The organism is Marinobacter sp. es.042, assembly GCF_900188315.1.
Classification (GTDB): Bacteria; Pseudomonadota; Gammaproteobacteria; order Pseudomonadales; family Oleiphilaceae; genus Marinobacter.
This window is the reverse complement of the sequence record NZ_LT897781.1, coordinates 1,543,428-1,601,098: the sequence shown is the minus strand read 5'-3', so window position 1 is coordinate 1,601,098 and position 57,671 is coordinate 1,543,428. Positions and strand designations below refer to the sequence as shown.

General features: G+C 57.6%; 46 protein-coding genes and 2 tRNA genes (2 of these 48 cut by a window edge). 29 read left to right on the top strand and 19 right to left on the bottom strand.

The genetic code is table 11. From position 1 onward, the window contains the following. The 3 genes in view from ftsH to ggt are tightly spaced (at most 40 nt apart) and all read right to left on the bottom strand, a layout consistent with a single transcriptional unit that may run on beyond the window. Window positions 1-1,428 carry the 5' portion of an ATP-dependent zinc metalloprotease FtsH gene (gene ftsH / locus CFB02_RS07545; protein ID WP_088557521.1) on the bottom strand. The gene continues 486 nt to the left of window position 1, outside the view, so the window shows 1,428 of its 1,914 coding nt (coding positions 1-1,428); its start codon is at window positions 1,426-1,428; its stop codon lies beyond the left edge, outside the window. Continuing rightward, window positions 1,425-1,673, bottom strand: a complete 249-nt coding sequence (locus tag CFB02_RS07540) for a thiamine-binding protein (protein WP_014576785.1) — start codon at window positions 1,671-1,673, stop codon at window positions 1,425-1,427. The genes ftsH and CFB02_RS07540 overlap by 4 nt, the downstream gene beginning before the upstream one ends. 40 nt (window positions 1,674-1,713) lie before the next feature. Next, window positions 1,714-3,477, bottom strand: coding sequence for a gamma-glutamyltransferase (gene ggt, locus CFB02_RS07535; RefSeq protein ID WP_088557520.1), 1,764 nt, complete (start codon window positions 3,475-3,477; stop codon window positions 1,714-1,716). 143 nt (window positions 3,478-3,620) lie between these two features. Here ggt and purU point away from each other — a divergent pair, with 143 nt between their 5' ends. The 12 genes from purU (at window position 3,621) to pyrF (ending at window position 18,076) form a co-directional block, all read left to right on the top strand. Further along, on the top strand, window positions 3,621-4,475 hold the full coding sequence (gene purU, locus CFB02_RS07530) for a formyltetrahydrofolate deformylase (RefSeq protein ID WP_088557519.1): 855 nt from the start codon (window positions 3,621-3,623) through the stop codon (window positions 4,473-4,475). 126 nt (window positions 4,476-4,601) lie between these two features. Beyond that, a complete protein-coding gene (gyrA, locus tag CFB02_RS07525) occupies window positions 4,602-7,232 on the top strand; it encodes a DNA gyrase subunit A (protein ID WP_088557518.1) in 2,631 nt (876 codons plus the stop codon). A gap of 51 nt (window positions 7,233-7,283) precedes the next feature. Further along, a complete protein-coding gene (serC, locus tag CFB02_RS07520; protein ID WP_088557517.1) occupies window positions 7,284-8,366 on the top strand; it encodes a 3-phosphoserine/phosphohydroxythreonine transaminase in 1,083 nt (360 codons plus the stop codon). A 2-nt stretch (window positions 8,367-8,368) separates the two neighbouring features. Continuing rightward, window positions 8,369-9,466: a prephenate dehydratase gene (gene pheA, locus CFB02_RS07515; protein ID WP_088557516.1), complete on the top strand. Its 1,098-nt coding sequence runs from the start codon at window positions 8,369-8,371 to the stop codon at window positions 9,464-9,466. A gap of 45 nt (window positions 9,467-9,511) precedes the next feature. Then, window positions 9,512-10,636 (top strand): histidinol-phosphate transaminase, encoded by a 1,125-nt coding sequence (gene hisC / locus CFB02_RS07510; RefSeq protein ID WP_088557515.1) that lies wholly within the window; start codon window positions 9,512-9,514, stop codon window positions 10,634-10,636. Between the two features lies 1 nt (window position 10,637). Then, window positions 10,638-12,866 carry a bifunctional prephenate dehydrogenase/3-phosphoshikimate 1-carboxyvinyltransferase gene (locus CFB02_RS07505; RefSeq protein WP_088557514.1) on the top strand — a complete coding sequence of 743 codons (2,229 nt, stop codon included), beginning with the start codon at window positions 10,638-10,640 and terminating at the stop codon, window positions 12,864-12,866. Beyond that, a complete protein-coding gene (gene cmk / locus CFB02_RS07500; protein ID WP_088557513.1) occupies window positions 12,866-13,546 on the top strand; it encodes a (d)CMP kinase in 681 nt (226 codons plus the stop codon). Before CFB02_RS07505 ends, cmk begins: the two co-directional genes overlap by 1 nt. 130 nt (window positions 13,547-13,676) lie before the next feature. Continuing rightward, window positions 13,677-15,371, top strand: coding sequence for a 30S ribosomal protein S1 (rpsA, locus tag CFB02_RS07495; RefSeq protein WP_008172063.1), 1,695 nt, complete (start codon window positions 13,677-13,679; stop codon window positions 15,369-15,371). 134 nt (window positions 15,372-15,505) lie between these two features. Continuing rightward, the gene (locus tag CFB02_RS07490) at window positions 15,506-15,802 is read left to right on the top strand and encodes an integration host factor subunit beta (RefSeq protein WP_088557512.1); all 297 of its coding nucleotides are present in this window, start codon (window positions 15,506-15,508) and stop codon (window positions 15,800-15,802) included. 59 nt (window positions 15,803-15,861) lie between these two features. Next, complete coding sequence (locus CFB02_RS07485) at window positions 15,862-16,164, top strand: LapA family protein (RefSeq protein ID WP_088557511.1); 303 nt, start codon at window positions 15,862-15,864, stop codon at window positions 16,162-16,164. After that, window positions 16,164-17,333, top strand: coding sequence for a lipopolysaccharide assembly protein LapB (gene lapB / locus CFB02_RS07480; protein WP_062784793.1), 1,170 nt, complete (start codon window positions 16,164-16,166; stop codon window positions 17,331-17,333). The genes CFB02_RS07485 and lapB overlap by 1 nt, the downstream gene beginning before the upstream one ends. Before the next feature lie 32 nt (window positions 17,334-17,365). After that, window positions 17,366-18,076 (top strand): orotidine-5'-phosphate decarboxylase, encoded by a 711-nt coding sequence (gene pyrF / locus CFB02_RS07475; RefSeq protein WP_088557510.1) that lies wholly within the window; start codon window positions 17,366-17,368, stop codon window positions 18,074-18,076. Between the two features lie 498 nt (window positions 18,077-18,574). Here the strand turns inward: pyrF and CFB02_RS07470 are convergent. Then, window positions 18,575-18,650: transfer RNA gene (locus tag CFB02_RS07470), tRNA-Asn, on the bottom strand. A gap of 70 nt (window positions 18,651-18,720) precedes the next feature. After that, on the bottom strand, window positions 18,721-19,905 hold the full coding sequence (locus CFB02_RS07465; protein ID WP_014576796.1) for a pyridoxal phosphate-dependent aminotransferase: 1,185 nt from the start codon (window positions 19,903-19,905) through the stop codon (window positions 18,721-18,723). Window positions 19,906-20,088: 183 nt separating this feature from the next. Here CFB02_RS07465 and uvrB point away from each other — a divergent pair, with 183 nt between their 5' ends. Continuing rightward, window positions 20,089-22,149 carry an excinuclease ABC subunit UvrB gene (uvrB, locus tag CFB02_RS07460; RefSeq protein WP_088557509.1) on the top strand — a complete coding sequence of 687 codons (2,061 nt, stop codon included), beginning with the start codon at window positions 20,089-20,091 and terminating at the stop codon, window positions 22,147-22,149. On the opposite strand, the gene CFB02_RS07455 is transcribed toward uvrB, so the two are convergent. Then, on the bottom strand, window positions 22,150-23,274 hold the full coding sequence (locus tag CFB02_RS07455) for a GNAT family N-acetyltransferase/peptidase C39 family protein (protein WP_088557508.1): 1,125 nt from the start codon (window positions 23,272-23,274) through the stop codon (window positions 22,150-22,152). It lies immediately after the preceding gene. A gap of 202 nt (window positions 23,275-23,476) precedes the next feature. Here CFB02_RS07455 and CFB02_RS07450 point away from each other — a divergent pair, with 202 nt between their 5' ends. Beyond that, window positions 23,477-24,976 carry a RimK family protein gene (locus tag CFB02_RS07450; protein ID WP_088557507.1) on the top strand — a complete coding sequence of 500 codons (1,500 nt, stop codon included), beginning with the start codon at window positions 23,477-23,479 and terminating at the stop codon, window positions 24,974-24,976. A gap of 19 nt (window positions 24,977-24,995) precedes the next feature. On the opposite strand, the gene CFB02_RS07445 is transcribed toward CFB02_RS07450, so the two are convergent. Beyond that, window positions 24,996-26,156 carry a cation diffusion facilitator family transporter gene (locus CFB02_RS07445; RefSeq protein ID WP_088557506.1) on the bottom strand — a complete coding sequence of 387 codons (1,161 nt, stop codon included), beginning with the start codon at window positions 26,154-26,156 and terminating at the stop codon, window positions 24,996-24,998. Window positions 26,157-26,565: 409 nt separating this feature from the next. On the opposite strand from CFB02_RS07445, the gene CFB02_RS07440 reads away from it, so the two are divergent. Then, window positions 26,566-27,585, top strand: coding sequence for a quinone-dependent dihydroorotate dehydrogenase (locus CFB02_RS07440; protein WP_088557505.1), 1,020 nt, complete (start codon window positions 26,566-26,568; stop codon window positions 27,583-27,585). Between the two features lie 172 nt (window positions 27,586-27,757). Here the strand turns inward: CFB02_RS07440 and rmf are convergent, their stop codons facing one another. Continuing rightward, the gene (gene rmf / locus CFB02_RS07435) at window positions 27,758-27,970 is read right to left on the bottom strand and encodes a ribosome modulation factor (RefSeq protein ID WP_008172042.1); all 213 of its coding nucleotides are present in this window, start codon (window positions 27,968-27,970) and stop codon (window positions 27,758-27,760) included. A gap of 319 nt (window positions 27,971-28,289) precedes the next feature. Here rmf and rlmKL point away from each other — a divergent pair, with 319 nt between their 5' ends. Then, entirely contained in the window at window positions 28,290-30,464 is a 2,175-nt protein-coding gene (rlmKL, locus tag CFB02_RS07430) for a bifunctional 23S rRNA (guanine(2069)-N(7))-methyltransferase RlmK/23S rRNA (guanine(2445)-N(2))-methyltransferase RlmL (protein ID WP_088557504.1), read from the top strand. Between the two features lie 111 nt (window positions 30,465-30,575). Here rlmKL and CFB02_RS07425 read toward each other — a convergent pair whose 3' ends face one another. Both CFB02_RS07425 and CFB02_RS07420 read right to left on the bottom strand, forming a co-directional pair. Then, window positions 30,576-31,184 carry an outer membrane beta-barrel protein gene (locus CFB02_RS07425; protein WP_088557503.1) on the bottom strand — a complete coding sequence of 203 codons (609 nt, stop codon included), beginning with the start codon at window positions 31,182-31,184 and terminating at the stop codon, window positions 30,576-30,578. Window positions 31,185-31,291: 107 nt separating this feature from the next. Beyond that, entirely contained in the window at window positions 31,292-31,777 is a 486-nt protein-coding gene (locus tag CFB02_RS07420; protein WP_014576806.1) for a hypothetical protein, read from the bottom strand. A 121-nt stretch (window positions 31,778-31,898) separates the two neighbouring features. Between CFB02_RS07420 and CFB02_RS07415 the strand changes: the two genes are divergently transcribed. Further along, window positions 31,899-33,188 (top strand): M18 family aminopeptidase, encoded by a 1,290-nt coding sequence (locus CFB02_RS07415; protein ID WP_088557502.1) that lies wholly within the window; start codon window positions 31,899-31,901, stop codon window positions 33,186-33,188. Window positions 33,189-33,244: 56 nt separating this feature from the next. Here CFB02_RS07415 and CFB02_RS07410 read toward each other — a convergent pair. Continuing rightward, window positions 33,245-33,320: transfer RNA gene (locus CFB02_RS07410), tRNA-Asn, on the bottom strand. A 168-nt stretch (window positions 33,321-33,488) separates the two neighbouring features. On the opposite strand from CFB02_RS07410, the gene CFB02_RS07405 reads away from it, so the two are divergent. Further along, the gene (locus CFB02_RS07405) at window positions 33,489-34,358 is read left to right on the top strand and encodes a YheT family hydrolase (RefSeq protein ID WP_227519355.1); all 870 of its coding nucleotides are present in this window, start codon (window positions 33,489-33,491) and stop codon (window positions 34,356-34,358) included. 7 nt (window positions 34,359-34,365) lie between these two features. Here CFB02_RS07405 and CFB02_RS07400 read toward each other — a convergent pair whose 3' ends face one another. Next, the gene (locus CFB02_RS07400; RefSeq protein WP_088557500.1) at window positions 34,366-34,995 is read right to left on the bottom strand and encodes an arylesterase; all 630 of its coding nucleotides are present in this window, start codon (window positions 34,993-34,995) and stop codon (window positions 34,366-34,368) included. A 63-nt stretch (window positions 34,996-35,058) separates the two neighbouring features. On the opposite strand from CFB02_RS07400, the gene CFB02_RS07395 reads away from it, so the two are divergent. Together CFB02_RS07395 and CFB02_RS07390 are read left to right on the top strand one after the other, a co-directional pair. Beyond that, window positions 35,059-35,778 (top strand): ABC transporter ATP-binding protein, encoded by a 720-nt coding sequence (locus CFB02_RS07395; protein ID WP_041645164.1) that lies wholly within the window; start codon window positions 35,059-35,061, stop codon window positions 35,776-35,778. Next, window positions 35,778-38,264: an ABC transporter permease gene (locus tag CFB02_RS07390; protein WP_088557499.1), complete on the top strand. Its 2,487-nt coding sequence runs from the start codon at window positions 35,778-35,780 to the stop codon at window positions 38,262-38,264. Before CFB02_RS07395 ends, CFB02_RS07390 begins: the two co-directional genes overlap by 1 nt. A gap of 12 nt (window positions 38,265-38,276) precedes the next feature. Here CFB02_RS07390 and CFB02_RS07385 read toward each other — a convergent pair whose 3' ends face one another. The 4 genes from CFB02_RS07385 to CFB02_RS07370 all read right to left on the bottom strand — a co-directional run bounded on the left by CFB02_RS07385 (window position 38,277) and on the right by CFB02_RS07370 (window position 42,412). Next, the gene (locus tag CFB02_RS07385) at window positions 38,277-39,059 is read right to left on the bottom strand and encodes a substrate-binding periplasmic protein (RefSeq protein ID WP_088557498.1); all 783 of its coding nucleotides are present in this window, start codon (window positions 39,057-39,059) and stop codon (window positions 38,277-38,279) included. A 168-nt stretch (window positions 39,060-39,227) separates the two neighbouring features. Continuing rightward, window positions 39,228-40,415 carry an iron-containing alcohol dehydrogenase gene (locus CFB02_RS07380; protein ID WP_014576813.1) on the bottom strand — a complete coding sequence of 396 codons (1,188 nt, stop codon included), beginning with the start codon at window positions 40,413-40,415 and terminating at the stop codon, window positions 39,228-39,230. Further along, the gene (locus CFB02_RS07375; protein ID WP_008172020.1) at window positions 40,415-40,960 is read right to left on the bottom strand and encodes a hypothetical protein; all 546 of its coding nucleotides are present in this window, start codon (window positions 40,958-40,960) and stop codon (window positions 40,415-40,417) included. The genes CFB02_RS07380 and CFB02_RS07375 overlap by 1 nt, the downstream gene beginning before the upstream one ends. Window positions 40,961-41,134: 174 nt before the next feature. Beyond that, window positions 41,135-42,412: a M48 family metalloprotease gene (locus CFB02_RS07370; RefSeq protein ID WP_088557497.1), complete on the bottom strand. Its 1,278-nt coding sequence runs from the start codon at window positions 42,410-42,412 to the stop codon at window positions 41,135-41,137. Between the two features lie 198 nt (window positions 42,413-42,610). Between CFB02_RS07370 and CFB02_RS07365 the strand changes: the two genes are divergently transcribed. From CFB02_RS07365 to CFB02_RS07330, 8 genes are all read left to right on the top strand, one after another. Then, window positions 42,611-43,351, top strand: a complete 741-nt coding sequence (locus tag CFB02_RS07365; protein ID WP_008172012.1) for a DUF599 domain-containing protein — start codon at window positions 42,611-42,613, stop codon at window positions 43,349-43,351. Between the two features lie 18 nt (window positions 43,352-43,369). Then, a complete protein-coding gene (locus CFB02_RS07360) occupies window positions 43,370-43,840 on the top strand; it encodes a PaaI family thioesterase (RefSeq protein ID WP_088557496.1) in 471 nt (156 codons plus the stop codon). Further along, complete coding sequence (locus CFB02_RS07355) at window positions 43,837-44,271, top strand: PaaI family thioesterase (protein WP_008172009.1); 435 nt, start codon at window positions 43,837-43,839, stop codon at window positions 44,269-44,271. The genes CFB02_RS07360 and CFB02_RS07355 overlap by 4 nt, the downstream gene beginning before the upstream one ends. A 248-nt stretch (window positions 44,272-44,519) precedes the next feature. Next, window positions 44,520-46,412, top strand: a complete 1,893-nt coding sequence (htpG, locus tag CFB02_RS07350; RefSeq protein WP_088557495.1) for a molecular chaperone HtpG — start codon at window positions 44,520-44,522, stop codon at window positions 46,410-46,412. A 6-nt stretch (window positions 46,413-46,418) separates the two neighbouring features. Next, window positions 46,419-46,637 carry a DUF2835 domain-containing protein gene (locus CFB02_RS07345; protein WP_008172004.1) on the top strand — a complete coding sequence of 73 codons (219 nt, stop codon included), beginning with the start codon at window positions 46,419-46,421 and terminating at the stop codon, window positions 46,635-46,637. A 365-nt stretch (window positions 46,638-47,002) separates the two neighbouring features. Further along, the gene (gene katG / locus CFB02_RS07340; RefSeq protein WP_088557494.1) at window positions 47,003-49,174 is read left to right on the top strand and encodes a catalase/peroxidase HPI; all 2,172 of its coding nucleotides are present in this window, start codon (window positions 47,003-47,005) and stop codon (window positions 49,172-49,174) included. 137 nt (window positions 49,175-49,311) lie between these two features. Continuing rightward, window positions 49,312-50,283 carry a tRNA dihydrouridine synthase gene (locus CFB02_RS07335; RefSeq protein WP_088557493.1) on the top strand — a complete coding sequence of 324 codons (972 nt, stop codon included), beginning with the start codon at window positions 49,312-49,314 and terminating at the stop codon, window positions 50,281-50,283. Between the two features lie 126 nt (window positions 50,284-50,409). Then, window positions 50,410-51,402, top strand: coding sequence for an MBL fold metallo-hydrolase (locus CFB02_RS07330; RefSeq protein ID WP_227519354.1), 993 nt, complete (start codon window positions 50,410-50,412; stop codon window positions 51,400-51,402). 30 nt (window positions 51,403-51,432) lie between these two features. On the opposite strand, the gene CFB02_RS07325 is transcribed toward CFB02_RS07330, so the two are convergent. Beyond that, the gene (locus CFB02_RS07325) at window positions 51,433-52,446 is read right to left on the bottom strand and encodes a class I fructose-bisphosphate aldolase (protein ID WP_088557492.1); all 1,014 of its coding nucleotides are present in this window, start codon (window positions 52,444-52,446) and stop codon (window positions 51,433-51,435) included. A 162-nt stretch (window positions 52,447-52,608) separates the two neighbouring features. Here CFB02_RS07325 and CFB02_RS07320 point away from each other — a divergent pair, with 162 nt between their 5' ends. Then, window positions 52,609-54,687, top strand: a complete 2,079-nt coding sequence (locus tag CFB02_RS07320; RefSeq protein WP_088557491.1) for a dehydrogenase — start codon at window positions 52,609-52,611, stop codon at window positions 54,685-54,687. On the opposite strand, the gene CFB02_RS07315 is transcribed toward CFB02_RS07320, so the two are convergent. Then, a complete protein-coding gene (locus CFB02_RS07315) occupies window positions 54,657-56,216 on the bottom strand; it encodes a glutamate synthase-related protein (RefSeq protein ID WP_088557490.1) in 1,560 nt (519 codons plus the stop codon). The two genes, CFB02_RS07320 and CFB02_RS07315, sit on opposite strands and share 31 nt — an antisense overlap. 139 nt (window positions 56,217-56,355) lie before the next feature. After that, window positions 56,356-57,671, bottom strand: the 3' portion of a protein-coding gene (locus CFB02_RS07310) for an OsmC domain/YcaO domain-containing protein (RefSeq protein ID WP_088557489.1). Its footprint extends 877 nt past the window's final position; the window shows 1,316 of its 2,193 coding nt (coding positions 878-2,193); the start codon falls outside the window, past its right edge; it ends in the stop codon at window positions 56,356-56,358.

Here is a 57,671-nt window from a genome sequence, read left to right as displayed (position 1 = left end):
GTGAGGAATGATGGTCAACTTGGTTAGGGGATCCGCGTTCGGCATGTAGTAGGCCATGATGGCGTGACCACATTCGTGGTAGGCAACGGCCTCACGCTCCTGCGGGTTCAGCTTGGTGTCTCGCTCTTCACCGAGAATAATTCTGTCCCGGGCCAGATCAAAGCAATGGGCATTCACCTCATGCAGGCTTTCGCGGGCTGCGGTGAGCGCCGCTTCATTTACCAGGTTCTTGAGATCCGCCCCGGAAAAGCCGATGGTGCGCGCGGCCAGTTGATTCAGGTCGACATCATTCGCCAGGGGGACCTTTCGCACGTGAACGGCCAGGATCGCCGCGCGGGCCTCCTTGTGGGGGCGGTCGAGGGTGATCTTGCGGTCAAAACGGCCCGGGCGGAGCAGGGCACTGTCGAGCACGTCCGGCCGGTTGGTGGCAGCCAGTACCAGAACATTTTCGTGAGCCTCGAAACCGTCCATTTCCGTGAGGATCTGGTTCAGTGTCTGCTCTCTTTCATCGTGGCCGCCACCCAGGCCCGCACCACGTGATCGGCCAATGGCATCCAGTTCGTCGATGAAAATCAGCGCCGGCGCGTCTTTCCGGGCTTCCTTGAACATGTCCCGAACCCGCGCGGCGCCAACACCCACGAACATCTCGATGAATTCCGAGGCGCTGATGCTGTAGAAGGGCACTTCTGCTTCGCCGGCGATGGCCCGGGCCAGCAGTGTCTTGCCGGTGCCCGGCGGGCCGACCAGAAGCACGCCCTTGGGCATGACGGCACCCAGTGCCCGGTATTTTTCGGGAGATTTCAGGAAATCGATGATCTCGGCAATTTCCCGCTTGGCGGATTCAATGCCGGCCACGTCATCCAGGGTGGCGGTAGAGGTTTCCTTGTGGGCCCGCCGTGCCTTGGAGCGGCTGAAATCAAAGGGGCCGCCACCCTGTGTCATGCGTTTCTGCGCCGCACCCCAGAACCAGAACATCAGCGCCAGCAGCAGGATCCAGGGCAGGAAGCCGCGAATCATTTCCTGCCACCACGGCAGACCTGATGGCGTGGCCCGAATGGTGACACTGTGCTCTTCCAGAAGGTTGAGCAGCGACGGGTCTTCCATGGGCGGGCGGATGGTATGGAAACCGGGCGTGCTGGTGTGGGGTGGGCTGTCAGAGCTGAAATCGGCGGCACCGCTGTCGGTGAACAAGCCGGTAATGGCTTCTTCTTTCAACGTGACTTCTGCCACCTGATTGTTCACAACAGCCGTCTTGAATTCCGAGTAGGCGAGGTCCTGAAGTCGCGGTTGTCCGCCATCCTGCAGCCAGAGCACCATCAGGAAGATGGCAGCGCTCAGCCAAAGGAACGCATACTGGTTCGGAATGACCGGTTGCTGGTTCTGATCCGGTTTCTGTTGCTGGTTGTCTGGCCCACTCGGTGCTGTCATTTCGGTCTCCGGTCGCCCTCCATGATCTTCGCCACGAAGACAGATTTGCCGTAGGTCTCGAACGACCATTTCATGGTGTCCGAGAGCACGCCCATAACCTCATCATAGTCGCCGAAAATCTCGGTGCTCATCCGCCCCGGGTAGACTTCCAGTCCGGTCTGCTCCAGGCGCGCGATCAGGTCTTTGATTGGCTGCTTGTACTCCTCTTTCAGGGGATAGCAGCTCAGTTGTACAGAAAGATACATAAAGCCTCCATTCAGGTCAGTGACCCTGGTCAATTGCCCGTTAATAGCCCATGGCCGACGAAGTGCTCCTCCTCGGGTCCGCGCCACCATTGCGAACACCGTCTTCGTCAATCAGGATGCTCTGGATGGCGCCCATGGCTGATCCACCGACCACCGTGTGCCCCCGTTCCTGCAGAAGCCGGATGGTGTCGGGGCTGATGCCCTGTTCGATCCGGATTTCATCCGGCAGCCACTGGTGGTGCATGCGCGGCGCGCTCACGGCGGTCTGGATGTTCATTCCATGATCAATCACATTGAGGATCACCTGCAAGGTGGTGGTAATGATCCGGGAGCCCCCGGGACTGCCGGTAACCAGAATGTTCTTGCCATCCTTCTTAACGATAGTGGGCGACATGGAGCTCAGCATGCGTTTACCGGGCTCAACCTTGTTGGCTTCGCCACCAATCAGGCCATAGGCGTTGGGTACACCGGGCTTGGCACTGAAATCGTCCATTTCGTTGTTGAGCAGGAAGCCGGCACCTTCCACCGTGATGCCTGATCCGTAACTGAAGTTGATGGTGTAGGTGTTTGATACTGCGTTGCCCCATTTATCCACTACGGAAAAGTGGGTAGTCTCCGGGCTTTCCCAGGCAGCCGGCTGGCCGGGATTGATGTCGCTGGCCGGTCGTGCCCTGTTCGGATCAATGCCTTTGCGCAGTTCTTCTGCGTAGCCTTTGCTGGTTAACCCCGCCAGCGGCACATCCACATAATCCGTGTCGCCAAGGTATTTTGAACGGTCAGCGTAGGCCAGTTTCATGGCTTCGGCCATGTGATGAATCGCATCAGCGGAGTTATGGCCAAACTCCGCCATCGGGAAGCCTTCGAGGATATTCAGGATCTGGACAATGTGCGTGCCACCGGAAGAGGGCGGCGACATCGAGAAAATATCGTACCCGCGATAGTTGCCGTGAACCGGCGCCCGGACAACCGGGCGATAGTCTTTCAGGTCCTGGTGCGTGATGAGGCCGCCATTCCGTTCCATTTCGCTGGCAATCAGATCGGCGGTTTCGCCTTCGTAAAAGCCTTTCACGCCGTTGTCGGCAATGCGCTGGAGTGTTGCTGCCAGTTCCGGCTGTCGAAAGCGTTCCCCGGGCTGCCAGGCGCTTCCGTATTCCTTATAAAAGGTGTCACGGGTGGCGGGCCATCGCTCGAGTCTCTCCCGTGCCTGCTCCAGGCCCTCAGTAAAACGCTGGGGCACCACGAAACCCTCTTGGGCCAGTTTGATGGCTGGCGCCAGTGCCTGCTTGAGTGTAATGGTGCCGTGCCGCTCCAGCGCCAGTGCCAGGCCGGCAACCGTGCCCGGAACCCCTGCGGCGAGGTGGGTAAAACGACTGCGGTTCTTGACTACCTCGCCGGATTCGTCCTGGAACATGGTTTCTGTGGCGGCAGCGGGCGCTTTTTCGCGATAATCAATGGCTTCCGGATCTGAGCCGTCGCCCCTGGATATCAGCATGAAACCGCCACCGCCAATGTTGCCGGAACGGGGCTGGGTGACAGCGAGTGCAAAGCCGGCGGTAACGGCTGCATCGATTGCATTGCCGCCGTTTTTCAGCACTTCCAGAGCCACCTCGGTGGCCAGTGTATGGCTGGTGGCAACCATGCCCTGGGTTGCGGTAACCGGGTGAAACCGCTCACCCTCGAGAATGGCCTGTCCGAAGGCCGGCGCGGTGGTGATGAAAAAGGCCAGGGCGGCCGCAATCGAAAGGCGGCCTGAGCGCCCCGTGGCGAGGTTTTTGATTGTGCGTTGGTAGAGGCCTCTGTCCATATCTCCATTCCTCGTTTCTGGCGTTCAGATAGGCTATGATAGCCGGTCATTTTCATAGGTGCGTACCGTTAACCTGCCGTTAATGTCGGCGGTGATTCCCCGACGCACCTGCTTTCCCGGATTTCAGTTAAGGAAAGGCTTTCATGGAGCATACCTATCGTCTTGTGATTTCCTGCCCCGACCGGGTGGGAATTGTCGCCAAGGTGAGTAATTTTCTGTCCACATACAATGGCTGGATTACCGAAGCGAGTCACCATTCGGATACCCATACCGGCTGGTTTTTCATGCGGCACGAAATCAAGGCCAACTCGATTCCGTTTGGCCTGGACCAGTTCCGGGCTGCGTTCGAGCCCATTGCCCGTGAATTCAACATGAACTGGCACATTGCCGATTCGGCCCAGCCGAAGAAAGTGATCCTGATGTGCAGCAAGGAATCCCACTGTGTGGCCGATCTGCTGTACCGCTGGCACAGCAAGGAGATCAATGCCGAGATAGTGGCGGTCATCTCCAATCACGACGACCTTCGCAGGATGGTGGAGTGGCATGAGATTCCCTACCACCACGTGCCGGTCAGCAAGGAAAACAAGGCGGAAGCCTTCGCCCATATTGATGAGCTGTTCCAGAAATATGAGGCCGATGTGGTTGTGCTGGCGCGCTACATGCAGATCCTTCCCGGCGAGCTCTGCGAGAAATACTCCGGCAAGGTGATCAACATCCATCACAGCTTCCTGCCGTCTTTCGCCGGTGCACGCCCCTATCACCAGGCCTACAGCCGCGGTGTTAAGCTGATTGGTGCCACCTGCCACTACGTGACCCAGGACCTCGACGAGGGCCCGATCATCGAGCAGGACGTTATCCGGATCACCCACAGCGACTCTATCGAGGATATGGTTCGCCTGGGCAAGGATGTGGAAAAGAACGTGTTGGCCCGGGGCCTGCGCTCCCACATTGAAGACCGGGTGATCACCTACGAAAACAAGACAGTGGTGTTTGATTAAGGCTGCCTCACAGTTGCCCCGGAAAGGGTGCGACTGTGGTAGACTTGGCGGCTTGTTGAAGAATAACTATGGGGCCCGGAAACGGCCCCGATACGACTTCCAGATAACGCAAAGGAACCTTTCTCGATGGGTGAGTTAGCCAAAGAGATCCTGCCGGTCAATATTGAAGACGAGTTAAAACAGTCCTACCTCGACTACGCCATGAGCGTAATCGTCGGGCGGGCGCTTCCGGATGTGAGGGATGGCCTCAAGCCGGTTCACCGCCGCGTTCTGTTCGCCATGTCCGAACTGAACAACGACTGGAACAAAGCCTACAAGAAGTCCGCCCGTGTGGTGGGTGATGTTATCGGTAAATACCACCCCCACGGTGACTCTGCGGTGTACGACACCATCGTACGTATGGCCCAGCCGTTCTCCCTGCGGTATCCGCTGGTCGATGGCCAGGGTAACTTCGGTTCCATCGACGGTGACAACGCGGCTGCCATGCGTTACACCGAGATCCGCATGGAGAAAATCGCTCACTCCCTGCTGGCGGATCTGGATAAGGAAACCGTCGATTTCGTTGACAACTACGACGGCACCGAGCGGATTCCCGAGGTTCTACCCACCCGGGTTCCCAATCTTCTGGTGAATGGTTCCTCCGGTATTGCCGTGGGTATGGCCACCAATATTCCGCCCCACAACCTGACGGAAGTGGTCAATGGCTGTCTGGCGCTGATTGATAATCCGGATCTCACTGTTGATGAGCTGATGGAATTCATCCCGGGCCCGGATTTCCCGACCGAGGGCATCATCAATGGCCGTGCCGGCATTGTCGAAGCTTACCGTACCGGCCGGGGCCGTATTTATGTCCGTGCCCGCCACGAGATTGAACACGACAAAAAAACCAATCGTGACGCTGTCATCATCACTGAGCTGCCGTATCAGCTCAACAAGGCCCGCCTGATCGAAAAGATCGCCGAGCTGGTGAAAGAAAAGCGCCTCGAAGGCATCACCGAACTGCGGGACGAATCCAACAAGGAAGGTATCCGGGTGGTGATCGAGCTGCGTCGGGGTGAAAACCCGGATGTTGTGATCAATAACCTGTTTGCCCATACCCAGTTGCAGACGGTGTTTGGCATCAACATGGTTGCGCTGATCAATGGCGAGCCGAAGACGCTGAACCTCAAGCAGATGTTGGATGCCTTTGTTCGTCACCGCCGAGAGGTGGTTACCCGCCGCACCATCTATGAGCTGCGCAAAGCGCGTGAGCGGGGCCATATTCTGGAAGGCCTCACGGTTGCTCTGGCCAATATTGATGAGATGATCGAGCTGATCAAAGCTTCTCCGAGTTCGGTAGAAGCAAAAGAAAAGCTGATGGCCAAGGGCTGGGCTCCGGGTGATGTTCTGGCAATGCTGGAGCGTGCCGGTGAGGATGCCTGTCGTCCAGACGATCTGCCGGAAATCTATGGCCTGCGTGATGGCCTTTATTATCTTTCTCCCGAGCAGACCCAGGCAATTCTGGATATGCGTCTGCACCGTCTGACCGGTCTTGAAACCGAGAAGCTGCAGAATGAGTACAAGGACATCCTTGAAAAGATCGCCGGCCTCCTCGAGATCCTGGCCGATCCTGACCGCCTGATGCAGGTTATCCGTGAAGAACTGGAAGCCGTTGTTTCCGAGTTCGGCGATGAACGTCGCACCGAGATCACCAGCTCCCAGCGCGATCTGACCATCGCGGATCTGATAGATGAGGAGGACCTCGTAGTCACCATCTCTCACGGTGGATACGCCAAGACCCAGGCAGTGGAAGACTACCAGGCCCAGCGCCGGGGCGGTCGCGGCAAGGCGGCAACCTCCATGAAGGATGAAGACTTCGTTGAGAAGCTGCTGGTTGCCAACTCCCACGACACGATTCTGTGTTTCTCCAACCGTGGCAAGGTTTACTGGTTGCGGGTCTTCGAGATTCCGCGCGCCAGCCGCGCCTCCCGCGGTCGGCCCATGGTGAATATCCTGCCGCTGGACGAAGGCGAGCGTATTACCACGTTCCTGCCGGTTCGGGATTATCCGGAAGACCAGTTTGTGCTGATGGCCACTTCTGCCGGCGTGGTCAAGAAAACGCCGTTGCCGAACTTCTCGCGTCCGCGCAGCAGCGGCCTCATTGCTCTGTCTCTGGATGAGGGCGATACCCTGATTGGTGCAGCCATTACCAAAGGCGATGCCGAGGTCATGCTGTTCTCGACCGCTGGCAAGGCGGTGCGCTTCAATGAAGAAGCCGTTCGTCCCATGAGCCGGACAGCCCGTGGCGTTCGCGGTATCAAGATGCCGCAGGGTCACCATGTGGTGTCGCTGATCATTCCGCAGGACGGCGGGGTTATCCTGACTGCCTCCGAAAACGGCTACGGCAAGCGTACCGCCATTGACGAGTTCCCGACCTACAGCCGTGGCAGCCAGGGCGTTATCGCCATGCAGTGCTCCGAGCGTAACGGTAACCTGGTGACAGCCCTGCAGCTGTTCGACGGTGACGAAATGATGCTGATCTCTGACAAGGGCACGCTCGTGCGTACCCGGACAGACGAAGTGTCGGTTCTTAGCCGGAACACCCAGGGCGTGCGCCTGATCAAGCTGAGCCAGGAAGACGAGCGGCTGGTTGGCGTTGAGCGGATTGCGGAAACCGACGACGAAGAGCTCGACAGTGAAGGCAATCCGATTGTTGCCGACGAGAGCCCGGAAGAAGGCCAAGAAGGCCAAGAAGGCGAGAGTGCCGGCGACGAATAAGCCGGCACTTGCCACAGACAGATTCAGCAAGACTTGAGAGAAAGCAGCAACATGAGCAGGGCGTATAACTTTTGTGCAGGTCCGGCCACCTTGCCGGAGAGCGTGCTTCGTCAGGCGCGGGATGAAATGCTCGACTGGCGCGGTACCGGCATGTCGGTGATGGAAATGAGCCATCGCAGCGACGAGTTTGTCCAGATTGCCGAAACTGCAGAAAAAGATCTGCGTGAACTGGCCGGCGTGTCGGACGACTACGCGGTTCTTTTCATGCAGGGTGGAGCGTCCAGCCAGTTTTCCACCATTCCTCTGAATCTGCTGGGCGAAAAGGGCTCTGCGGACTATGTGAATACTGGCATCTGGTCCAAGAAGGCCATTGCCGAGGCCAGTCGCTATGGCAAGGTGAACGTGGTGGCGAGTTCGGAAGACAGTGGCTTTACCACGATTCCGGATCAATCTTCCTGGCAGACCAGTGCCGACGCGGCGTATCTGCACTACACGCCCAACGAGACCATCGGTGGCCTGGAATTCGGTTTTATTCCGGATAGCCCGGGCGCGCCGCTGGTTGCCGACATGTCCTCATCTATGCTGTCCAGGCCGGTGGACGTCTCCAGGTTCGGTGTGATCTATGCCGGTGCCCAGAAGAACATCGGTCCCTCGGGATTGGTGGTGGTCATTATCCGCAAGGATCTCCTGGGCAAGGCCCGCAAGGAGACCCCGACCATGATGAATTATCAGGTGATTGCAGATAACGGCTCCATGTACAACACGCCGGCGACCTACTCCTGGTACCTGGCCGGTCTGGTGTTCAAGTGGCTGAAAGAGCAGGGCGGTGTGAAGGCCATGGGTGAGATCAACCTGCGCAAGGCCCGCAAGCTCTACGATTTCATCGATACCAACGAGTTCTACGCCAACCCGATCGACCCGCGGTTCCGCTCCTGGATGAACGTGCCATTCACGCTGGCGGATGATGCCCTGAATGGTGAATTCCTGAAGGGTGCCAATGCCCGTGGCCTGCTGAACCTGGCCGGCCACCGTTCGGTTGGCGGGATGCGTGCGAGCATCTACAACGCGATGCCAGAAGCCGGTGTCGATGCGCTGATTGACTACATGACCGAATTTGCGAAGGAGCGTGGCTGATCATGAGTGATGAGCAGGTTCGGCTCGGAGAGCTGCGGGACCAGATCGATCAGCTTGATCAGAAGATCATGGAGCTGATCAGTGCCAGGGCCGCCTGTGCCCAGGAAGTGGCGCACGTTAAAATGACCGCCAATCCGGGGCAGGACGTCTTTTTCTATCGCCCCGAGCGTGAGGCCCAGGTGCTTCGCCGCATCAAGGAACAGAATCCGGGGCCGCTGTCGGGTGAGGAAATGGCCCGTCTGTTCCGGGAAATCATGTCCGCCTGCCTGGCGCTGGAAAAGCCCATGCACATTGCATTCCTGGGTCCGATTGGCACGTTCACACAGGCGGCAGCGCTCAAGCATTTTGGTCACTCGGTGGTCAGCGTGCCTTTGCCGGCCATTGATGCGGTATTCCGGGAGGTCGAATCCGGCGCTGCCCATTACGGCGTGGTGCCGGTCGAGAACTCGACCGAGGGTATGATCAACCACACCCTGGATATGTTCATGTCCTCGCCGCTGAAGATCTGCGGCGAGGTTCAGCTGCGGATTCACCATCACCTGCTTGTGTCTCCGAAGCGCGGCGACCAGGAAATCACCCGGATTTATTCCCATCAGCAATCGTTTGCCCAATGCCGGCAATGGCTGGACACCCACCGCTACGGCATCGAGCGGGTTACCGTCTCCAGCAATGCGGAAGCGGCCCGGCGCGCAGCCGAGGAGCCCGGCACGGCGGCCATTGCCGGTGATATGGCGGCAGAGCTCTATGGTCTGGAGATGCTGGCGAACAGCATTGAGGATCGCCCGGACAATACCACCCGCTTCCTGATCATTGGCCGGGAGGAAGTGCCGGCCAGTGGCCACGACAAGTCGTCTATCCTGGTGTCCATGCGCAACAAGCCGGGGGCTCTGTATCAGCTCCTCGAGCCTTTCCATCGTCACGGGCTCAGCCTGACCAGAATCGAAACGCGGCCCTCGCCAAGTGGCACCTGGGCCTATGTGTTCTACATCGATTTCGAGGGACACATGGAAGATGAGCAGGTCCGGAAGGTGCTGGCAGAAGTGGATGAAGAGGCCGTTGAGCTCAAACGCCTGGGTTCCTATCCGATTGGCGTTCTGTAAGTATCTCCACCTGCGTTTCTGAGCAAAGAGTGTCGAGGACGATTTATGGCTATTGATTACCAGAGCCTGGCGGTTCGCGGCGTACAGGCCCTCTCACCCTATCAGCCGGGCAAGCCGATTGAAGAGCTGGCCCGTGAGCTTGGCCTCAATCCGGCAGAAATCATCAAGCTGGCGAGCAACGAAAACCCGCTGGGGCCCAGCGAAAAAGCGATGTCGGCGGCGCGGCAGGCCCTCTCCGAGCTTTGTCTGTATCCCGATGGCAACGGATTCAACCTGAAGCAGGCGCTTTCGAAGCGTCTGAACGTCGGGATGGATCAGATTACCCTTGGTAACGGCTCCAACGATGTACTGGAAGTGATTACCCGTTGCTTCGCCGATGCAGATTCCGAGGTGGTGTTCTCCCAGTACGCGTTCGCCGTCTACCCGCTGGTGACCCAGGCCATCGGTGCCAGGGGTGTGTCCGTGCCAGCCCGGGAATGGGGGCACGATCTGGACGCCATGGCCGCAGCGGTTACCGATCGCACTCGTCTCGTGTTTGTCGCCAACCCGAACAACCCGACGGGTACCGTTCATACGGCGGACGCCATTGAAGCGTTCCTGAAGAAAATTCCCGAGAACGTGCTTGTGGTTCTGGATGAAGCCTACTGTGAATACCTGACCGGTGATCAATACCCGGATGGTGTCGAGCTGTTGGCCCGTTTCCCGAATCTCATCGTTTGCCGCACGTTCTCCAAAGCCTGGGGGCTGGCGGCTCTGCGGGTAGGTTACAGCATCTCCTCGCCGGCCATTGCAGACATTCTTAACCGGGTGCGTCAGCCGTTCAACGTGGATACCGTTGCCCTGTCTGCCGCCACGGCTGTGCTCGAAGATGAGGATTACCTCGAGCGTTCGCGGGATGTGAATACAGCCGGTCTGCGTCAGTTGCAGGAGGCATTTGACCGGATGGGGCTCGGTTACATTCCGTCGGCCGGGAACTTCGTTGCCGTGGAAGTGGGGGAGCAGGCCATGGGCGTTTACCAGGCTCTGCTCGCACACGGTGTAATTGTCCGGCCCATCGCGGGCTATGGCATGCCCAGACATCTTCGGGTGTCCGTAGGGCTGCCGGAAGAAAATGAGCGCTTTATCGAAGCTCTGGCCCAGGCCCTGACTGCATCGGGGCTCAGCGACTGATATGACGTCTTCCGAGCCTCTGTTTAAACGGGTAGCGGTGATTGGCCTGGGGCTTATCGGTGGCTCCCTGGCCTGCGCGATCCGTCGCAATGGGCTTGCGGGTACGGTTGTTGGTGCGGACCATCGCTCTGAGGAACTGCAACTCGGCAAAGAGTTGGGTGTGATCGATCAGGCGGCTTCAACGGTTTCTGATGCTGTTCGTGGCGCGGACCTCGTTGTGCTTGCCGTTCCGGTAAGGGCGACACGCGCGGTTCTTGAGCAGATTCGTCCGGCTCTGGAGCCGGACGCGATACTCACCGATGTCGGTAGTACCAAATCCAGCTTCGTAACCGATGTTGAGGCCGTGTTCGGCGGCTTGTCGCCTCTGGTTATTCCCGGTCATCCCATTGCCGGTTCCGAGAAGAGCGGCATCCGGGCGGCCAATCCCGAGTTGTTCGCCAACCACAAGGTCATCCTTACGCCGCCGGACAATGTCAGCCAGCCCCACCTGGCTCGCCTGAAAGGGCTCTGGGAGGGATGCGGTGCCACGGTGCTGACCATGTCGGTGGCGTATCACGATGAGGTGCTGGCAGCCACCAGCCACTTGCCCCACCTGATCGCGTTCTCCCTCGTAGATACCCTGGCGGGTGAAGATGAGAACATGGACATCTTCCGCTACGCCGCCGGTGGCTTCAGGGACTTTACCCGGATTGCGGCCAGCGATCCGGTGATGTGGCACGATATTTTTCTGTCGAACCGTGATGCGGTTCTTCGTGTCATTGACCACTTTACCCACGACCTCGAACAACTGCGCACTGCCATTGCCAATCAGGACAGCGCCACGTTGTTGCGGGTTTTCAGTCGCGCCAAGGCGGCGCGTGAACATTTTTCGAAGATGCTCTCAGGACAGGCTTACGTGACAAACAACAGTGAAAAGCAGGTAACGTTCCGTCTACAGCCCGGTGGCGCGATCACCGGTGATATCCGGGTGCCCGGCGACAAGTCAATGTCGCACCGTTCCATCATGCTGGGTGCTCTGGCAGACGGTGTAACCGAGGTGAAAGGGTTTCTGGAAGGTGAAGACAGCCTGGCGACGCTCCAGGCATTCCGGGATATGGGCGTCACTATTGAAGGCCCGGACGACGGCTTTGTTCGCATCCATGGTGTTGGCATGCACGGGCTTCAGGCCCCCCGCGGGCCTCTGTATCTGGGTAACTCGGGAACCGCCATGCGGCTGTTCGCCGGTTTGCTGGCGGCCCAGCCTTTTGATTCCGAGCTTACCGGCGATGCGAGTCTCTCCGGTCGCCCGATGGGGCGGGTTGCCGATCCGCTCAGGGCGATGGGCGCCGTTATCGATACCGAAAAAGGGGGGCGCCCGCCACTGAAAATCCGTGGTGGCCAGAAGCTGTCCGGTATTCACTATGAAATGCCGGTGGCCAGCGCCCAGGTCAAATCGTGTCTTCTGCTGGCCGGACTTTATGCCGAGGGCAGTACATCGGTGACCGAGCCGGCGCCTACCCGTGATCATACCGAACGCATGCTCGCGGGTTTTGGCTATCACGTTCACCGTGACGGTGCGACCGCCAGTGTCAGTGGTGGCGGCAAACTGACGGCGACCAATATTGATGTGCCTGGCGATATTTCGTCGTCCGCGTTTTTCCTCGTCGCGGCCAGTATTGCCCCGGGCTCCGATCTGATCCTTCGCCACGTTGGTATGAACCCGACCAGGGTTGGTGTGATCAACATCCTGAATCAGATGGGCGCCAATATCGAGATTCTGGACGAGCGCGAAATCGGTGGTGAGCCGGTGGCTGACCTTCGGGTCCGCTCCGCGGAGCTCCAGGGTATCGACATCCCTGAGGATCAGGTCCCCTTGGCCATCGACGAATTCCCGGTGCTGTTCATTGCCGCGGCCTGTGCCAACGGCCGCACGGTGCTGCGGGGCGCAGAGGAACTTCGGGTCAAGGAAAGCGATCGGATCCAGGTGATGGCAGATGGCCTTGCTGCACTGGGAGTCGAGACCACCGTCACGCCTGACGGCATTATTATCGATGGCGGTCAGACCATCGGTGGCGGTACCGTGAACAGTCATGGAGACCATCGCATCGCGATGTCCTTTGCGGTCGCTTCCCTGCGCGCTGCGGGTGACATTACGGTGAACGACTGTGCCAATGTGGCTACGTCTTTCCCCGGTTTTGTGGAACTTGCGCAAGGAACGGGGATCAATATCTCAGCCGAGGGGGCTGAATAATGGTTGATAGCAGTGCGCCGGTGATTACCGTTGATGGTCCCGGAGGTTCCGGCAAAGGCACGATCACCCAGATGCTGGCCCGAAAGCTTGGGTGGCATCTTCTTGACAGTGGTGCCCTTTACCGGCTGACGGCGCTGGCCGCGGTTCGCCAGGGCGTGTCTCTGGATGACGAGAACGGCCTGGTTAAAGTCGCCGCCGGGCTGGATGTGGCCTTTGAGCCCACTCCGGAAGGTGAGCCGGTAAAAGTGATTCTCGCCGGTCAGGACGTGACAGCAGATATACGTACAGAATCGGCTGGCGACAACGCCTCGAAGGTGGCAGTCATGCAGCCGGTTCGGGATGCGCTATTGCAGCGCCAGCGGGACTTCCGGCAGGCGCCGGGCCTGGTGGCCGATGGCCGGGATATGGGAACGGTGGTTTTTCCGGATGCACCGGTAAAAATCTTCCTGACGGCAAGCGCCGAGGAGAGGGCCCAGCGGCGCTATAGCCAGTTGAAGGACGCGGGTGTCGATGTTAATATTGACGCCCTTTTAGAGGAGATACGGGTTCGTGATGAACGGGATATGAACCGTTCCGCAGCCCCTCTCAAGCCCGCAGATGATGCGCAAGTCATTGATTCTACGGGATTGAGTATAGAAAAGGTGTTGGACAGGTGTATGGCCGCAGCAGGTCAGGCCTGACTACACCTTTTTGTCGTTGAAATGCCGGATGTAGCGCTATCTGCCAGCCACAGGCTTAGTCCGGAACTTGTTAACAGACCGTGTTGCTGGTGGCACGGAGTACACTTGCGTTGATCATATAGGACTCATAATGAGCGAGAGCTTTGCGGATCTTTTTGAAGAAAGCCTGAAAGAAATTGACATGCAACCGGGTTCCATCGTCCAGGGAACCGTTGTAGACGTCGATAACGACTGGGTCACCGTTAACGCCGGACTGAAGTCCGAAGGCGTTATCCCCGCCTCCCAGTTCCTTAACGAAAAAGGCGAGTTGGAAATTGCTATCGGCGACGTTGTCGATGTAGCTCTCGACGCTGTTGAAGACGGCTTCGGTGAGACCCGTCTGTCCCGTGAAAAGGCCAAGCGTGCAGAAGCCTGGAAGGTACTCGAGAAGTCCTTCGAAGCTGAGGAAGTGGTTAAAGGTATCATCAACGGTAAGGTCAAGGGTGGTTTCACCGTCGATCTGGCCGGCATCCGTGCCTTCCTGCCTGGCTCGCTGGTTGATGTTCGTCCGGTTCGCGACACCGCGCACCTGGAGAACAAAGAACTCGAATTCAAGGTTATCAAGCTCGACCAGAAGCGCAACAACGTGGTTGTTTCCCGCCGCGCCGTTCTGGAAGCTGAAAACAGTGCTGAGCGTGAAGCTCTGCTCGAAACCCTGACCGAGGGTATGGAAATCAAGGGTATCGTCAAGAACCTGACCGACTACGGCGCGTTCGTGGATCTGGGTGGTGTTGACGGCCTGCTGCACATTACCGATATGGCCTGGAAGCGCATCAAGCATCCGAGCGAAATCGTTAATGTTGGCGACGAAATCAGCGTCAAGGTGCTGAAGTTCGATCGTGAGCGTAACCGAGTCTCCCTCGGCCTGAAGCAGCTGGGCGAAGATCCCTGGGTTGATATCAAGGGTCGTTACCCGGAAGGCAGCAAGGTTACTGCGCGCGTTACCAACCTGACTGACTACGGCTGCTTTGCTGAGCTGGAAGAAGGTGTTGAAGGCCTGGTTCACGTATCTGAAATGGATTGGACCAACAAGAACATCCATCCGTCCAAGGTTGTCCAGGTAGGCGACGAAGTGGGCGTGATGATTCTGGATATCGACGAAGAACGTCGTCGTATCTCCCTGGGTATCAAGCAATGTGTATCCAACCCGTGGGAAGATTTCTCCAGCAACTTCAACAAGGGCGACCGTATCTCCGGTAAGATCAAGTCAATCACTGACTTCGGTATCTTTATCGGTCTGGATGGCGGCATCGACGGTCTGGTTCACCTGTCTGATATCAGCTGGAACGAGACTGGCGAAGAAGCGGTTCGTGAATACAAGAAGGGTGACGAAGTTGAAACCGTTATCCTGTCTGTTGATCCGGAGCGTGAGCGTATCTCCCTGGGTATCAAGCAGCTCGAGAGCGATCCGTTCGCCGAGTTTGTTCAGCTGAACGACAAGGGCTCCATTGTTAAGGGCACCGTGTCTGCAGTTGATGCCAAGGCAGCTACCATTGCTCTGAACGACGAAGTTGAAGCGGTACTGAAAGCCTCTGAAATCAGCCGTGACCGTGTTGAAGATGCACGCAACGCGCTGAAGGAAGGCGAAGAAGTTGAAGCGAAGATCATCAGCATCGACCGCAAGAACCGCATCATCAACCTGTCTGTGAAGTCCAAAGATGTTGAGGACGACAAGCAGGCACTGGAAAACGTGCGGACCAAAACTGCGGAAACTTCCTCTGGTGCGACCACCATCGGTGATCTCATCAAGGAGCAGATGCAGCAGCAAAACGCCAACAAGGACTAATCCTCCGGTTGGTATGAAAAAAACGGGCTCTAAGAGCCCGTTTTTTTTGTGTTTTTTTCTGGTTTGGCTAAACTAGGTAGTCATGGGAATCCGGTAACCGACGGCCGAATAAAAATGAAAGAGGGAAACGCCTCATGACGAAGTCCGAACTGGTCGAGCTGATTGCTTCCAAGCAGACTCAGCTCTCCGTTAAAGATGTCGAACTGGCTGTAAAAACCATCATCGAGCACATGTCCCAGTCGCTTGCCGATGGTCAGAGAATAGAAATCCGGGGATTTGGCAGTTTTTCCCTTCATCACCGGGCCGCGCGTACCGGGCGCAATCCGAAAACCGGTGAGGCTGTTCAGTTGCCAGCCAAATATGTGCCGCACTTCAAACCCGGCAAGGAATTGAGAGAGCAGGTCAACGACAGCTTGAAGCAAGGCTTTTAACAGCTGCTCATGGAACGCGTATAATTCGGGCATCAATGCCCTTTGGGAGTGCTATTGCTATGGCAGGATTGCAGAAGATCCTTATTATTCTGTTGGTTTTGGTCCTGGTTCTGCTGGCACTGGTATTTTCACTCAACAATCAAATGGCAGTCTCCCTCAACTTTCTGTTGTTTAAAACCCAACCCCATGGTGTTGCCGTCTGGATTATCATGGCATTTGTTGTCGGTGCCCTTGTTGGCGTGCTGATAACCATGCTGGCCACCGTTCGCAACTCGGTGTCCCGGCGAACCCTTCAGAAACGACTTGATCGCGCCGAGCAGGCATTGGAGAAATCCAGGGCCCAGAACGACCGGACTCTTTAATGGATATCGTATTACAGTGGCTGCTGCTGACAGTTGCAGTCGCCGTTGGCTGGCTTGTGGGCCGGCTGGGAAGCGGTGACAGGCGATCCGGCAAAACGATTTCCGATGAGGAATCGGTGAAGGATCGTCTCCAGTTCCTGTTTACGAACTACTCCGACCAGGCAGTTGAGAATTTCGTCCAGTCCCTTGCGGTCAACAAGGATACTGTCAGCCTCCACCTCTCCATTGGCAGCCATTTCCGCAACAAGGGCGAAACCGATCGCGCCATACTGATCCACCAGAACCTTCTGGCCAGGCCCGAATTACCCCCGAGATTCTCCCCGCAGGTGACTCTCGAGCTTGCCCGCGATTACCTGAACGCGGGGCTCCTCGACCGGGCCGAGGCATTGTTGCACCAGTTGATGGGCGACAAGGATTACGGACGGCACTCCTCCCAGCAGCTCATCGACCTCTACCAACAGGAAAAGGAATGGGCAAAGGCTGCCGAAGTGGCCCGAACGCTGACGCGTGGGGATTCCGACCCGGCAATGTTCAAGGTGCTGGCCTACCTGACATGTGAGCTGTCGGAAGAGTCTTTGAAACAGGACGACCGTTGGGCTGCCCAGAAACTTGCCAAGGAGGCGCTTGAGTACGATCGCTCCTGCGTTCGGGCCAATCTGATTATGATGAAGCTGCTGGTTCGGCAGGGCAGCTATCGCGAGGCAGGCAGCCAGTGCCTGAAAGTATTCGAACAGAACCCTGAGTTTGGGCCGGAAGCCATCGACCGGCTCATGAAACTTGAGCACGAGCACGGCGACATTGGCCGGTTGGCGAAAAAACTGCGCAAGCTTTACGAAAACTACCCGAGCACCAGTTTGTTGCTGGCTCTGGTGGAGTCCGTTGAGCGCGCCTCGGGGCGACCGGCTGCCATCGACTTGCTCAGGCAGGAACTGGAAACCCGCCCGAGCGTCCGTGGCCTGCTCCGGCTGGTGGAAATGGCCGGTTATGAAAAGGGCATGACCACTGATGAGGGCAGGCTGGTGAGCCGTATTGGCCACCTGATTCTCGCCAATCGCCCCGTCTACCGCTGTGTCAGCTGTGGTTTCTCTGGCCGTCAGCTGCACTGGCTTTGCCCAAGCTGCAAGCAATGGGAAACCGTACGCCCGATCCAGGGTGTTGAAGCCGAATAAACCTTTACCGAATTTCCGCAGGACAAGTGAACGTGCAAACTGCTAACGATCCCAAAATCATCGTCGCCCTCGATTTTCCCTCCCAGAATCCTGCCCTTGAGCTGGTCGACAAACTGGACCCGAGCAAATGCCGCCTGAAAGTAGGCAAGGAGCTGTTCACCCGCTCTGGCCCGCAATTGGTGGAAGGGCTTCAGAAGCGTGGATTCGACGTATTCCTGGACCTGAAATTCCACGACATCCCGAACACCACATCGGCGGCAGTTGCGGCCGCTGCCGATCTCGGTGTATGGATGGTCAATGTGCATGCCTCTGGCGGCGAGAAAATGATGACCGCCTGTCGGGAGCGCCTGGAAACCTTTGGTGCGGATCGCCCGCTGTTGATTGCCGTCACGGTCCTCACCAGCATGAACGCCGACGATCTCGCCGGTATTGGCATCACCGATTCCCCGGAAGCCCAGGTATCCCGCCTGGCAACCCTTACCAAAAACTGCGGCCTCGACGGCGTCGTCTGCTCCGCGCAAGAGGCACCGAAGCTCAAAGCCGAGCAGGGCGCCGACTTCAAGCTGATCACACCGGGAATCCGTCCGTTGACTGCCGATAAAGGCGATCAGCAGCGCATCATGACGCCCACAGATGCCCTCAAAGCCGGTTCCGACTACCTCGTGATCGGCCGCCCGATTACTCAGGCGTCTGACCCTCTGGCTGCCTTGGAGGCTATTCACTCTGAGGTTATTGGCGCCTAGTTTCTAGGTTCTTGTCTGATTTGGGCTCCTAGCCTGCATGGTTTGGAGTCTGGTGGTGTGGGGCCTCCCTCCCAAAAACCGCTACGAGCACATCCATGTGCGCTTGGCTGTGGCCATCCTTGGCCACAGACATTTTTGGGAGGGAGGCCCCACACCACCTCTTCGAACTTCTCAGATATATCTTGCGTCAGAGTTCGGTGGGCTACTGCAACCTACTGACTACCTGCTTTCTGTGAGAGTTTTGTCTGTTTTGCGGATACGTACACCGTCGAACGGTGTGGCTGTCATGGCTTTCCAAAACTGTAGAGGGCCATGGACGGCCCGAAACAAGCGCACACGGACGTGCTTGTAGCGTGTTTTGGAAAGCCATGACAGCCGCACCAGTCCCGCCAACGAGCAGGCTAGGGCAGGATTTGCTCTCAACAACCGAAGTCTGAACCGAAAAGCGGGGCAATAAAAAACCCGCTAACTCAGAGAATTAGCGGGCTTTCAGAATAGTGGCTCCCCGAGCTGGGCTCGAACCAGCGACAAACGGATTAACAGTCCGTTGCTCTACCAACTGAGCTATCGGGGAACGTCGTCGTGTGACGAGGCGCGTATATTAAGTTGGCAATACCGCCCCGTCAACCCCTGGCCAGAACTTTTTAGCCAAGCGCTTTCTGAAGACGTTCGACAGCCTTTTCCAGGTTTTCCATGCTGGTCGCAAAGCTCAGGCGCATATGGCCAGGGCAGCCGAAGGCGGAACCCGGAACCAGTGCTACGCCGGCGTCGGTCAGCAGTTTCTCGGCGAATTCAACGTCGGTGCTGACGCTGGAATCGGCATCGATGGCGCCCTGGAAGCTGGGGAACACATAGAAGGTACCGTCGCCGTTCAGGCATTCAACGCCTGGCAGCTTGTTCAGTGCTTCTACCAGCCAGTCGTGGCGTTCCTTGAAGGCCTTGACCATCTCGCCCACGCAGCCCTGATCGCCATCCAGCGCAGCCTGTGCCGCTGCCTGGGAGATGGAGGCCGGGTTGGAGGTGCTCTGGGACTGAATCTTCTTCATGGCACCGATGATTTTCGCCGGGCCCGCGGCGTAACCGATGCGCCAGCCAGTCATGGAGTAGGCCTTGGATACGCCGTTCAGTACGAAGGTGCGGTCATACAACTCAGGCGTGGCGTTCAGGATGTTGCAGAACGGTTTGCCGGTCCAGAGGATCGGCTCATACATGTCGTCAGTGGCGATCATGATGTTCGGGTGCTTCTTCAGCACCTCGCCGATGGCCTGCAGCTCTTCGAGGGTATAGGCCATGCCGCTCGGGTTCGAGGGGCTGTTGATCACGAACAGGCGGGTACGCTCGGTGATGGCGTTTTCCAGCTGCTCCGGTGTGATCTTGAAGCGGGTTTCAGCACCGGTTTCGATAATCACGGGTTTGCCTTCAGCCACCAGCACCATATCCGGGTAGGACACCCAGTACGGAGCAGGGATGATGGCTTCGTCACCCGGGTTCAGTGTGGCAAGTGCGAGGTTGAAAAAGCTCTGTTTGCCACCACTGCTTACCAGTATCTGGTTGGCTTCGTAATCCAGGCCGTTGTCCCGTTTGAACTTCGCAATAATCGCTTTTTTCAGGGCTGGCGTACCATCCACGGCAGTGTATTTTGTCTGGCCGTTATTGATGGCTTCAATGGCTGCCTGTTTGATGTGATCAGGTGTGTCGAAGTCCGGCTCGCCGGCACCCAGGCCGATAATGTCCTGGCCTGCTGCGCGGAGTTCCGCGGCCTTGTTGGTGACTGCGAGGGTGGGAGAGGGCTTGATAGCCTGTACTCGGCTGGAAAGTTGAAGGTCCAAACTTGCGCTCCTTAAAGCTGCGTCTGATAGGGCTGCGACCGCCGGGTGCCAGAGCTGCTGGCTGATTTACGCCCAGCCGTCGATCGCACTGATGGTATCATGAAGCCAGTGTATCGCTAAATTTCTCGAATGGCAGGGGCTGTTTCGCCCGTGCGTCGGTTTTACCGGAGGTTTCCGCCAGTTATGGCCAGTAATCAGGCAAACGTTTCCGCCAGAGAGGGTGTGTTCCAGGTTGATTCACCGTTCCAGCCAGCGGGCGATCAGCCCAAGGCAATTGAGGGGCTGGTGGATGGTATACACTCCGGTCTGGCACACCAGACGTTGCTGGGGGTAACCGGCTCCGGCAAAACCTTCACCATCGCCAATGTTATCCAGCAGGTCCAGCGGCCCACCATCATCATGGCCCACAACAAGACCCTGGCCGCGCAGCTCTATGGTGAGTTCAAGGAGTTCTTTCCGGACAATGCGGTGGAGTATTTCGTTTCCTACTACGACTACTACCAGCCAGAAGCTTACGTTCCCTCGTCGGACACGTTTATCGAGAAAGACGCCTCTATCAACGAGCACATTGAGCAGATGCGTCTGTCTGCTACCAAGGCATTGTTGGAAAGACCGGATGCCATCATTGTGGCGACGGTGTCGTCTATCTACGGCCTCGGTGACCCCCAGTCTTACCTGAAGATGATGCTGCATCTTGACCGGGGCGATCAGATCGATCAGCGATACATCCTCCGGCGCCTGGCCGAACTTCAGTACACCAGGAACGATATCGAGTTCCACCGGGCCAATTATCGGGTTCGGGGCGATGTGATCGATGTATTCCCGGCGGAATCCGAGAAGGAAGCTATCCGCATCGAGCTCTTCGATGACGAGGTTGAGAATCTCAGCTATTTCGACCCGTTGACCGGTGAGGTCCTGCGCCGAGTGCCACGGGTCACCATCTACCCGAAATCGCATTATGTGACGCCCCGGCAGACGGTGCTGGATGCGGTCGAGCATATCAAGGTTGAACTGGATGAGCGGCTGCAGCAGCTGCGGGACAACAACCGCCTGGTGGAAGCTCAACGCCTGGAAGAGCGCACCCGGTACGACATCGAAATGATGCTGGAACTGGGCTATTGCAACGGCATCGAGAACTACTCGCGCTATCTCTCGGGTCGCCGCCCGGGTGAGGCACCGCCGACACTGTTTGATTACCTGCCGCCCAATGCCTTGCTGGTGGTGGATGAATCTCACGTGACCATTCCCCAGATCGGCGCCATGTACAAGGGCGACCGGTCCCGGAAGGAAACCCTTGTTGAGTACGGTTTCCGCCTCCCATCGGCGCTGGATAACCGACCCATGAAGTTTGAAGAGTGGGAGCGAATTGCGCCCCAGATGATCTTCGTATCCGCAACCCCGTCCACTTACGAGGCCGAGCATGCGGGTCAGGTGGTGGAACAGGTGGTGCGCCCCACCGGCCTGCTGGACCCGGAAATCGAGGTGCGTCCCGCGTCTACCCAGGTGGACGATCTGCTCTCGGAAATCCACACGCGGGTGAAGGTGAAGGAACGGGTTCTGGTGACCACGCTGACCAAGCGTATGGCCGAGGATCTCACCGACTTCCTGATGGAACACGACATCAAGGTTCGCTATCTGCATTCGGACATCGATACCGTAGAGCGGGTGGAGATCATCCGGGACCTCCGGCGGGGGGAATTCGATGTGCTGGTGGGCATCAACCTGCTGCGGGAGGGGCTGGACATGCCCGAGGTTTCGCTGGTGGCCATCCTGGATGCTGACAAGGAAGGTTTCCTGCGCTCCGAGCGCTCACTGATCCAGACCATGGGGCGTGCGGCACGGAATGTTCACGGCAAGGCCATTCTCTACGGTGACCGGATTACAGGCTCCATGCAGCGGGCCATTGATGAGACAGAGCGTCGCCGGTCCAAGCAGGAAGCTCACAACCTGGAGCAGGGCATTACCCCGCAGGGCCTGAACAAGAAGATTGCCGACATCATGGAAGGTGCCGGAGGCGGCGGTCGTGGCCGTCGCAAGGCCGAGCGCCCGGGGCAGAAAGCAGCCGAAGAGGCGGAACAGTATCGGGCCAAGGCTGGCAATCGGTCGCCGGAGGAAGTCCTCAAGGAAGTGTCCCGGCTTGAGGATGAAATGTACAAGGCCGCTTCCGAACTGGATTTCGAGACGGCTGCGCGTCTTCGTGATGATATTGCCGAGCTGAAAGAGGCGGCATTGCGGACCGGCTGATCAGGCCGGTCGCTTGGGCCCTACGATGATCGCAGCTTGCAATGGCTGGTTTCTGCCGTACCGTGAAATCTGGCTGAACACCCGGCGGTCGACTGGCAGATATTGTTTGTCGGCTACCGTTTCGCCAACCTCCACGTCAATTTCCGGGTCGTGCAGGTACACAAACTGGTCATCGATCGCGCACACGGTCACCCAGTGAGGAACCCGGCTTCGGTTCAGTTGCCAGGTGCTGATCAGGATGACCGGAACACGCCCGTCGTGCAGGGCCTCTTCCATGGCCTCCAGGGTTAAAGGATCATGGTGCAGTTGAATGTCTGTCTGGCCGATGTCGTGCAAGAAACCTTCGTGGACCAGCTCCAGTACCCTTTTTTTGTCCTCATTGCGGACCGTGTCCTTGAACAAGGCGCCTTCCATGCTGATCCAGGCGCTGGCTTCAAAGCCTCGATTCCAGGCCGATAGCGCAAGGCCATGAGGCCCACAACCTCCGTGGCCGGAAAGCATGAAAATGGTGGTCGCCTCTCGCCAGATTTTCAGTTCTTCCAGGCTGGTGAGAGGTTGCTGCTCATCCAGAGCTGCCATCGCCATGATCAGCGCCGCCGGCCCGCAGGAGAAATCCGTGGTCTGCGGATAGTAGGGAACGGCCGGGAATTCTCTTGAAGGCTCGTAGAACAGAATCCGTCGCTCGAAGCGAAGGGCGTCTCCGTGGTCTTCGTAATAGTCCCGGTAGGTGCCGAACTGGCGATAGCCCAGGCGCTTGTAGAGATTGATGGCGCCTCTGTTATCCTCGCGGACTTCCAGACGCATGATGATACGGCCAGCGTCCACCGCCTCCGATTCTGCCTCCCGTACCAGTTTCTCGCCCACGCCCTGGCCACGCACAGCCGGAGATACCGCAATGGAGTAGATCCGGGCGAGCCGGGTGGCAGCGCTCATCAGAACCAGGCAGTAGCCCACCAGCTCGCCATCGGCCTCGGCCTCGGCCACAATCAAGCGGTCTCTGGGCATCTCCAGAAAACGGCGGAAGCTACGCCTGGAAAGCCGGTCTTCGGCGAAGCACCGGTTTTCGAGCAAGACCAGGGCGTCGAGATCCTTGCTGGAGGCTTGTCGGAGCTGGAAATCAGGCATTGAGAGACGGCCTTGAAAAACGCGGGGGAGGGCATGCTGGTAGGCTTCCCGTACTCCGCTATTATGTGTGAGAGTCAGGGTAACGCAAAGACCGCAAGGATGCGTAAAAGCACGCATTATTCGCCGATTGTGCAGCGATTGTGACCGGCGTATTGTGGCCTCAATTACCACAGGCAAGACCTTTCAGGGAGGAATGCCTTCAATGTCCCGATTGCTTATCGTAGTGGACCGCGCCAAAGACTGGGCGCCTTATTACCCCAGTGAGGACGTGCTGACGTTTGATCAGTACCTCCAGTTCTCAGCTCCGCCCGCCAGCCGGGTAAGGGTCATCAACCTGTGTCAGAGCGCCCGTTACCTGAGCAAGGGGTATTATTGTTCACTCCTGGCAGAGGCCCGTGGTCACCATGTCGTACCTTCGGTGATGACGCTCAATGATCTCGGCCGCAAAGGACTGTTTTCACTTGAGCTGGAAGAGCTTGATGAAAGCGTCATCAACTGGCTCGAAGCGGCGGGTTCCGCTATTGACCCTGCCAGCGATGAGCGCGCGGCCACCCATGAAGTGCGCATTCGGACCTACTTTGGCCAGGCTGAGCACCCCGATCTGAAGCCGGTCGCCAGGGCGCTGTTCGAGCGGTTCCCTTGTCCAATTCTTGAAATTGTTTTCAAGCGCCGCAAGCAGTGGCAAATCGAGTCCATGAAGCCGGCGGCTCCGGCGGATCTGGGCGAGCAGGAGCAGGACGTGTTCGCGGCGGCGCTGGATCGTTTCAGCAGTATGGTCTGGCGTAAGCCAAGGACCCGACGCCGTTACCGCTTTGATCTGGCGGTGCTGGTCAATCCTGATGAGGAAATGCCGCCGAGTGACAAGGTTGCCCTGAAGCGCTTCGAGAAGGCGGGCCGTAAACTGGGTATTAACGTTGAGCAGATTACCCGCCGGGATTATATGCGGCTGCCGGAATACGATGGGTTGTTCATTCGTGAGACCACTGCCATTGACCATCACACCTACCGGTTTGCCCGCAAGGCGGCCGCTGAGGGCATGGTGGTCATTGATGATCCGGTGTCGATCCTCAAGTGCACCAACAAGGTGTTCCTTGCAGATCTCCTGAAGAACAACAAGGTTCCCACGCCGAAGACACTCATCCTGTCGAAAGATCAGAAGAATGCTGTCGAGCAGGTCATCAGTGAGCTCGTTTTTCCGGTGGTCATCAAGATCCCCGATGGCGCGTTTTCCCGCGGCGTAACCAAGGCCGAAGACGAAAAGACCCTTCGTGCCGGACTGAGAGACCTGTTCAAGCAATCCGCCCTGGTGCTGGCTCAGGAATACCTGTACACCGATTACGACTGGCGCATTGGCGTGCTTGGTGGGCGGGCCATCTACGCCTGCAAGTACATGATGGTGAAAGGCCACTGGCAGATCTATCAGCACAGCGAATCCGAGAGTGAGAGCGGTGGCTTTGAGACCATGCCCACGTATGAGGTGCCAAGGAATGTCATTCAGGCGGCCCTGAATGCCACCAGACTGATCGGCAACGGGTTGTACGGTGTGGATATCAAACAGTCAGGCAACCGGGTTGCCGTCATCGAAGTCAACGATAACCCGAGTATTGATGCGGGCGTGGAAGACCGCTTCCTGGGGGGCGAGCTCTACACCCTGATCATGCAGGAATTTCTTTCAAGGATGGAAGAGAACAGGCGTCGCTAGGTTCTATGGCCGGCTGCTGTCAGGGGCCGGCCACCCAGACTCGGACACTCCCAAACCACGCGTAGTCACCAAGCGCTTCCTTGATGTTGGAGGATGAGAAGACGGTTTCACCCTCGGGGCTGTCCAGGAACAGCTCCAGGTGCACCTTGTTTTTCAGGTAGTGCAGCCGGAGCCGGCTGTATTGTGGCAGCTCTCCCAGGTGCCGGGCCATCCTGGCCCGGATGTCTTCACGGGAGGGCAGGCGCTCGGAGGTCAGCGGCTGATCTTCGTCGTTTTCGGCGTCGATGTGGAAGTTGATGTCCCGGATGTTGTCCAGGGCATCCCGCATTCCCGAGACAACCTGCATGCCGATCTGATGCCCTTCCGATACGCTGATTTCCGGGCGAACCACCAGGTGAATATCCAGCAGAATGTCGTGCCCCATACGACGGCTGCGAAGTTCGTGCACGTTGCGCACTCCGTCTGTGTCCCGGGCGATACTCTTGAGCATCTCCGTGTCCTCCTGGGAGAGGCCGGTATCCACGAGTTCCTTGACGCTGTCCCAGGTAAACTTCCAGCCAATGTGGATAATGATGCCTGCGATCACCACCGCCGCGAACACATCAAGCCAGACCATGCCGAGCATGGCGCCGGCCGTGGACACCAGAACCACGACTGAGGAGAATGCATCAGTACGGCTGTGCCAGGCGTTGGCGATAATCAGGTCCGAGCGGATCTTCAGGCCGACATGGCGTGTGTATCGGAAAATCCATTCTTTACCCACTACAGACGCAGCAGCTGCCACCAGAACCGGCCAGCCAGGCACGGTATCCACGCCGCCCTCTATGAGGCGTAGGGTATTTTCCCAGGCCAGGGCGGCGCCAACGGCAATCAGGATGCTGCCCAGAACCAGAGTGCCGAAGGTTTCGATTCGCTGATGGCCGTAGGGATGGTCGTCATCCGGCTCCTGACGCGATACCTTCATGACGCCAAGAACTACCAGATCAGAGGCGACATCCGTAAAGGAGTGAATGCCATCCACCAGCAGCGCCTGGGAGTTAAAAAGAGTGCCGCCAATGACTTTTATGACCCCGAGTACGGCATCGAGAATCATTCCGATAATGGTCACGCGCGAGGCTGCCTTCATTTCGCCCGCGAGGTTTTCCCTGTGCTGTTGGGCGGGGGAAGTCGGCTCTTGCATTGAAGCACTCCAGATCTGTAGACAGGTGCCAGTATAACGTTATTCTTACGGGCTTTGGCAGGGGTGGCTAAAAGAGGGGATTTCAAGTGATTTATGCACATCATTGCAGAACGATGACTGGGTAACATTTTGTTTAGTATTTGTCGACAGTCATGACAAAAATATATAAGCCATTGAAAATAAACATAAAAATAACTGGTTAAAAAATGATCAATTTGTAGATTGGCGCAGTTATCAAGGGATGGCAACCGTTGCCCCGCGATTTTCAACAGGTTTATCCACAGATTCCGTGGAAAAGGTCATGAGAGTGCCATGATACAGTCATTTACAGCTGATTTAGTTCTATCCCGGGATGCTGTGGAAAACTTCCGGTATACTCCGCCCACTTGGATAAGGGGAGTTTTTTCAGATGTACGGCGTTATCCGCAATCTGCTTTTCCGCCTTCCAGCGGAGCAAGCTCACAATGTTGCATTGAATGGTCTCGATCTTGCGCACCGATTAGGCGTTTTGAACGCTTTTTCACCAAAGATAGATTCATTTCCAGTGAATGTTATGGGGCTGGATTTTCCGAACCCCGTCGGGCTTGCCGCAGGTCTGGATAAGAACGCCGATCACCTCGATGCGCTTGGCGCCCTGGGCTTCGGGTTTATTGAAGTCGGTACCGTGACGCCTCTGGCGCAGCCCGGCAATCCCAAACCACGGATGTTTCGGCTGCCGGAGCATCAGGCCATCATTAACCGGATGGGTTTCAACAACCAGGGGCTGGACCATTTGCTGGCCCGTGTGGATCAGCGCCGCTACAGGGGCGTGCTTGGAATCAATGTTGGCAAGAACAAGGACACGCCCAACGATCAGTCTGAATCCGATTACCGGAAGGGGATATCGGCAGTTTACAGTCGGGCCGATTACATAACGGTGAATGTGTCCTCGCCCAACACGCCCGGTCTTCGGGATTTGCAGTTTGGAGACTCCCTGAAGGGCCTGCTGGAGGCCATCAAGGACGAACAGCTCCAGTGTGAGAAGGAGCATGGCCGGTATGTGCCTGTGGCTGTGAAGATCGCCCCGGACATGGATGATGACGGTATCCGCTTCGTGGCATCCGCCCTGCGTGAGACGGGCCTTGATGGCGTGATTGCCACCAATACAACGATCAGTCGGGATGCCGTGGCAGGTCATACCCATGCCGATGAGGCTGGTGGCCTCAGCGGCGCACCGGTGCGGGAGGCTTCTCTCAGGGTCATCCGAGGGCTTTACGCGGAACTGGGGGAATCACTTCCGATTATTGGTGTCGGCGGCATTATGGACGGTGAAAGTGCAGCCGAGAAAGTCCGGGCCGGTGCCAAGCTGGTTCAGATCTACACCGGCTTTATTTACCGGGGGCCTGAACTTATTAAAGAGGCTGTTGAGGCGATCCGGCAGGTGAAGTGATTTACTGCGCCCCATAACGAAGGTGGGCCCGCTTAGCGGGCCCGAGCGGGGAATGAACCCCGTGGCGCTTCATCGCATGGTACGGGGCGGGAGGCCCCGTTTGGGTTGCTCTGAGTACTGCGTCAAATTGTGTGTAAAAAGATCAGATTAAGAATCGGGGTTAGTTGAGGCGTCACGCTGTCGTAACGTTAGCCAGTTTATGGATGCCGGATACGCCGGTCATGCCCTCCCATTGATCTGTGCGGCCTTCTCGCCACCCGTTCAGCCATTCCTGGCGAACCTCCGCCTGTTCAATCGGGCAGCTGTCTTTGGATTTTCCGGACACGCCAGCGAGATAACCCCGCTTGAATGCACGAGCGTACATGTCTCTTTTCTGTCTTTTCATGCCGTTCCTCACTGATGGATTAACAGAACAAGCGTATACACATCTGCAGTGGCTGCGACCAGTGTTATCCGCTCCGGGATAACCCACTATTGTCAGCTCAAGCCAGAGCAGTCAGGATCCTGTTAACGGAAGGTTTGAACCCTTCCGGAACGACGCGTCACTTACAAGGTAAGTCGAACCTTTAGCGGATGTACACTAATTATTTCATCTATGTGACGCTTTTTTTATAGTTATATGAACTAAAAATTTTGCTGCGATTTTCGGAATAGCCTTTATTTCGGAAACTTACCTCAAGCTGTCCAGGAACCAGGAGTTGAACTTGTCCAAATCTGTATTTTTCGTAACCTGCCCGAAGGGGGTGGAATACCTACTGGCGGACGAGCTCAGCACCTTTGGTCTGGATACCGTACGCAATGCCCCGGCCGGGGTCTGGGTAGAAGGTTCTCTGGAGGGGGGGTATCGCGCCTGTCTATGGTCGCGTCTCGCCAACCGGGTGATCCTTCACATTGATGAAGTGGATGCCAACAGCGGCGACCAGCTCTATGACGGCGTTGTTCACATGGACTGGCAGCAGCACATTCCTGTGCATGGCAGTTTCCGCGTTACCTTCCTCGGTCAGAACGAGGCCATCCGCAATACGCAATATGGCGCTCAAAGGGTCAAGGACGGCATTGTGGACCGGTTTCAGGCCAATGGCGGACCGCGGCCTTCAGTGGATGCCAAGAACCCGGATGTCATTGTCTCCGCGCGACTCAATCGTGGCCGCTTGTCCCTGGGCATTGATCTGAGCGGGCATAGCCTGCACATGCGCGGCTATCGCACGGATCAGGGCATGGCACCCCTGAAGGAAAACCTGGCCGCGGCATTGCTGATGCGAGCGGGCTGGCCGGAGATCGCCGCCGCCGGCGGCGACTTCGTGGACCCGATGTGCGGTTCAGGCACCCTCGTGGTTGAAGCTGCCATGATGGCGCTGGATATGGCGCCCGGCCGCAAGCAGGAAAGGTTCGGTTTCGAGAAGTGGCCGGGCCATCAGCCGGAGCTCTGGTTATCGCTGCGCCAGGAGGCGGAGCGCCGCGCCCACGAGGGCAAGCAAGGGCGGATCCCGAGAATGGCGGGCTTTGATCAGGATAGCCGGGTCATCGGGACCGCCTGGAAAAACATCCAGAGGGCAGGCCTGGAGAATGTTGTGCACGTTGAGGCTCGCGCAGTCGATGCCCTGGAGCTTGAAGGCGACTGGTCTGATCAGGGGCTGGTCCTCACCAACCCCCCTTACGGTGAGCGGTTGAGTGAGCGCAGGGAGTTGGGCGGCTTGTACCAGGCCCTGGGCGACGCGGTTAAACGCAGCGTCCCAGGCTGGCGCCTCGGGGTATTTACCGGGGCCCCGGAATTCGGCAAGTCCATCGGATTGAGAAGTTACAAGCAATACCGGCTTTTCAACGGCAAGCTGCCCGCCCAGTTGCTGCTGTTCGAGATAAATGAAGTGAGCGCCATGACACCGAGGACCCCGGATATTCCCGGTGAGGTCACCCCTCGGATTGCCAATGAGGAACGCGCGGCCATGTTGCGCAATCGTCTCAAGAAGAACGTGAAGACCATTGGGCAGTGGGCAAGAAAGCAGGGCATTGATTGCTACCGCCTCTACGATGCCGACATGCCGGAGTTTGCGTTGGCGATCGATATCTATGAGGGGCGGGTGCACGTGCAGGAGTATGCGGCCCCGAAATCGGTGGATGAACGTGCTGCTCGAGAACGCCTGGCGGAGGCCCTTGCAGTCATTCCCGAAGCACTGGGAGTGGAGCCGGAGGATATGGTGTGCAAGCAGCGCCAGCGGCAAACCGGCACCAATCAGTATGAGAAGCAGGCAGTCAGTGGCGAGTTTTTCGGGGTTCACGAACACGGCTGCGTGTTGAAGGTGAACCTCAAGGATTATCTGGACACGGGTCTGTTTCTGGATCATCGTCCGGTGCGGCACTGGATTCAGCAGCACTCGGCAAACCAGCGTTTCCTGAACCTGTTCTGTTATACCGGCGCGGCCACTGTTCACGCTGTTGTTGGAGGTGCCAGCCGCTCGCTCAGTCTGGATATGTCAAAGACGTATGTCGGCTGGGCCGAGGAGAACCTTGCGCTGAACGGAGCCGACCCCAAGAAGCATCGGGTAGAGCAGGCAGACTGCCTGGCCTGGCTGGCAGACCGGAAAACGGCGGACCAACGGTTTGACCTGATCTTCATGGATCCGCCGACCTTTTCCAACTCTGCCCGTATGGCCGGCGTTCTGGATATCCAGAAGGATCATCCCACGCTGGTCAGGCAGGCCATGGCAAGGTTGAGTTCCGACGGGTTGCTGATCTTTTCCAACAATTTCCGACGCTTCAAGCTGGACGAGACATTGGAAAGCGAGTTCGAGGTTGCTGAAGTGACGCGGGATACCCTGGACAAGGATTTTCAACGCAACGCCCGGATTCACCGGTGCTGGCATATCCGCCACAAGGCGTAACCACTATCGAATAGTAGGTCGGATTAGCGCAGCGTAATCCGACAAGTAATCATTGGCATCAAGTATCAGCAGATTGTCGGATTACGCTGCGCTAATCCGACCTACATCATATTAGAACTCGTAACGCACGCCACCAGAGAACTGGAAGGTATTTACATCCGTTCCGGTGTCTTCGAAGAGCTTGCCGCCCTCGAACACCAGGAACGTATCGTCCAAAACTTCGAAGTCGAGCCCGGCAATCCAGCTTACGTTGAAGCCGCTGTCCGGGAACTCGCCTTCGAGATCCAGGTAGGGGTTGTTGCGATCATTTGCGGGATCGCTGATCTCGCCTTCGCCGTGGATATAAGAAAAGCCGAACTGGCCGTAGAGGTTTGCATAGTCGGTGATCGGGTAGTGCAGGCCCATGTACCAGCTGGCGTAGTAGTCAACGCTCAGCGTCAGGTCGCTGTCCGGTACCTCGGCGTCTTTGAAGCCACCACCGGCCCGCAGCTCGGCGTGAAACAGATCGGTTATGTGGCCACCCACAACCAGTGTTCCGCCTGTGCCCCAGGCGGTTTCCTTGGTGTTTTCACCGATGGTGCGGTGGTTGTAGTTGGTTGCCAGCAGCCCGATGTAGTGTTTGTCGGCCCTTGGCGTTTCCTGGGCCAGGGCGGCCTGGGATGCGAGGAGCAGGGCAGGGACAAGCGGACAGACGAGGGGCGTTCGCACAACCTTGTTCATTGTTATCGGGCTTCCTGACATGGGCGAATACGGGCTGATTCTGCCTCGTGTAACCGTTTGTTACGTCGACCCGTGTCACACTTCCCCCTGTCAATTCCTGCTGTTTCTCAATCCTCGTCGAACAGGCCTTCTTCCCGCGCCATCAGCAGCAGTGCGTAGACGCCATTTTCAGGCAACTGGGGTTCCAGGCTTTCCTCGAACAGAAGCTGGCGGCGGCGGTCTTCCAGGGTTTCGCTGTCCAGGCCGGTGATCAGCTCACTGATGGGTGCGATTTCGAACGGGGCCTCCTGTGCCACGGCCGTGAAAATGAGGTCTACCAGAATCTCGTCCGGATCGAGGCCGTCTACGAAGACGGTCTGGTCGGGCAGATCCTGGTGCAGTTCCCGGGCCAGCTCGATCAGGGGCACGCCCTGTTCTTCAAGGTAGAGAAGGTCGACATCACCCAGGTCACCATCTTCCGGGAGCCAGTCGTCGGAAGGGGCGATAACCACGGTTTTCATTCGGCCGTCTTCCAGCGACCAGGCCATGGCGGTGGGAAAAAGCGCATCGTCGGTCTGGCAGTATTCAATGTCGAGAAATCTCGGTGCTGGCACGTTGGGCTCCCGGTGATGGTTGATTTGTGACCCGGTTATAGGGAATGTCCGTTGACGCAGTATGAGGCTTTACGGCTTCATGCCATACTGTTGGCGCAATTATCTTTTAATCAGGGACATCATGGAACACGCTGAATTTAACAAAGATTTATTGAAGTTTCTGAACACTTCCCCCACACCCTGGCATGCGGTCGACACCATGAAACAACGGCTGAGTGCGGCCGGGTTTCAGGAGCTGGATGAGCGGGAAGACTGGTCGCTGGTGAGCAACCAGGGCTATTACGTTGTCCGCAACGGCTCCTCAATTATCGCCTTCCGAACCGGCAGCAAAGATGTCACCACCTCGGGAATCCGCATGGTGGGTGCTCATACCGACAGCCCCTGCCTGAAGGTCAAGCCGAACCCTGAGCTCCGCCGCAAGGGCTTCTTCCAGTTGGGTGTCGAAGTATACGGTGGTGTGCTGCTGAATCCCTGGTTTGACCGGGATCTTTCCCTGGCCGGTCGGGTGACGGTGCTGGACGAGGACGGCAAGGTAAGGGACACCCTGGTGGATTTCCGTAAGCCTGTCGCATTTATTCCCAGCTTGGCAATCCATCTTGATCGAGAAGCCAACAGCAATCGCACGGTTAACCCACAGACCGATCTGCCACCGGTTCTGATGCAGGTTCCTGAGAGCGATACCACCAGCTTCGTGGATCTGCTGTCCCAGCAGGTCAAGTCGGAGACCGGGCTCACTGTCCGCAAGGTCCTGGGTTACGAGCTCAGTTTCTACGATGCCCGTGAAGCCTCGTTTGTCGGATTGCGTGATGATTTCATCGCCTCGGCTCGGCTGGACAACCTTCTGAGTTGTTACATTGGCCTCCAGTCGCTGCTGAAAACCTCCGGCGACGAAGCCGCGTTGCTGGTCTGCAACGATCACGAGGAAGTTGGCAGTATGTCTGCCGAAGGTGCACAAGGGCCGTTCCTGACAGCGGTTCTGGACCGCTGGGTCGGCGCTGGAAAGGCTCGCGCTATTGCCAACTCGATGATGGTGTCGGCGGACAATGCCCATGGCATTCATCCGAATTACATGGATAAACATGATGAGAATCATGGCCCGATTCTCAATCAGGGGCCGGTGATCAAGGTCAACCATAACCAGCGGTACGCCACCAACAGTCGATCGGCAGCAGTATACCGGCACATTAGTGACGAGCTGGGGTTGCCTCACCAGACCTTTGTGGTTCGGAGCGATATGGGCTGCGGCAGCACCATTGGGCCCCTGACGGCGGGGAACCTGGGTGTAACCACGCTGGATATTGGCGTGCCCCAGTTCGGTATGCATTCCATTCGGGAGCTGATTGGCACCGAGGATGGGTTCACGTTGTTCCGCGTGCTGAGCGAATTCATGCAGCGCGAGCAGATTTTCTGAGGCCGTAAGCGAAAAATGCCGCTGGTTCAGAAGAATCAGCGGCATTTCGGAATAAGTGGCTCCCCGAGCTGGGCTCGAACCAGCGACAAACGGATTAACAGTCCGTTGCTCTACCAACTGAGCTATCGGGGAACAGCATCAAGTGGCGCGCATATTAAGCGCTTTGGTTTACGGGGTCAACCCCCTGATATGAAAGGCTAAAAATTGTACGAAAGCAGGACTCTTCACTACCGGCCCCCGCCGTGGTTGCGCAATGGCCACGTTCAGTCTGTCTGGCCCACACTGTTTCGCAAAGTCCCGATGGTGGAACCGGAGCCGGAAGTGATCGCCACACCGGATGACGACGAACTGCACCTGGACTGGTACCGGCAGGGTAGCGATCGCCTGGCCATCGTGTCTCACGGTCTGGAAGGTCACAGCAGGCGGCCCTACGTGCTTGGTTTAACTCGCGCCCTGCTTCGGGAAGGCTGGGATGTTCTTGCCTGGAACTTCCGCTCTTGCGGCGGGGTTATGAACCGGCAACCGAGGTTCTATCACAGCGGCGCCACCGAGGATCTCGGCCTGGTGGTCAACCACGGTTTGTCAGGTGCGTACGACACCCTGTTTCTTTCCGGGTTCAGCATGGGGGGCAATCTGACGCTGCTTTATCTGGGCGAACAGGGCGAGCGTGTTGATAGCCGGATCTGCGGAGCCGTTGCCTATTCGGTTCCCTGCGACCTGGCCGGCAGCGCAGATATGCTGGCGTTGCCCAGCCGAAAGATCTATATGCAGCGCTTTCTCCGGGATCTGAAGGTAAAAATGGAGGAAAAGGCGGAGAGGTTCCCGGACCTGATTGATATTTCGGGGTTTGATGCCATTCGTAGCTTTCATGAGTTTGATGACCGCTACACTGCGCCTCTGCACGGTTTCCGCAATGCCCGGGATTACTGGGCCCAGTGTTCAGCATTGGGGCGCATGCGAGATATCCGTGTGCCGGCGCTGATGGTGAACGCCGCCGACGATCCGTTTCTCTCGGCGCGCTGTTTCCCTGAATCCCGGCGGGAGCTTGGCGCTCATGTGCGCCTCGACGCTCCTCGTTGGGGCGGCCACGTCGGGTTTGTCGAGCATTCGAAAGATGGCTTTTACTGGTCAGAGCGCCGTGCGCTGGCATTCCTCCAGGGATTGACCTGAACCATCTTTATTGCAGGATCGGTTTGAGTACCGGCCAGACATTTTCCAGCAGTTTGCCCTGGGCTTCCTCGGTAGGGTGAATCCCGTCGTCCTGCATCAGCCCGGCCTGGTTGTAGATGCCGTCCAGGAAAAAGGGAACCAATGCGGTGTCGTATCGGTCAGACAGCTTCGGATAGATGTCGGCAAACATCTCCGTGTAGCGCTGTCCGTAGTTGGGAGGTATCTGCATGCCCACCAATACGGCGAGAGCACCCGAGGTCTGGACCTTTTCGATCATGGAGGCGAGATTGGATTCGATAACGTTGGGGGGAAAGCCGCGAAGGCCATCATTGCCGCCCAATTCAATGACCACGACGTCGGGCTCGTTCTCCGCAAGGAGATCAGGCAGCCGGCGGGCACCGCCATCCGTGGTTTCTCCGCTGATGCTGGCATTGACCACTTCCCAGTCGTTCAACCCTTTGCTATCGAGCCGGTTTCTAAGCAACTGCACCCAGGCAGTTTCGGAGGGCACTCCATAGGCCGCACTGAGGCTGTCACCGACGATGAGCAGCGTGTTCTGGCTGGCCACTGCCGGCAGAGCCAGCACGGCAAACACAAGAAAAAGAATTGATCTGACGTACACCAATGCCGTATGCATAGACAACCAATACACCTTTAAGCCGTTTTTCGAGACCCAGGATCGGGAGATTCCGTGAATCAGATGACCAATGTTAACCCGGATAGCCAGAGCCCAATGTTACGGGTAGATAATCTGACCCATCGCGTCAGTGTTGAAACCGATACGCTCACGATCTTGCAGGGGGTCACTCTCGAAATCAATCGGGGAGAATCCGTAGCCATTGTCGGGCGCTCCGGTTCTGGTAAAACCACCCTGTTGGGTTTGCTGGCGGGTCTTGATACGCCCAGTGAGGGGACGGTGGAGCTGGACGGCTCGGTGATCAGCAAGCTCAGTGAGGACGAGCGGGCAAAACTCCGCGCACACAGGGTCGGGTTTGTGTTTCAGTCCTTCCAACTCTTGCCGGCGCTAACCGCGCTCGAGAACGTTATGTTGCCGCTGGAGCTTGCCGGCATGGCCTCGCCGGAGAAAAGGGCCCGTGAGCTACTGGAACGGGTAGGGCTTGGCGAACGGCTGACCCACACACCCAGACAGCTCTCCGGTGGTGAGCAGCAGCGGGTTGCCATCGCGCGGGCATTTGCGTCTGAGCCGCTGATCCTGTTCGCTGACGAGCCGACGGGTAACCTGGATAACCGCACCGGTCAGGCAGTGTCCGATCTTTTGATGGCGTTGAACCGGGAGCAGGGCACAACGCTGGTGATGGTAACCCACGATGAACACCTGGCGGCTCGCTGCAATCGGCAGTTCCATATTGAAGCCGGCGTTCTGACCGAACCGGAAGCAGCGCAGGAGATGGCGCACTGATGGCTGCTGCAAAAAAGCTCATGTCGGTTCGCCGGGACTGGCGGGAACGGGATGTTCGCGTCGTTCTGGCCGCTCTCATCATTGCCGTTGCCACTGTCGCCACCATTGCCCTGTTTGCCAGTCAGCTTCAACGCACCCTGGTTTCTTCAGCCAGCTCGTTCCTGGCAGCGGATCGCCAGCTTGAGGCAGAGAATGGCCGACCGATTCCGGACGCCTGGCTTCAGGAAGCCTCCGATCAGGGCCTGAAAACCGGTCGAATGGTGGAATTCTCCACCATGGTGTTCGGTGACGAGAATTTCCAGCTGGTGTCAGTCAAGGCCGTGAGCAATGAATATCCGCTTCGCGGCGATATCGAAATCCAGCGGGACCCGACCGGTACCCGGGAGCTGGTAAATCAGGGGCCCGGGCCGGGAGAGGTCTGGATCAACCCGCGTTTGCTCAGGCTGCTGGATCTCGAAGTCGGCGAATCGCTTGAAGTCGGTAATCTGAATCTCACCGTGTCCGGCCTGCTCATCCGTGAGCCGGACGGCGGTTTCCGGCTGTCGGCACTGGCCCCCCGTGTGATGATGCATGTGGATGATGTGCCCGCCACCGGGGTCATCCAGGAGGGCAGCCGGGTTGAATACGTCTACCTGTTTGCCGGTGATGAAGCTGCGCTGGAATCGTACTACCAATGGTTGGAACCCAGACTCGAGCCCAGTCATGAATGGGCGGGTGTCCGGGATGGCGAGACCTTCTCGCGCTCACTCGAGCGAGCCGAGCGATTCCTTCTGTTGGGTGGCAGTCTTGCGGTCCTGCTTGCAGCCGTCGCCGTGGCTGTGGCGAGTCGTCAGTATGCCCTTTCCCAGCGCGATACCGTGGCACTTTTGAAAACGCTGGGGCTCAGCGGTGCAGGGATTGGCGGTTTGTACCTCAAGCGCCTCGCGCTCTGGGGTATCACCGGGATTGTGGGCGGACTGTTGGTCGCGATGCCGCTGTACTGGTTGCTGATTCACATGCTGAGCCAGGTGCTTGAGCGCCCGGTGGAATTTCAGCTCGATCCGTCCGCATTGGTGCCCGCCTTGCTTACGGCACTGGTCTCTCTGTTTGCGTTTGCCTATCCTCCCGTTCGCAGGCTTCGCAACGTTCCGGCGATGCGTGTACTGCGCAGCCAGCCCGGTGAAACCGGTCGTGAGGCCCTGCCGGATATGATAATTGCCATTGTGGCGGTTTTCGGGCTGGTGTGGATGTATGCAGGCGAACTTGCGCTGGTGGTTTCCCTTCTGGGGGGGCTTGCGTTGCTGCTCGGGGCACTCGGCCTGGTGGGTTGGCTGTTGGTGGCAACACTGCGTAAGGTCCGTGGCGGTGGTAACGCCTGGCGTTTGGCCCTGGTGGGGCTGTACCGGCATCGCAGGGCCAGTCTTTCCCAGATTGCCGTATTTGCGATGACGTTGATGCTGGCGGCCACGCTGATATTGGTGCGGACCTCTCTGCTGGCAGACTGGCAGGCCCAGTTGCCGGATGACGCACCCAATCATTTCCTGATCAATATCGCACCGGAAGCGGTCGAGGACGTCGATGCGTTCTGGCAGGAGCGTGGCCAGCCACTGGACAAGCTTTACCCGATGGTTCGAGGACGTTTGACCGAACTCAATGGCCAGCCGGTCAAGGAAACGGTCAGCAAGGATGAGAATGTTAACGCTCTCAACCGTGAACTGAACCTGACCTGGATGTCGACCTTGCCGGACGACAACGAGATCGTCGAAGGCGGCTGGTTTGACGAGAACCAGAAAGATGGCGTTTCGGTGGAAGCGGAACTGGCAGCACAGCTTGGCCTGGTACTGGGGGACAAGTTGACCTTTACCATCGGTTCCGAAAAAGTGACGGAAACCGTTACCAGTATCCGAACGGTTCAATGGGACAGCATGAAGCCCAATTTCTACATGGCATTTCCGCCGGAGGGCGGCCTGAGAGACATGCCAGCAACATGGATAACCAGCTTTCATCTTCCCACGGATAGAAAGGATGCCCTGAATGAGTTTTCTCGGCAGTTCCCGACCGTATCGGTACTGGAAATCGATCACATTATCGAGCGAATTCAGGAAATTGTGCGACAAGTAACCCAGGCGATTGAAGCCATTCTGGCGCTGATCCTTGCCGCCGCGCTCGTGGTGATGGCTGCAGTCGTCAGTGCAACGCTTCAGGATCGACAGCGGGAAGGCGCGCTGCTGCGAACACTGGGCGGGCGCCAGAGATTGCTGGTTCGCAGCACCATGCTCGAATTTGCGTTGCTGGGTGGTTTCGCGGGTGTGCTTGGAGTGGTCGCCGCCGAGGCGGCAGTCTGGGCGCTTCAGTTCAGGATGTTCGAAGGCACGTTCCAGTGGCACTGGCACGTGGTGCTGCCGATCCCAATCGTCAGCGCCGTTGTTCTTGCCCTGTTCGGCCGCTGGCAGCTACGGCCGGTGTTGAGTGTATCGCCGATGCTGTTGTTGCGACGCCTCGAGTAGCGCCAGGCGGCTTCAGCGGTAGTTGGCGAGAATGGCATCCAGCTCGCCATTCGCCTTCATCTTCGCCAGTTCTTCGTTGAACTGGCTGGCAAAGGACTGCCAGTCTTTCCGCAGCATCAGCCGGAACCCGTAATTGCTGATGCTTTCGTTGCTGATGTCGAAATGCTGCCGCAGGCCCTCGTTTCTGAGAATCCACTTTCCGACGAGTCGGTCGGCGACCGCGGCGTCGAAGCGGTCACCGTGCAGTACGAAGGTGAACATGTCCTTGTCTCTGGAAACATCAAAGCGGCGAATCCGACCTTCCTCGAAGTAGGGCTCAAGCAGCGGATAACGGTAGCCGAGGTGGGTGACAATGGTTTTGGAGATCAGATCGTCCGGGCTCTCGTAGTAAAAGCTGGATTGTGCTGGTACAAAAAACACTTCCTCGATGTCGACTATCGCATCGGTAAACAGGAATTTCTCCGGGTCGTCCGCCCACTCCCGGGCCCTTGGTGTGGCATCGATGTACCCATCAAGCAGCATCTGATCTACACGTTTACGGGGGATTTGTTCAGCGATTACCCGGTACCCCAGCCTCTGGGCTACCTCGGACACCACATCCCACATGATTCCCGATGGTTCGCTCTGGTCACTGATGAGATAGGGTGGGTAGCCATTGGGCGAAATATTGAAACGGAAAACGTTTTGTTCGCCAGAGGAATCCTGTGAGGCAAAAACTCGCGAGAAAAGTGCATTCAGTACAAGCAAGAGGCAAAAAAACGTGGCGCAAACGGGGCGGGGATATCGGTTTTGCATGTGGTGGGGCTCTCTACGGAACAGTACTGTAGGTGGATAATGAACCCGGCTATCATCCCTGCCAGAATTGGCTGATTCTCCTCTCTTGCTTGATCAATTTCAATGATGTGAATTCTATCTTCACACAACGCAAACGCCGGGGGCCAGGCAGGGCCCCCGGCGAAACAGTCACGCCCAGGCGCGGCGCAGAACCGAGCGGGCATCCTCCAGCGTTACTTCCTTCGGATTAAACATGATGGAACCATCATCCAACGCCATTTCAGCGATGTGGTCCAGCTGTGCCTCGGTTACCTTACCGGTTTCCTTGAGTGTCCGGGGCAGCTGGCAGCGCTTGTACAAAGCATCCCGCAACTTCCGGATCGCGGAAATACTGGCTTCTGCCCGGCGGCTTGCCGGTGTTGCTGCAAAGACTTCGGGGCCCTCGAGGTACAGCAAAAGTTCACCCAGGGGTTCCCGGATGGTTTCAAGGTTGTACTCCAGGGCGTAGGGCAGGTAAAGACTCATGCAAAGGCCGTGGGGCAGGTGGCAGACGGCGCCGGTGGCGTGCCCCAGGGCGTGCACCAGACCCACCATGGAGTTGGAGAAGGCGATGCCGGCCATGGTCGAGGCTTGCGCCAGCTCCAGTCGGCCGTCGCTGTCTTTCGGGTTGTCCATGACCTGAAGGAGCGACTGGCTGATTTTCTTGATGGCCGCGGTCGCGTAGGCGTCACTCAATGGGTTTTTCGCCATGCAGGTGAAGGCTTCGGTCGCGTGGGTCATGGCGTCCATGGCTGTCGCGGCAGTAATGTGCGGCGGCAGGGTGAGGGTCATGCGCGGGTCAATGATGGCCGCGTTTGGCAGCAGGAACGACGACGTGAAGGGCAGCTTGACGCCCTTGGCTTCATCGGTGATGACCGCAACCGATGTAACTTCCGAACCGGTCCCTGCTGTTGTCGGCACCACGAAGAAGGGCTTGAGCGGATGCTTGAGCACACCGGCACCGCTGTACTTGGCGATATCGTCACCACCCTCGGAAACCAGAATGTTGACGGCCTTGCCGGTATCGATCGCCGAACCGCCGCCCACGGCGATGATAGAGTCGCACTTTTCCTGGCGATAGATGCCGGCGATATCACGTACCACCGTGGTGGAGGAGTCGGGCGGAACGTCATCATAGATGGTGGTTATTTCCAGCCCGCTTTCCTCGCAAGCTGCGATCACGGGTTCCAGAAGGCCCGCAGCCCGCACGCCCTTGTCGGTTACGATCATTGGCCGCTTGGCAGCCATTCCGGTCAGCTCGTAAGGGATGTGTTCAAGGGCGGCCTTGCCGGCAATGACTTTTACCGGGCAGAAGAACTCATAGTATTTATTGGTCATCACGCTCTCACTGTCTCAACGAAATTGGTGGCAACTTTCAGGTAAATGCGCGCGGCGCTGATCAGCTTTTCCGGCAGGTGGAGGTCGGCCGGGTATTCCTTCACGGCGCGCTCGGCGACCATTTTCGGCAGGATGAAGGACTCAAGCCGGTTCAGTACCCGCGTCATCCGCACGGCATAGCTGATGTCGCCATCCACCAGCATGCGGTCATTGGCGAAAGCCACGGATGTTTTTTCCTGGAAAGACAGCACCAGGAAAGCGTGGGCGATGTGCTTGAACTGAATCGACAGGTCGATGGGCCGTGGGGCTTTGTCACCGTGGTAACGGAAACGCCCCTGGCCGGTATGCTCGACGATCAGCTTTGAGCCATCCGGCATCACCATCATCTCAAACAGGAAACCGTCAGGCAGTGCCCGGGCTTCGTTCTGAACCTTCTCGTCCACCTCGCTCACAGCCTGCAGGGCTCGCCCCATCACCTGGAACATCAGTTCCACGTACAGTCGGCGCGCCTGGAAGACCATGGGCTGGATACGTTTCGCTAGCATGTCCGTCATCCAATCGTTGTTGATGTCATCTGATTTTTAGAGTTATTGCTCTAAAAGTCAATGGAGACGATGACAGAAGATGCGCGTCATCCCGGCAACCTGCGATCCGGACAACGAAAAAGGCCGGAATCCGTGGGGACTCCGGCCTTCGCAACGCCTTGATCCGGTGCGACTTTACTGGGTAAGGGCTGCCAGCTTCCGCCTGGCTTCCTCGGCAACATCACCACCGGCCTCGGCGGCCTTGCTGTAATAGGCTATGGCCTCATTGCGGTTATTCTGTTTCACCGCAACATCGCCCAGTCGCAGGAAGGCAATGGAAGTGGGGACGGTTTCATTGGCTTTGGTCAGATTCTCCCTGGCCTTGTCCAGATTGTTGAGCCTCAGAGCATTCAGGCCATTGTACAGGCGATATTTGAACATCTCGGGGTAGAGCTCCACCGCCTTTTCAAAGTCGGCCGCGGCCTTCTCTGTTTCCTTCTGGTCCTGATAAATGCGGCCGCGAAGGGCATAGAACATGGCTTCCCGTGGCAGCAGGCGGATGGCTTCGTTGATCTTGTCGAGCGCGGGCTTCATCTCGCCTTTGGAGGCCAGTTCCATGGCTTTATCATGGGCATCGTAAGCCGGTTGCAGCGAGCGGAGTTTGGCCATCTTGCGTTCATAGACGTCCTCACCGCGGTAGCCGCCCCCGCCAACCTTCTGCACCAGTTCACGGTTCTCCTGCACGCGTTTCGCTGAGGGCGGATGGGTCGCGAACAGGCCATTAATGAAACTGGACTGACGCCCTTCTGATAGTTTCAGGAACAGCTCCTGAAGCTCCACCGCCGCCTGTGGGTCATAGCCGGCTTCTTTCATGTAGAGAATGCCGTAATGGTCGGATTCGAGTTCATCGCCCTGGCTGTATTGCGCCAGCGCAAGTTGCGCCCCAAGGGCAGCACCACCCATGATCAGACCGGCCCATTCGTTGTCCGACAGGGCAAAGCCAAGTCCGGCAACGCCGGCGCTGATCAGCATTCCCTGCTGCATGCGCTGAACACTGTGCCGGGCCGCCGCATGAACAATCTCGTGCCCCAGAACCGAGGCAAGCTGAGCCTCGTCGTCAAGCTCTGTCAGCAGGCCACGGTTAATGGCGATCTTGCCTCCGGGAAGGGCCCAGGCATTGGGTACACTGCTGTTCAGAACCACGAATTCGTAGGGCAGGTCCGGTCTGTCACTGACCCTGGCCATTTTCTGGCCAACCTCGCTCACATAGAGCGTCAGCTCCGGGTCCACATAAAACCGACCGCCCTGGGTTTGCTGGGTGGGCACGTACTGCTCGGCGCCCATGGCGAGCTCCTGGCTTTCACCGATCAGCGAAAGCTGATTTTCCCCGGTAACCGGATTGACCGAGCAGCCGCTGAGTGTCAGTGCCAGCGCAATGGCTACCAGGCTGTTTTTGATGGCAGACAGGTTCACAGTAAGCTCCCTTTTAGATGATGCGATGTCGGGTACGTTCAAAACAGTTGCCCGCTTCCCGCATGGGCAGTTTATAGCACATGATCGGCCATCAGTGGATTACCGCAACCTGCCCGGCGGTGGTGACGAGCAGGCCCTTGGCGTATCATAAGCGTTTGTTCCCGCTCTGTTTCACCAACTTCGCACCCAAGGCAACCCATGAGTAATTTACTCGAACTGATCGCTTTGCTCTGGTTCCTCGTCTGCTGGCTGGGTTATACCGAATACTCCAAACGCCGTGCCGCGGACCGTCCCTGCCTGTCCAACACCCTCGACCTTTACCGTGAGGACTGGATGCGCGTTATGTTGCGGCGGGAAAACCGGATTGCCGATGCGTCTGTGGTTGGAAACCTGGAGCGCAACGGTGCGTTTTTCGCCTCCAGCTGCCTGCTGATTCTTGCAGGTATTATCACCGCCCTGGGCTACACCCAGGAAGTCATGGAAGTATTCAGTACCATGCCCTTCGGCACATTGCCGACCCGGGAAATCTGGGAACTTCGCATGGTGGTGCTGCTGGTGGTCTTTATCTACGCCTTTTTCAAATTCACCTGGTCCATGCGGATGTACAACTTTGTGTCGGTGATGGTGGGCAGTGCTCCTCCGCCAGATGACACCAAAACCAGCCCCGCTGGCAGGGAGGCGTTTGCACGAAGTGCAGGCAACATCTGCAATCTTGCCGGCGATGCCTTTAACCTGGGGCTGCGGTCCTACTATTACGCACTTGCCGTGGTAGGCTGGTTTATCCACCCGATTGTCTTCATGGCGGCCTCCACGCTGGTTGTTGTCGTTCTCTATCGACGCGAGTTCTGTTCGACGGCACTGGAAGCATTGAGAGCAGGGAAGGTCTTCGAGGAGCCGCTGCCCGGCAAGGCGGAAAACAGCCCAAAACCCAAAAGCTGATCCACAGGTTGAATCTGAATGAACGATGATATCCGACGGAAACGGGTTAGCCGTTTTATAGCCACCCTCAACCAGGCCAAGGAGCTTGGCCTGTCGGTTACCGAGGCCACAAAAGGCAGCCTGACACTGTGCCTGCCCTACAGTGATCGCATTATCGGTAACCCGGACACCGGGGTGATTCACGGTGGGGCCATCACCACACTGATGGATACCACGTCAGGTTGCGTGATCCTCTGTGCCCTGGAAGATTTTGAACTCTGCCCGACGCTGGACCTGCGCGTGGACTACATGCGCCCGGCCCAGCCCCGCAAGCCGGTCTATGCCCGGGCTGAAACCTACCGGGTAACCCGGAACATTATTTTTACCCGCTGTGAGGCGTACCAGGAAGGCGGTGAAACCATCGCCAACTGCGTGGCCACCTTCATGCGTATCGGGAAGGATGCCAGCCCGAAACATTACCGGGACCTGATTACCGGAGGTGAAGAATGACCGATCCTGAAATCCTGCGTTACACCCAGGAGACCGGTGACTTCAGCCGCATGCTCAGCAGCATTCCTTACGCCACCTGGATAGGTCTTCAGTGTGAGCAGTTTGGAGACGACCTGATTTTCCGTCTGCCCTGCAAAGACTCCAACCTGGGTAATCCAATACTGCCGGCCATCCACGGTGGCGTGATCGGTGGTTTCATGGAGATGTCCGCCAACATCTACCTGATCATGTCCCAGGAAAGCCTACGCATGCCCCGTATCGTCGACTTTTCCCTGGATTACCTCAGGGCCGGTCTCAATCGCGAGACCTACGCCGAATGCCGCCTGACCCGCCAGGGCAACCGCGTTGCCAACGTGATGGTCAGCGCCTGGCAGAAATCCCGCTCGCAACCCATTGCGACTGCCAGGGCGCACTTCCTCCTCGAAGACTGATCTTGCCCATACTCCGGGGCTTGAAATGCCCCGGTGTGCCCCCACTTTTTGCTCAGACTGAGATTTTTGTGCAGGAGCGAGCACGGAGGCCGTTCCGAAACACGCTGTGAATACGTCCATGTACGCTCGGCTCCGCCATCCATGGCTCCGCACGGTTTCGGAACGGCCTCCGCGCTCACTCTCAAAACTATGAGGTAACTCGGGCACAACGCCGTGCCTGTTTATTCGTTTCAGGAGACATAAACGCCATGACGGTTGAAGCCAATAAAGAAACGCTTGGATTCCAGACCGAAGTGAAGCAACTGCTTCACCTGATGATTCACTCGTTGTACTCCAACAAGGAAATCTTCCTTCGTGAGCTGATTTCCAACGCTTCAGATGCCGAAGACAAACTGCGTTTCGCAGCGCTGAAGGACGACAGCCTGTATGAAAGCGATTCTGAGCTGAAGATTCGCCTGGATTTTGACGAAGAGGCGAATACCGTCACGCTCACCGACAACGGTATCGGTATGACCCGTGACGATGTTATCCAGAATCTGGGCACCATTGCCCGTTCCGGTACGGCTGAATTCCTCCAGCAGTTGTCCGGCGATGAGAAGAAGGACAGCAAGCTGATCGGTCAGTTCGGTGTTGGGTTCTATTCGGCGTTTATTGTGGCCGACAAGGTGGATGTCTTCACTCGTCGTGCGGGTGCGCCTGCAGAAGAAGGTGTGCATTGGGAATCCAAGGGCGACGGCGAGTTTTCCATCGAGCAGGTCAATCTGGATAACCGCGGCACCCAGATCGTCCTGCATCTGAAGCCAGACGCCAAGGAATTCGCCAACGGCTGGAAGCTGCGCAGTCTGGTGAAAAAGTACTCGGATCATATTTCCTTCCCGGTTGTCATGAAGGCCGAATCCGAGGAAGGTGAGAAGAAGGATGAGTACGAAACCGTCAACGATGCGACAGCGCTCTGGACACTCCCCCGTACCGAGATCAAGGACGAGGAGTACAAGGAGTTCTACAAGCACATCGCCCACGATTTTGAAGACCCGCTCACCTGGTCCCACAACAAAGTGGAAGGCAAGCTGGATTACACCAGCCTGCTGTATATCCCGGCCCGTGCACCGTTTGATCTGTACAACCGGGAAGCGCCTCGTGGCCTGAAACTTTACGTGCAGCGCGTGTTCATCATGGACGACGCCGAACAGTTCCTGCCGCTGTACCTGCGGTTTGCCAAGGGTGTGATTGATTCCAACGATCTGTCCCTCAACGTGTCACGTGAGATCCTGCAGAACGACAGCACCGTGGAAAGCATCCGCACCGCTCTCACCAAGCGGGTCCTCGATATGCTGTCCAAGCTGGCCAAGAAGGATTCCGAGCAGTATCAGAAGTTCTGGGGCGAGTTCGGCACGGTTTTGAAAGAAGGCCCGGCGGAAGATTTCAGCAACCGCGAGAAAATTGCCGGCCTGCTGCGCTTCGCCTCTACCCACACCGGTGAAAGCGCACAGAATGTGTCGCTGGATGACTACATCGGCCGGATGAAGGAAGGGCAGAAGAAGCTTTACTACATCACCGCCGACAACTTCACAGCGGCCAAGAGCAGCCCCCATCTGGAAGTGTTCCGCAAGAAGGGCATTGAGGTTCTGATCCTTACAGATCGCATCGATGAGTGGATGATGGGTTACCTCAGCGAGTACGACGGCAAGCAGTTGCAGGATGTTGCCCGCGGCGACCTGGACCTTGGCGAGGTCGAGACCGAGGAAGACAAGAAGCACAAGGAAGAGGCGGCTGAAGAGCACAAGGACCTGCTGGAGCGCATCAAGAATGCCCTGAGCGACCGTGTGCAGGAGGTGCGTGTAACCAACCGCCTGACCGATTCACCGGCCTGTCTGGTGGTGGGCGATTTCGATATGGGCGCCCAGATGAAGAAGATCATGGAAGCTGCCGGCCAGAAGGTACCGGACAGCAAACCGATCTTCGAGATCAATGTTGATCATCCGCTGGTCCAGCGACTGGAAAGCGAGAAGGGCGAAGAGCGGTTCAACGAGCTCTCTGCCGTTATTCTGGACCAGGCCACCCTTGCCAGCGGTGAGCAACTCCCGGACCCCGGTGCTTATGTCACCCGTCTGAACCGCCTGCTGCTTGAACTGGCGAACTGATCGCCAATGCAGCAGATTATTGTGGATATCAGCATCAGCCCTGATGAGTGGATCAAGCTCTATCAGGGCGTTGCCACGGATGTTCACACCACGGCCCGGGACGGACGCTCTGTCCGATTCCCGGCTCGTATCCTCTCCCGTTTTTACCTTCGCGATGGCATTCGCGGCAGTTTCCGCATCGTCTTTGACGACGCCGGCAAATTTTCATCCATTGAGCGGCTCTGACCGACCAGAGCTCCATCCATAAATAAAAACTTTCACAAATTTACTTTTAATTAATTGTAATGGGTTATCGATCCCGCGCTACGGTGGAGCTGTTCTCGTTAGGCAGGAGCAGATCCATGTCCAATGTAATGCCATTCAGTCGTTCAATCGCATGGCCGGACTTTTTAGACATTCTGGCGAGATATTCAAGTGATTACGCTTGTGCCCAGTAAAGCAGAGCACCCGCAGACTTTGCGGGGAATCTTATAGGCGCACGCTATCCGGGACATAAGAAATACTCAGAGCAGATTATTGGGTGTGTCCTATAGTTAGAAGTGCCTGAATCAAAGCAGTGTCGTTTTGCCAACCCCAATGAGGAGAGAAAAATGACAGATAACAACAGTGCGGGCGGAAAGTGTCCCGTAATGCACGGTTCAAACACTCAGGAGAAAGCCGATGTAGCCGGCTGGTGGCCTGAGAACCTCAATCTTGACATCCTTCATCAGCACGACCGAAAAACCAATCCTCTCGGTGAAGACTTCGACTACCGGGAAGAAGTCAAAAAGCTTGATCACGAAGCCCTCGAAAAAGACATGCACGAGCTGATGACCAACAGTCAGGATTGGTGGCCTGCTGACTGGGGGCATTACGGCGGTCTTATGATTCGTCTCGCGTGGCACGCCGCTGGCACCTATCGCCTGGCCGACGGCCGTGGTGGTGCCGGCACCGGCAACCAGCGATTCGCTCCGCTGAACTCCTGGCCCGACAACGGCAACCTCGACAAGGCACGCCGTCTTCTGTGGCCGCTCAAGAAAAAATACGGTAACAAGGTGAGCTGGGCCGATCTGTTTATCCTGGCCGGTAATGTTGCCTATGAGTCGTTTGGCCTGAAGACCTTTGGTTTCTCTTATGGCCGCGAGGACATCTGGCATCCGGAAAAAGACATCTACTGGGGTGCGGAAAAAGAGTGGCTGGCGCCGTCTGACAGCCGGTATGAAGACGTCGACAAGCCCGACACCATGGAGAACCCGCTCGCTGCAGTGCAGATGGGCCTGATTTACGTGAATCCTGAGGGCGTGAACGGTGTGCCGGATCCGCAGAAGACCGCGGAGCAGGTGAGAACGACCTTTGCCCGCATGGCGATGAACGATGAAGAAACCGCAGCGCTGACCGCTGGAGGCCATACAGTGGGCAAGGCTCACGGTAATGGCGACGCCGATGCCCTCGGCCCGGAGCCGGAAGGGGCCGACGTTGAAACCCAGGGCTTTGGCTGGATGAACCCGAACCTGGATGGCAAGGCAACCAACGCGGTTACCTCTGGCATCGAAGGTGCCTGGACCGCGAATCCGACCAAGTTCGACATGGGCTATTTTGATCTGCTGTTCGGCTACGAGTGGCAGCTGACCAAGAGCCCGGCTGGTGCAAACCAGTGGGAGCCGATCGACATCAAAGAAGAGCACATGCCGGTCGATACAACCGACCCGTCCGTCCGTCGCAAGCCGATGATGACCGATGCGGATATGGCGATGAAAGTCGATCCGAAGTACCGCGCAATCTGCGAGAAGTTCATGGCAGATCCGGAATACTTCAGGGACTGCTTTGCCCGCGCCTGGTTCAAGCTGACGCACCGCGACATGGGGCCCAAGTCCCGCTACATCGGACCGGGTGTGCCGGATGAAGACCTGATCTGGCAGGATCCTGTTCCCCAGGGCGAGACCAATTACATTGAGGAAGTGGTCAAGCAGAAGATTGCCGGGGCCGGATTGAGCCTGAACGAGCTGATCTGCACCGCTTGGGACAGTGCCCGCACTTTCCGCGGCTCAGACATGCGTGGTGGTGCAAACGGTGCGCGGATTCGCCTGGCGCCCCAGAAGGACTGGGAGGGTAACGAGCCCGATCGTCTGGATAAGGTGCTGAAGGTTTACGAGCAGATTTCGGCTGACACTGGCGCCAGCGTTGCTGACGTGATTGTGCTTGGCGGTAACCTTGGCATCGAGATGGCAGCCAAAGCAGCCGGCCACGAGGTTCACGTTCCCTTCCTGAAGGGCCGTGGCGATGCCACCGACGAGATGACGGATGCCGAATCCTTCGATCCGATGGAGCCGCTGGCTGATGGCTTCCGTAACTGGCAGAAGAAGGACTACGTGGTCAAGCCGGAAGAAATGCTTCTGGATCGTGCCCAACTGATGGGACTGACTGCGCCTGAAATGACCGTCCTGCTGGGTGGCATGCGGGTGCTGGGTACCAACTACGGCGGCACCAAGCACGGCGTATTCACCGATCGCGTTGGCCAGTTGACCAATGATTTCTTCGTAAATCTGACTGATATGTCGAATCGTTGGGAGCCGACTGGCAAGAACTCGTACAACATCGTGGATCGCAACAGTGGCAATACCAAGTTCACTGCGACCCGTGTTGATCTCGTGTTCGGTTCCAACTCGATCCTGCGTGCCTACGCAGAAGTGTATGCCCAGGACGACAACGAAGAGAAGTTCGTGAAAGACTTCGTTGCAGCCTGGACCAAGGTCATGAACGCCGACCGGTTCGACGTCGAATAAGACCTGTAAGCAAGCGATTGGACACCCCGGCTTCGGGGTGTCCGTCTATCAACTTCCCGCCAAATTCCTTACAATCCGCTCCGTCTGATTTTTGATCAGTCTCACCCCGAACAGACCCTGTAATTGCTGGAGCACTCATGCGCATCATTCTCGCCCCGATGGAAGGGCTGGTTGACGCACCCATCCGTGAAACCCTGACCGGGGTAGGCGGCATCGACCGTTGCGTAACGGAATTCGTTCGTGTCACCCATGGCATGCTGCCACCGAGAGTGTTCTACAAATACGCCCCCGAATTATACAACCGGTCGCTCACTCAAGTCGGCACTCCCGTTGCCGTTCAACTGCTGGGTTCAGACCCTCACCAGATGGCGCGCCACGGCTTGCGTGCGGCAGAACTCGGTGCCACCCAGGTGGATATCAACTTTGGTTGCCCGGCCAAAACTGTCAACAAGCACAAGGGTGGCTGTGTGTTGATGCGCGAGCCGGAGCTCATGCATGAGATCGTGGCTGCTGTGCGTCAGGCTGTGCCAGCGCATGTGCCGGTCACAGCCAAGATGCGGCTGGGGTATGACGACCGATCCATGGGTGTGGCTTGTGCCCAGGCGCTGGAAGCGGCAGGCGCGGCGGAGATTGTCATTCATGCCCGCAGCAAAGTAGACGGGTATAAGCCGCCGGCCTATTGGGAGGAAATCGCCCGGGCCCGGCAAGCTGTCAAAACCCACATAATTGCCAATGGCGAAATCTGGAGTGTCGCGGACTACTGGCGTTGCCGTGAGGTATCCGGCTGCGATGACGTGATGATTGGCCGTGGCCTGATCGCCCGGCCAGACCTCGCCCGGCAGATCAAGGCCAGCCAGCAGGGCGAAACGGTGCCGGATATGACCTGGCCAGAAGCTGTCGCCCTGGTTCGTGAGTACGCTACGGTTCTGCAGGGGTGGCTTGAGGACCGCTATGTGACCGGTCGTATTAAACAATGGCTTAACTTTCTCCGCCAGGGTTTCGCCGAGGCAGAGGCGCTCTGGCCCGAGGCCCGGAAAATCCGTCAGGTGGCGCCCATGCTGGCATGCCTGGAACAGCGGGTTATCCTGTCGGACTCCCGCGCTGCCTGATCCTCAATCAAGCGCACTGACTCAATCCCCACGCGTTGACCTTCCCGCCGCCTAAACTGGTATCAACGGGCTTGTCGTTCGTATCAATACCGGTACTAATAAAAAACGAGTGGGAGGACGAACAACATGTTCAGAGCAGGTTTGCGCAACACGATGGCCTTTGCCGGAGTGTCTTTCTGTATGCTATTCGGCGCCGCTATGCCGGCTACCGCCGACGACCACGTGGTGAAAGTCACACCCCTGGGTAGCCACGATGGTGAGTTCTGTAGCCGGGACCGGGCGCTGGTCTTTGAAGATCCCAATGGCACCCGAATTCTCTATGACGCCGGCAGAACGGTCGCCGGTCCGGATGATCCCCGACTGGGCAAAATTGATATTGTTCTGGTTTCCCACATGCATGGGGACCATGTCGGTGATCAGCGCATCAGCAAGACCAATCAGGGCACTTGCGGGTCTCCGGACACCGGCGTTTCAACATTGCCACAATCCAACACTGTTGATATTGCGGTAAAACACGGTTCAAAAATTGTTACGGGTAGCGAAATGCCCGCCTTCTTTGCTGCCAAGCTGAAAGATGCCGGCGGTGATCCTGCAAACTCGCTGTTGGTTCGGTTCGGTGGCGAGCGTGAGGTTGGCGGAGTGGCAATTACGACCGTGCCGGCTGTGCACAGCAATGGCGTATCGCCTTCGTTCCTCACCGGGCCACTGGCAGAGTATCTGGCTGCCGCGGGTGTTGGCGCCAGTGTCGGACCACCCACGGGCTACGTGCTCAGGTTCTCCAACGGCCTGGTGGTCTACCTGTCCGGCGATACTGGCATTACTGCCGAGCAAAGGCTGGTCGTGAAGGATCACTACGGTGCGGGGCTTGTGGTGATGAACATCGGTGATACGTTCACCACCGGACCGAAACAGGCCGCCTACGTAATCAATGACCTTGTGCAACCGAAGGCGGTTATCGCCTCCCACGCCAACGAACCTGCTACCTCCGGTGGCATGGTGCAGGAAGGAACGCGCACGGCTCTGTTCCGGGATTCAGTGACAGTGCCGGTTCATGTGCCCCTCAGTGGCCGCACCATGGCGTTCAATGGCATGGCGAGCTGCGTCTCAGGCTGCAACTGAGGAAACACGGGCACGCAGGGCTGTTGCCGATCAGTCTTCCATCTCCGGTCGGTAATGGCCGGCGCGAGCGGCACCGTTCAGGCGGGCCCGCTTCAGCATTGCTGCCTGCGCCTCCGGACCATTATCCAGATTGCCGGCCCAGGCCTTCTGTGCCGGTTCCTGCAAAGCCCGTCCGTAGGAGAAACTCAACTCCCAGGGCTGGGTGCCCATGCTGTTCATGGCGTTCAGATTGAGAGTGGCTTCTTCCGGCGTCTGGCCGCCCGAGAGGAAGAAAATGCCGGGTACCGCAGCCGGTACCGCCCTGCGAAAAATATCGAGAGTCGCTGTCGCCACTTCTTCCGGGGATGCCTTCGGGGTTTCCTTGCCCGGCGTCACCATGTTGGGCTTGAGGATCATGTATTCCAGTGCCACCTTGTGTCGGTAAAGGGCGTGGAACACCTCCCGAATCACCGCTTCGCTGACTTCCGCGCAGCGCTCGATGGAATGGTTGCCATCAATCAGCACTTCCGGCTCAACGATCGGCACGATACCCAGGGACTGGCAGATCGCCGCATAGCGGGCGAGAACCTCGGCATTCGCCTCGATCGCCTGCCGTGAGGGCAGGGTATCCGATATATGGAACACATCCCGCCATTTGGCAAACCGGGCCCCCTGGTTTTTGTAGATTTCCAGGCGGTCCTCCAGACCATCCAGGCCAAAGGTGATTTCATCACCGGGTGCATTCACAAGAGGGCCTTTTCCCTTGTCTACCTTGATGCCCGGCACGATGCCTTTGCTGGCCAGCAGCTTCGGCATCGGAATATTATCCAGGCTCTGCTGGCCGAGAGTTTCCTCAAACAGAATGACCCCGCTGATGAATTCTCCGAGCCCGGAAGCCGAGAAAATAAGGCTTCGGTACTCCCGGCGCATATCTTCGCTCGACTCCACGCCAACGGCCTTGAAACGCTTGGCAATGGTCGGGTGGCTTTCATCCGCAGCGAGAATTCCCTTGCCGGGCTGAACCAGTTCCCGGACGGTAGAGTTGAGTTCTTCCTGAATGGTCATGGTGAGCTCCTGTTTGATCCTTGAAGGTCTGTTGGTCGTTCGGCCCGCCACTCTATTGTAGACGTTGAATAGCGGTCTGGAATTTGATCTGCGCTAAGGCAGAAACCGATCTTCTGAATTAGGCTGTAAACGATAACAACAGGAAAACGGGAAGACCTGAATATGAAAACCGTTGTCAGCGTCAGCCAGGGATCTGGTGAGTACGATTACGATATAGAGACGTCGTTTCTTGGGCAGCCCTTCCGGGTTATCCGGATCGGTACGGACGGCGATCTTTCCCGGGCCGAGGCGGTTCTGGAGTCCGTCCATCCGCAGGCAGATGCTATCGGTCTGAGCATGGTACACGATCATTACGAGGTGGGCCGGGAGCAGCTTGAACACCCGGATACTGCCCGCCTTGAGGCCTGTGTGCCGGATAAGCCGATAACCACCGGTGCTGGGTTGCGGGCTATCCTGCAGGAGTGGGCTGTGCGTCATACCCAGTCTGAGCTCGGGCATTTCTTCGACAATGCCCGTGTGCTCTTCTTGAATGGGCAGGCCGGTTACCGGATTGCCAGGGCCCTTTCCGAACATACCGAGAATCTCTTCTTTGCCGATCCTTACATGGATTTCGGAGTGCCCAGGCTGCTGACTTCCCTGAAACAGCTGGAAACCTATACCTCGCTTACGGCACCCATCATGTTCAGGCCTGCGGCGGTGAAAGCGGTTGAAACCATTCTCCGAACACCGCTGTATCGGTTGGGTGAGAATCTGGTTAAAGGTTCGCTCCATCACGCGGTGTCCGAGGCCCATGTCATCGTGGCCTCGATTGGCGACCTGGAGAACTTCACGGCGAAAGAGCTCGATGGAAAAACCGTGATTACCTCACGGGTAACGGATGCGGCCATGGACTGGATGCGCTCTCGCAAGGTTGCCATGGTAGTGGATTACAGCCCCTGGCTGGAGGGCCGCCCCGTTGGCGTGAATGTGATGGAGGCGATGATCAGTGCGGCGCTGTCCAGGACACCGGACCAGTTGGGCCCCGATGACTATCTGGATGTTATTCAGAGCCTGCAGATTGAGCCGCGAATCCTTTACCCGAACGGTTACCGCCGGGTTAACCGGTTTGCGTTTGTCATTCATCCCCTGTCGCAGCAATACCTCACCAAAACACCGCCGCTGGACTGGGTTGCCAACGTATCGCCGCCTGTGGTGATGAACCTGGTGGAAAAGGCCATCGCGTATTCGCCACCGTTCATCTACTCGAAGGTATCCGGAATCCGGTCACCCAATGGCGATGAGGTGGAGGGCTGGCTCATTACCGTTGGTGGCACTCCTCGGGAAATCATGGCCCACGGGCCGGAATTTACCTACGCCCGGTTGCTGCAGGCGGCCAAACTGGCCAAGAAACTCGGCGCCCAGATCATGGGCCTGGGTGCGTTTACCAAGGTCGTGGGTGATGCCGGTATAACGGTGGCCAAGCGGGCGCCGCTGCCAATCACCACCGGCAACAGCTACAGCGCATCCGGTGCCCTGTGGGCGGCCCATGACGCCATGAAGAAAATAGGGCGGGTGAGCATTGGCCCCAGTGGCAAAGCGGCCGGCAAGGCGATGGTGGTGGGCGCTACGGGTGCTATCGGGTCTGTCTGCGCCAGATTGCTGGCCAAGGCAGTGGACGAGATTTATCTGGCGGCACCGGAGCCGGCCAAACTGCTGGCTCTCAAGGAAAGCATCGAACAGGAAACGCCGGGAGCCATCGTACATGTTGCCGGCTCTGCCGAACGCGATCTGGCCGACATGGACATGATCGTGACCGCCACCTCCGGGGCCGGCAAACGTATCCTGGATATCATGAAAGTGAAGCCGGGCTGCGTCATAACCGACGTCGCCCGCCCCCTGGATATCCCGGCGGAAGATGTCGCCAAGCGGCCGGATGTGCTGGTGATCGAATCCGGCGAGATCCAGCTACCGGGTGAAGTGCACATGAAAGACATCGGGCTCCCGAAAGGCATTGCCTATGCCTGCCTGGCGGAAACCATTGTGCTTGCTCTGGAAGCGCGTTTTGAGAACTTTACTCTCGGGCGGAATATCGAGTGGGAGAAAGTGCGGGAGATCTACAAGCTGGGACTGAAGCATGGCATGAAGCTGGCCGCCATTTCCGGGGTGAACGGTGTGTTCACCGAGGAGGACTTCGAACGGGTTCGAGTCCTGGCGGCCAGCGAAGAAGCACCTCAGGCAGAAGGGTCGAGCACACCGGCGTAGCGAACGCCGCTGAGCAAAGCCATCTCCCGATGCCAGGTGGAAAGGTCATCAATATTCAGTTTGCTCAGGCTGTCGTGGCCACAGGCCCGTGCCATCACCTGCATCAGTGAGACAGAGGCCTCAAGGAAGTTCTGCAGCTGTTTGGCAGACTGGTCGACGTTCAACCGCTGGCGCAGGTCCTTGTTCTGGGTCGCGATGCCTGCCGGGCAGGTGTTGGTATTGCAGATACGCGCCGCAACACAGCCGATGGACTGCATGGCACTGTTGGCAACGGCAATACCGTCAGCGCCCAGCGCCATGGCCTTCACGAAATCGATAGGGACCCGCAGGCCACCGGTAACGATCAATGTGACCCGTCCGCTTGCACCGCGGTCATCCAGATAGCGCCGCGCACGGGCCAGGGCAGGAATGCTGGGCACACTGATGTGATCACGGAAGATCTCGGGTGCAGCACCGGTACCGCCGCCACGGCCGTCGAGAATAATGTAGTCGGCGCCGGCATCCAGGGCGAATTGCACATCCCGCTCGATGTGATTGGCGCTCAGCTTGAAGCCGACGGGAATACCTCCGGTCACTTCCCGAACATGGCTGGCGAAGCGCTGGAAATCCTCAACTGAGCGCAAATCGTCGAAAGTGGGTGGGGAATTGGCCGGTTCGCCCTCAGGAATTTTGCGAACCTCTGAGATCTTGCCGGTGTTCTTGTTGCCCGGCAAATGGCCACCGGTGCCGGTCTTGGCGCCCTGGCCACCCTTGAAGTGAAACGCCTGCACTTTCTTGAGCAATTCTTCCTTGTAACCGAACTTGGCGCTGGCCAGCTCGTAGAAGTATCGGGAATTTTCCTGTTGCTCCTCGGGCAGCATGCCGCCCTCGCCAGAGCAAATGCCGGTGCCCGCTAGCTCGGCGCCACGAGCAAGGGCAATCTTGGCCTCCTCTGACAGGGCTCCGAAGCTCATGTCGGAAACGAACAGCGGCATGCTCAGTGTCAGTGGCTTGCGGGCTTCAGGCCCGATCACCAGTTCGGTCGAGACGTCGGCGTCGTCTGCCAGTGGTTTGCTGGCCATCTGCGCCACCATCAGTTGCAGGTCGTCCCAGTGGGGCAGGGTGTGGCGGGGCACGCCCATGGCCGTTGTAGGGCCATGGTGGCCCATACTGCTCAGCCCCTCACGGGCCAACTGATGAATAAATTCAACGGTGGGTTCTTCTTTGGTGGATTTGGCCTTCGGCGCATCACCGGATTCGTCGCCGCCATCATCATCAGACTCCGGCGCCTCCTTGCCAACCTGGTCATCGCTGAACTGCTGGTGAGTGCCGTCACAATAAGGCGCGCTTCCGGTCTGTTTACACTGGCACAGAACCGCCTCTTCGTCTTTTTCGGCCTTGAAGACCTTGGGTTTGAACCCCGTATCTCCATGGGAACCGTCGCAGAAGGGCTGGTTGTTGGAACGGCCACAAACGCAGAAGGCGTATTCCTCGCCTTTTTTCAGGCTGACTTTCTTGGGCTTGTTATCAGCGATCACTGGATTGCTCATTGCAAGGCTCCCTGATTGGCGTATGCCAGAAATGTACAAGGGTGTACGGGCATTAAACGCAAATAGGCTACTTGTAATGATCAAGTGTGGATCAGGACTGACCGCGCCACCAATGCGGCGCGGTTCGCTCAGCGTCCGATTACTGCTGCAGGCCCGCCCTGGCTGCACGCGCCGCGTGCAGCTTCCGGTAGCTCTCGATCAAACGCTGATGCTTCTCCAGCCCATCCAGTTGCATGTTCGTGGCTTCCAGGCCGTGGAAACGAACGCTGCCATCCACTGAGCCAACAACAGCTTCCATGGTTTCCTCGCCGAACATGCGGGTGAAGTTGGTGATGTAGTCGCCCAGCTCCATTTCGTCGTCAAGGGTGACTTCGAGAACCGCATACATGGCTCGGTAGAACAGGCCGCGCTCAACGGTGTTGTCGTTGAACTGAAGGAACATGTCGACGAATTCCAGGGCTTCTTCATGCCACTGCAGGGCAAGGCAGATCAGGATCTTTAGCTCAAGGATCGTGAGTTGGCCCCAGATGGTGTTTTCATCGAACTCCACGCCGATCAGGGTGATGATCGTCATGTAGTTGTCCAGCTGGCTGGCTTCCAGACGTTCCACCAGATCGGCCAGTTGCTCATCGTCCAGGCGGTGCAGGTTGAGGATGTCTTCCCGGTAGTCCAAAGCCATGTTGGTGTTATCCATGATCAGGTCTTCCACCGGATACACCTCGGAATAGCCTGGAACCAGGATTCGGCAGACCGGCGCGCCCAGTTCCTCGTAGACGGCGACATACACTTCCTTGCCCAGCTCCTCGAGGATACCGAACAGACACTCGGCTTCCTCGGCGTTGGTGCCGGAAAAATCCCATTCAACGAAATCATAATCGGACCTGGCGCTGAAAAACCGCCAGGAAACAACGCCGGTAGAGTCGATGAAGTGCTCCACAAAGTTGTTTGGCTCGGTCACGGCCAGGCTGTTGAAGGTGGGCGCCGGCACATCATTGAGGCCCTCGAAGCTGCGGCCCTGCAGGAGTTCCGTCAGGCTGCGCTCAAGGGCCACTTCAAAGCTCGGGTGAGCGCCGAAAGAGGCGAACACGCTGCCCGTTCGCGGGTTCATCAGGGTAACGCACATTACCGGGAACTGGCCGCCGAGGGAGGCGTCCTTTACCAGAGTCGGGAAACCCTGGGCTTCCAGGGCTTCAATGCCTTCCAGGATGTCCGGGTATTTTTCCAGTACCTCCCGGGGCACGTCCGGAAGGGCGATCTCCTCTTCGATAATCTGCTTCTTTACCGCCCGTTCGAAAATCTCCGACAGACACTGAACCTGTGCTTCGTTCAGGGTATTGCCAGCACTCATGCCGTTGCTGAGAAACAGGTTCTCAATCAGGTTGGAGGGGAAATAAACCACCTCGCCATCCGATTTTCGCACGTAGGGCAGGGAGACAATGCCCCGGTCGGCTCTGC

Excerpts from the sequence above, each read along its gene's own strand:
- CFB02_RS07540 (WP_014576785.1), bottom strand. The coding sequence starts at position 1,673 with ATGTATCTTTCTGTACAACTGAGCTGCTATCCCCTGAAAGAGGAGTAC.
- ggt (WP_088557520.1), bottom strand. The coding sequence starts at position 3,477 with ATGGACAGAGGCCTCTACCAACGCACAATCAAAAACCTCGCCACGGGG.
- purU (WP_088557519.1), top strand. The coding sequence starts at position 3,621 with ATGGAGCATACCTATCGTCTTGTGATTTCCTGCCCCGACCGGGTGGGA.
- gyrA (WP_088557518.1), top strand. The coding sequence starts at position 4,602 with ATGGGTGAGTTAGCCAAAGAGATCCTGCCGGTCAATATTGAAGACGAG.
- serC (WP_088557517.1), top strand. The coding sequence starts at position 7,284 with ATGAGCAGGGCGTATAACTTTTGTGCAGGTCCGGCCACCTTGCCGGAG.
- pheA (WP_088557516.1), top strand. The coding sequence starts at position 8,369 with ATGAGTGATGAGCAGGTTCGGCTCGGAGAGCTGCGGGACCAGATCGAT.
- hisC (WP_088557515.1), top strand. The coding sequence starts at position 9,512 with ATGGCTATTGATTACCAGAGCCTGGCGGTTCGCGGCGTACAGGCCCTC.
- CFB02_RS07505 (WP_088557514.1), top strand. The coding sequence starts at position 10,638 with ATGACGTCTTCCGAGCCTCTGTTTAAACGGGTAGCGGTGATTGGCCTG.
- cmk (WP_088557513.1), top strand. The coding sequence starts at position 12,866 with ATGGTTGATAGCAGTGCGCCGGTGATTACCGTTGATGGTCCCGGAGGT.
- rpsA (WP_008172063.1), top strand. The coding sequence starts at position 13,677 with ATGAGCGAGAGCTTTGCGGATCTTTTTGAAGAAAGCCTGAAAGAAATT.
- CFB02_RS07490 (WP_088557512.1), top strand. The coding sequence starts at position 15,506 with ATGACGAAGTCCGAACTGGTCGAGCTGATTGCTTCCAAGCAGACTCAG.
- CFB02_RS07485 (WP_088557511.1), top strand. The coding sequence starts at position 15,862 with ATGGCAGGATTGCAGAAGATCCTTATTATTCTGTTGGTTTTGGTCCTG.
- lapB (WP_062784793.1), top strand. The coding sequence starts at position 16,164 with ATGGATATCGTATTACAGTGGCTGCTGCTGACAGTTGCAGTCGCCGTT.
- uvrB (WP_088557509.1), top strand. The coding sequence starts at position 20,089 with ATGGCCAGTAATCAGGCAAACGTTTCCGCCAGAGAGGGTGTGTTCCAG.
- CFB02_RS07455 (WP_088557508.1), bottom strand. The coding sequence starts at position 23,274 with ATGCCTGATTTCCAGCTCCGACAAGCCTCCAGCAAGGATCTCGACGCC.
- CFB02_RS07450 (WP_088557507.1), top strand. The coding sequence starts at position 23,477 with ATGTCCCGATTGCTTATCGTAGTGGACCGCGCCAAAGACTGGGCGCCT.
- CFB02_RS07445 (WP_088557506.1), bottom strand. The coding sequence starts at position 26,156 with ATGCAAGAGCCGACTTCCCCCGCCCAACAGCACAGGGAAAACCTCGCG.
- CFB02_RS07440 (WP_088557505.1), top strand. The coding sequence starts at position 26,566 with ATGTACGGCGTTATCCGCAATCTGCTTTTCCGCCTTCCAGCGGAGCAA.
- rmf (WP_008172042.1), bottom strand. The coding sequence starts at position 27,970 with ATGAAAAGACAGAAAAGAGACATGTACGCTCGTGCATTCAAGCGGGGT.
- CFB02_RS07425 (WP_088557503.1), bottom strand. The coding sequence starts at position 31,184 with ATGAACAAGGTTGTGCGAACGCCCCTCGTCTGTCCGCTTGTCCCTGCC.
- CFB02_RS07415 (WP_088557502.1), top strand. The coding sequence starts at position 31,899 with ATGGAACACGCTGAATTTAACAAAGATTTATTGAAGTTTCTGAACACT.
- CFB02_RS07405 (WP_227519355.1), top strand. The coding sequence starts at position 33,489 with ATGGTGGAACCGGAGCCGGAAGTGATCGCCACACCGGATGACGACGAA.
- CFB02_RS07400 (WP_088557500.1), bottom strand. The coding sequence starts at position 34,995 with ATGCATACGGCATTGGTGTACGTCAGATCAATTCTTTTTCTTGTGTTT.
- CFB02_RS07395 (WP_041645164.1), top strand. The coding sequence starts at position 35,059 with ATGACCAATGTTAACCCGGATAGCCAGAGCCCAATGTTACGGGTAGAT.
- CFB02_RS07390 (WP_088557499.1), top strand. The coding sequence starts at position 35,778 with ATGGCTGCTGCAAAAAAGCTCATGTCGGTTCGCCGGGACTGGCGGGAA.
- CFB02_RS07385 (WP_088557498.1), bottom strand. The coding sequence starts at position 39,059 with ATGCAAAACCGATATCCCCGCCCCGTTTGCGCCACGTTTTTTTGCCTC.
- CFB02_RS07380 (WP_014576813.1), bottom strand. The coding sequence starts at position 40,415 with ATGACCAATAAATACTATGAGTTCTTCTGCCCGGTAAAAGTCATTGCC.
- CFB02_RS07375 (WP_008172020.1), bottom strand. The coding sequence starts at position 40,960 with ATGCTAGCGAAACGTATCCAGCCCATGGTCTTCCAGGCGCGCCGACTG.
- CFB02_RS07365 (WP_008172012.1), top strand. The coding sequence starts at position 42,611 with ATGAGTAATTTACTCGAACTGATCGCTTTGCTCTGGTTCCTCGTCTGC.
- CFB02_RS07360 (WP_088557496.1), top strand. The coding sequence starts at position 43,370 with ATGAACGATGATATCCGACGGAAACGGGTTAGCCGTTTTATAGCCACC.
- CFB02_RS07355 (WP_008172009.1), top strand. The coding sequence starts at position 43,837 with ATGACCGATCCTGAAATCCTGCGTTACACCCAGGAGACCGGTGACTTC.
- htpG (WP_088557495.1), top strand. The coding sequence starts at position 44,520 with ATGACGGTTGAAGCCAATAAAGAAACGCTTGGATTCCAGACCGAAGTG.
- CFB02_RS07345 (WP_008172004.1), top strand. The coding sequence starts at position 46,419 with ATGCAGCAGATTATTGTGGATATCAGCATCAGCCCTGATGAGTGGATC.
- katG (WP_088557494.1), top strand. The coding sequence starts at position 47,003 with ATGACAGATAACAACAGTGCGGGCGGAAAGTGTCCCGTAATGCACGGT.
- CFB02_RS07335 (WP_088557493.1), top strand. The coding sequence starts at position 49,312 with ATGCGCATCATTCTCGCCCCGATGGAAGGGCTGGTTGACGCACCCATC.
- CFB02_RS07330 (WP_227519354.1), top strand. The coding sequence starts at position 50,410 with ATGTTCAGAGCAGGTTTGCGCAACACGATGGCCTTTGCCGGAGTGTCT.
- CFB02_RS07325 (WP_088557492.1), bottom strand. The coding sequence starts at position 52,446 with ATGACCATTCAGGAAGAACTCAACTCTACCGTCCGGGAACTGGTTCAG.
- CFB02_RS07320 (WP_088557491.1), top strand. The coding sequence starts at position 52,609 with ATGAAAACCGTTGTCAGCGTCAGCCAGGGATCTGGTGAGTACGATTAC.
- CFB02_RS07315 (WP_088557490.1), bottom strand. The coding sequence starts at position 56,216 with ATGAGCAATCCAGTGATCGCTGATAACAAGCCCAAGAAAGTCAGCCTG.